We start from the raw sequence: 56,823 nt of genomic DNA on the forward strand, positions 1-56,823 counted from the left end.
AACATGTCGGTATTGATGTCTCCGAACAAGGCGGAACCATTTCCAATGAAAAAATCCGCCAGCTCGCTAAAGCCTGTAAGCATTTCACCATAAAAGTAAATGGTACTCTGCCACTGGAAAAGGCATTTGTTACCGGAGGCGGAGTCTCCGTAAAAGAAGTCGACCCGAAAACAATGGGTTCAAAACTTACGAACGGTTTATATTTTTGCGGAGAAATTCTTGATATCCACGGTTATACAGGAGGCTATAATATTACTTCTGCACTGGTTACTGGCAGATTGGCAGGTACAAATGCAGCCTTGTCTGCGAAAAAGAAGCGGGTCTGACTCATCAGGCCCGATAAATAATCATCGCTGAAAAGCAATAAATTTGCTCCTCTTCATCCTCTTCAGGAAACGCTGCTACATTGTATTTAATGTCCAACAAACTCTTTTCTTCCAACCCTTTTAAAAATCGATTCATTTCTTTCTCTAAATCTTTCTCATGCTCCCTGTCAAATAATTTTACTTGAATCATGGTTTAACTCCCTCTCTCTTTTTTAGTAGTATAGGCAAATTTTCTAAATATTAAAAATTAACTTCTGAATAAAGTTAAGACTTTTTTAAGTTTAAGGGAGTAATTTATATCCCATAAAGACAAAGCCATTTAAGAAGGGAGAAATCATAATTGGATAAAAAGAAGAAAATATCATGGGGTGTAAGTTTTGGAAGTCTAGCATTAGTTGCAGGAATGGTTTCCTATCTTGGCCTGACAAACGGATATAGCTCCAATAGCCAAACAACTTTAAATCAAGGGCAAGGCCAAGCAAGTACTAATTCTAATCAACCGCAGGGTAACTCCAACCTGCAGCAAGGTCAGGGACCTACCCAAGGTATTAGTGGAAAGCAATCCTCCCAATACAATCAACAAAGTCCTACTAATAATAACGGTTCATTTTTTGGTAATGACCAACAAGACTCCTCAGCATATAACAGTGATCAGCTAGACGGGTCTTATTATAGTAATGATCAACAAAGCGGGCAATTCTCGAGCGGCGGACCATCTTTTGGACACCATGGTGGATTTGACACCACTACGGGAGGCACTTGATGTTTACCTATCAATTTAACTCAATGAGTACACTTGTAAAAATATGTATCAATCGAGAAATGTTTGCAAATGATTTAATGCCAATCTATAAACTTTTTGAATTTATTGAAGATACGTGCAGCCGCTTTAAGCAAAATAGTGAACTTTCCAATTTGAATCGTCACTTGGATCAAGAGTTTCTTGTTTCAAATGAATTGTTTGCCCTATTAGCTAGAGCAGAAGAATTTTTCCAAGAAACAGATGGACTCTTTCATCCTGGTATTCTTGAAAACCTCGAAATAAATGGTTACGCAGATTCCATAGAAGTGATCCGGGGTCAGGATTTGGACATGCCATCTCTAGGCGTTGCAGCAGCTGTTCAAGTTCGGCCTTATACAATAAATGAAACGAAACAAACCGTTACACTTCATACAAAAATTGATCTTGGTGGTATTGCCAAGGGCTGGGTCATCGATCGCGCCACTGAGCTGTTGGACAAAATAGGCTTTGGTTTTATGAATGTCGGAGGGGATATTCGTATTTTTGGCACTCTGCCCCGTTCGTTGAATATCGGAATTGAAAATCCCTTTGAAGGATCATCCTTGTTGTCCTCCATTCAGATAAAAACTGGTGCCCTAGCCACTTCTACCTCTGCAAAAAGAAAATGGTCTGTAAATGGAAAACAGAAACATCATTTAATTGACCCAAGAACTGGTTTGCCTTCGGACAGTACAATTGTTTCAGCCACTGTCACTGCGCCAACAGCAGTTGAGGCTGATGTTTTAGCTAAGACGGTTCTGCTTTTAGGAAAACATGAAGGAAAGGTTTTAATTCAAAAAAAAGGGGTAAAAGCAGTGTTAATCTTGGATAACGGAGAGATTTGGAAAGGAGCAGTTGAGGATGGAAATGTTTGAGTGGTATGTGATTAGAGCGACCGGAATCGTGGCTTTTCTCTTACTTTATGTATCTGTGATTACCGGGCTATATTCACAGATTCAAAAACAGCGAAAACAAAATATGTCAGGAACTTTATTTTTACATGAGGCCTTATCAGACTGGGCGCTTTATCTAACCTTTGGACATGTGGTGGTCACGTTAATGGACAAATATATGACCTTTAATCTGATCGAGGTTTTAGTGCCATTTGCCACTGACTATAAACCAATCCCGATGTCCCTTGGTATTATAGCGATGTACTTTTTAATCATGACGATCCTTACCTCTAAAGCCCGAAAAAAAATCGGCTTGCAAAAATGGCGCAAGCTGCATGCCCTTAACCCAATTATATATATATTTGTCATGTTACACTGGATCTTTATGGGGACTGATGTTCAGGGAACCATTTTAGCTGCCATAAATATAGTTCCGTTTATCCTAATCATATCCATGATGCGGGATAAACAAAGGCTCCCACAGGCTTCATAAAAAAACCGATTCTACAGAATCGGTTTTTTCACTATTCAACTTTTCCATTCCAAGCCAGTATTCCACCAATCATATTGCGGACTTTAAATCCCTGCTCCTGCAAGTAATAGCAGACATTTTCACTTCGACGGCTGGAGCGGCAAATGAAGATATATTCCTTATCTTTATTAAAATAATCTAAGTGAGCTGGGATATCTCCCATACGAATGTGTTTTGCCCCTGGTATCATACCCTCAACCACTTCTTCGTCTTCCCGTACATCAATAAGCTCAAGTTTTTCCCCCGCCTCAAGCTTTTGTTCTAATTCATCAGGTGTAATGATTTTAATTTCTTCCATTCTTTGTCCATCCCCTTTTTAGAAGAGCATCCTCCAAAAAGGAGGATGCAACATCCGTTAGTTCGCAACTATATTGACTAATTTCCCTGGAACGGTAATGACTTTACGGACTGTTTTTCCTTCAATTTGCTCTTTAACACGGTCATCACCCATGGCAATTCCTTCAAGAGCGTCCTTTGTTGCATCTGTTGGTACCATTAACTTTGCTTTCACTTTTCCGTTAACCTGAACAACAATTTCCACTTCATCATCCACGAGCTTTGCTTCGTCATAAGCTGGCCAAGCTTGATAAGAAATAGTTTCTGAGTGACCTAGCTTCTCCCAAAGCTCTTCAGTAACATGAGGGCAAACAGGAGACAATAATTTCACAAAGCCTTCCATGTATTGTTTTGGTAGCACAGTTGCTTTATAAGCCTCATTAATGAATACCATCATTTGTGATATCGCCGTATTGAAGCGTAAGCCTTCATAGTCCTCGGTTACTTTTTTAACCGTTAGATGATAGACTTTTTCTAGGCTAGAAGATTCTTCATTCTCTTGAATTTTTGGATTCAATTCTCCGTTTTCTTCGACCAATAGACGCCAGATTCTGTCAAGGAAACGTCTTGAACCGTCTAAGCCGTTCGTTGACCATGCGATAGAAGCATCAAGCGGGCCCATGAACATTTCGTAAAGTCGTAATGTATCGGCTCCATGGCTGTTAACAATATCATCAGGATTCACAACGTTACCTTTGGACTTACTCATCTTTTCGTTGTTTTCACCTAGAATCATTCCCTGGTTAAACAGCTTTTGGAATGGTTCTTTTGTTGATACCACGCCAAGATCATATAAGAATTTATGCCAGAAGCGAGCATATAATAGGTGAAGGACCGCATGTTCGGCACCACCAATGTAAAGATCAACCGGAAGCCATTGTTTTAATTTTTCTTCAGAAGCTAATGCCTGATCATTGGTTGGATCGATATAGCGCAAGTAATACCAGCAGCTGCCAGCCCATTGCGGCATGGTATTCGTTTCACGGCGGCCTTTTTTACCTGTTACAGGATCAACCACATTTACCCAATCAGCGATATTAGCAAGTGGTGATTCCCCAGTGCCTGACGGTTTGATTTCGGTTGTCGTTGGCAATACCAATGGAAGCTGATCTTCCGGAACAGCAGTCGTAGTGCCATCTTCCCAATGAATAATTGGAATTGGCTCACCCCAGTACCGTTGGCGGCTAAACAGCCAATCACGAAGACGATAAGTTACTTTCTTCGTACCGATCCCTTTTTCTTCAAGCCAGGAAATCATTTTTTGAATCGCGTCCGTTTTATTTAAACCGTTTAAGAAGTCGGAGTTAACGTGCTCCCCATCACCGCTATAGGCTTCTTTTTCAACATCTCCACCGGCAACAACTTCTTTAATTGGCAGGTTAAATGTTTTGGCAAATTCATAGTCGCGCTCATCATGTGCCGGTACGGCCATAATTGCGCCGCTTCCATAGCTGACTAATACGTAATCGGCAATCCAAATCGGCATTTTCTCTCCATTTGCCGGGTTGATAGCATATGCCCCGGTAAATACACCTGTTTTTTCCTTGGCAAGGTCTGTACGCTCAAGGTCACTCTTTCTTTTAACCTCTTCTAAATAAGCATCAACAGCAGCCTTTTGTTCTGCGGTTGTTATTTTGTCCACTAATGCATGTTCAGGTGCCAAAACCGCATAGGTTGCCCCAAATAAGGTGTCAGGACGAGTAGTAAATACTGCAAAGCTTTCCTCATATCCCTCAATATTGAAGGTTACTTCAGCTCCTTCAGAACGGCCAATCCAATTGCGTTGCATTTCTTTTAAGCTTTCCGGCCAGTCAAGCTCTTCAAGATCTTCAAGTAACCGATCAGCGTAAGCAGTAATCTTTAACATCCACTGCTTCATCGGACGGCGTTCAACTGGATGTCCGCCCCGTTCACTTTTTCCGTCAATAACTTCCTCGTTTGCTAGTACTGTTCCAAGTGCAGGACACCAGTTAACCGCTACTTCATCGATATAGGCAAGGTCTTTTTCCCATAATTTAAGGAAAATCCACTGAGTCCATTTATAATAGCCAGGATCAGTTGTGTTGACTTCGCGGTCCCAATCGTAGGAAAATCCTAATGCTTTGATTTGTCTGCGGAAGGTATCAATATTTTTTGCCGTAAATTCTGCTGGATCATTTCCTGTATCTAATGCATACTGTTCAGCTGGCAATCCAAATGCATCCCAACCCATTGGATGAAGAACATTATAGCCTTGCATCCGTTTTAACCTAGATAAAATGTCTGTTGCGGTATAGCCTTCCGGGTGTCCCACGTGTAGACCTGCACCTGAAGGGTATGGAAACATGTCTAATGCATAAAACTTTCTTTTTCCAGGCTCTTCACTTGTTTTAAACGTCTTTTCTGTTTCCCACTTGTGCTGCCATTTCTTTTCGATTTGTTGATGGTCGAAACTCATAATCCTTTCCTCCTTAAAAATAAGGCTCTGTTAACTTGGTTGTTAATTTGCGCTCCAGGCACTTCGCTTTCCGTGGGCGGTCCGGTGAGCCTCCTCAGCGCTTTAGCGCCTGCGGGGTCTCACCTGCTCCGTACTCCCACTGGAGTCTACGTGCCTTCCGCTCCAATCAACAAGGGGTTCAAGAACAGCATTGCTCCTTAACACAGCCCAAATAAAAAAACCCTCATCCCAAAAAAGGGACGAGAGGATCTGTATGTATGTATCTTCCCGCGGTACCACCCACATTAGTGTTGTAAACACTCGCTTCATAACCCTTAACGCGGGGTACGGCAAACATTACTAAATTCATGTTTGCGACTCCTAGGCGAGTTCATGATCTTCCCGGTTGACTTGCACCAGCCGCCAACTCTCTAAATGTCAGGAATTAACCACTACTACTCCTACTCACAGTCTTTCCATATAAAAGTATAAGATAATTTTTATTGTATTAAATTTTCTAATTGGATGCAAGTAAACATATGCCTATTTACATACTTGACAACTTTTTGAGTCTATAAACTCGGATACTAAAAAAGTGCAGGAGCGTATCCTGCACTTTAGTCTGTATGGGAGCAAGACGGTAATACCTGTTCCTTTTTCAGAATTCGGTCATAGGTTAACGTGGTAATAATGGCAATAAGGAATAAACCGATCAGTACGGTAAACAGTACTGACATACTATAAAGATCCACCATCATCCCGCCAAGGACCGGCCCAATCATCCTACCTCCTGTACCGGTGCTGTTGACAATCCCCTGATAGAATCCTTCCCTGCCTTTTGGTGCCAAGCTAAAAGCTACCGTAGGAACGGCAGGCCAGACAAACATTTCCCCGATTGTTAAAATAATCATCGCGACAAGGAATCCTGAAAATGCAGTTGCCCTTCCTGCGATAATAAAAGAAACAATAAAAATGACAATCCCAATCAGCATTTGTCCCTTTAACGAGGTCCTGATATTATAAAGGATACCATTTAATACTGGCTGCCCTATAACAATAAGCGCTCCGTTAATGGTCCAAAGCAAACTATAATGTGACAGAGAAATATGAATCTCTTGGGTATAAGAAGCAATGGTGGTCGTCCATTGATTATAGGCAACCCAGCATAACAGGTAACCTAGGCATAATATTAATAACGGCTGAAGTTGGCCGTTATTTTTAAGAGGTTGACCTGAACCTTGATTATGATCATGCATGATGGACTCAACCGTTATTCCTCTGTAGCCAAAAACAGCAATCAACATGAATACAATAAACATCAGGGTATTTGCCAAGAAAATGTATTCAAATGAATAATCAGCCACAATTCCGCCAAGTGCTGCTCCTACTGCAACACCAACATTTTGTGCGACATAAAGCGCATTAAAGGTTTTTCGGCCGCCTTCTTTCCAAACTGAGCCTGCCATCGCATACATCGATGGAAATATAATCCCAGTTCCAAAACCAATAATCGTTAAGAAGATCACATACACAGGCCACCCATGCCAAAAGGTTAGACCCAATAGTGCAATTAATGAGATGCCGATTCCGAGTATAATGGATTTATAGCCGCCGATTTTATCGAATAAATGTCCACCATATAAGTTACCAATCACATTGGCACCAGAGTTTATCATTAGAACAATCCCTGAAACAGATAAAGATTTTCCTAAATGGTTATGAAGATAGATTGTATTTAAAGGCCATAAAAAAGAAGAGCCAATAGTATTCACCGCCATCCCAAGAACTAAAAGCCATATGGCACGAGGCATGAAAAACGCTCCTTTATTCTGTAAAAATATTTCGTTACCCTAGGTAATTTTAGACGGTTTTCATACGGAGTGCAATCATTTTAGTTCGTCATTTTTAGCTCCCCAAAAAAGTATAAGGTAAAGAAAACACCGTCTCTGCTTAGAGAAACGGTGTCCCAAGGTATGGATTTATTTCTTAGTCGTGGTCGGAATGGTCGGTACAACTGGTGCTTGGCCAGGGAAGTAGCTGTTTACGGCATGATCTTTCTTCTTCTCATTTACCTTCTCATCCGCTACGGCTGTCTTCACTTTTTCAATTTCAGCATTCAATTCCTCAAGGTTAACACCTTTCTTGACCAATTCTTCTGTTGCAAGTTGGATGGCTTTGTTTGATTCGTCAAGAGATATCCTCAATGAATCCATTGAACCTTGTGGGTTATGGAATCCGGCTGAATTTTCCGCTGCAATAATATCCCAGAACCATTGACCCTTACGGACATGCTCCTGAGCCTCTTTAATCTTCGCTTGGCTGACACCTGATGTAATCATTTTATTGACATAGTAATGAGCACTAGTTGAAGTATCTTGAGCTTCATGCAAGGCTTTTACGTTGGCATCTTGAATCTCAATTACGCGATCTTTGAGCTTATCTAAGTCACGATCTCCATGGCACTGGCCACAAGATGTTTGCATCGTTTTAAGTGGTGATGTCCACCAGTGGGAGGAAATCTTTCTCTTACCATCTACGCGCTCATAAGGCATATGACAGTCGGCACAAGCTACATTTGCTTTTCCATGTGTACCGGAAGAGGCAGTTTCAAACTCAGGGTGCTGTGCTTTTAAAATTGGCGTTCCGGAAATATTGCTGATATAGTCCTTTTCAAAGCCGTTTTCCTTGGCAATGGTACTGTAGTATTCATACATTTCATCTGGCTTGAAGCCTTTTGTCCATGGGAAGGTTACTTCACTATTTTTCGCAGAGAAATAATACTCGACATGGCACTGGCCGCAAACATAGCTGCGCATATCGTTTTTCGTCGGTTTGGAAACATCTACGCCCTTAGCTTTTAAAGCTTTATAGAAGCTTGGTCGGGTAACCCGTAAATCCATGGTTTTCGGATCATGACAGTCAGAACAGCCAATTGGCGAGTGGCCCATCGCCTCTCCCTTGGGCCAAATATCTTTATTAAAATTGGCGCCCCAATAGCTGTCTCCCATCTCCTTAATCATTTGTGGAACTGCTGTAGATTTACATGTATAACAGGAACCTACAGACTTATCGGTTATCCGCTTCACACTGCGGATATCCTCTAAAGCATAAACGTGGCCGCGGTCTTCATTGTACTCAGTTGCAAAACCATAACCATTGAACAAAATCGGCAACAGCGGCTCTTTATCCGGATCATATTTACTTCGTTTGACGGAACCGCCGTATTTGGTATCCTCCATTTTTTTATTTTTCATATAGCTATTGTATTGCAATGGAAATAAGTTTTTAAATGCCTCATTGCTTATCTCATTTTCTGAGAGCCCTGTCGTCTTCTTGCCTGCCGCATTGGCTGTCTTTTCACTTGCTGTATCTTTACTGCAGCCAGTAATGACTAAAACAAAAGCCAGCAGGAGAAGAATTGCCCCGTTACGGAACTTTCTCATTCTTAATATCCTCCCTTATTTTCTAATAACTCCCCTGATTTAGGCGGCTCATTAAAATGACTATCCTTAAAGCCTTTGCCGTGCGGTACAGTTTTGTGACAAGATGTACAGCTATCCTTCGCATCGTGCGAGATGTTTGTCAGCGTACTCTTATGACAGGAGATACAGTTATCATTCATAATGCTTTTCGTTCGTTCCGTTGCATGGATCTCTTGCGGAATCTTCTCTGTGCCAAGAGTGTTATAGTAAATATGAGTCATACCCGCACGACCTTTGAAAAATAACTTTCCCATTTCGCTCTTATGCGGTAAATGACAATCATTACACTGAAGTTCCGCGTGAGTAGAATCCATGAATGAAGTGTACTGAGACTGCATCGTATGGCAATTTTGACAGAAGCCCGGTGAATCAAGATAAGCCAGGGTTTTTACGGTTGAAAACGATAAAAACACGCCAATGAGAACTGCCAGCACTACTAAAAACTTTTTGTCAATTTTCAGCAGCTTTTTAAACATTTCTTCACCTCCCATAGATTTTGTTTTCTCTCTCTGTGTATGTATTAAAGTACTCTCGTACCCTAATCCCTTAATTAGGAAAACTAGTTCTTTCTTCTTTTTATCAAAACGGCCAGGGCTCCAATGGATAAGACACTAACCCCTCCAAATGCACCAATAGCAAGGTGATTAATCTGACTAACATTATTTCTTTTGTTCAAATTTTTTGATTGCTGCAGCTCCAGGACTGGTTTTGTTTCTAGCCGTTTATAGGTAAGTTTGAAGTTTTTTTCGGTGCCGTCTTTTACATTTTGGAAGTGATAAGCAAAGGATTTTTTTCCATCAGCATGACTTTTCTCCTCGGGTGCAGGTGTCAGCTTCCACTTTTTTGCTTGATCAGGTTGGGTAAAGTAAACATTGACCAAGCCAATATCGGCAAAACTGGTAAAATGGTAAGTCAGCGATTTATCGTCATGATTCACTTGTAAGCTATCTGTATAATACTCAATGACAAATTTGTAGCGTTCTTGAGGTGGGATTTCATTACTTGTTGTCCAGGAGATTGTTCCTTTTTCACGATCAATCGAATATTCAATTTCATTGGTTTTTGTCAAATCACTTGAATAGTCGGCCACATAACCAATCCGGAAATTTTTCTCCTTTATTGGCAGCGGTATTTCAATCAGCCCTTTCTGTGGCTGATCTGAATTGTTGACCATCGATCCTTGATAGCCGATTAACAGAGGGGCATGGTCCTTTTTTTTATCATTTGGATGGTAGGTATATTCTGGCATCACCTGAATCGAAAGTTCTTCCATGCCTAAGACATTGGAAGACTCTTCAGCAAAGCAGGCGGAAGGGCTTACAACAGCAAATAGGATTAAAAGAATATAGATTATTTTTTTCATACGTAATTCTCCCTAAAAAATAATGATGGATAAAATGTGAACACCTTCACATAAATTATGAAAAGGGTTAGGGAACCGCCAAATTGATCCGGTTCGCCTAACGGAAAAAGGGGTTTTTGAATGAGCTTTCGTAAAATCCTTACCCTATTTAAACCATGTAAAAGAATCCCATTCCGTGACCAAAATCACAAAGTGATAATCAGATTTTGCTAATATGTGAACAGAAATTTCCTGTATTTACAATTTGTATTTAGTGAGAAATTTAATTTTTAGGGATTAATTCCCACTTCTTAATAAAAAAATCTCCCAACAATTTGTTGAGAGATTTTTTGAAAAATTTATGAAGATTGATCTTTTTCTTGATGAAATTTCGATTTTACTGGTTGACCGCCGCTATTTTCATATTTCTTTTTAGACTGCTTTACTAAATCGATATCCTGCCCTAATTCAAGATCTTGATTATTAATGCCGTTTCTTGTTTTTTGTTCCGGGTTTTGTTGTTTGGATCGCTTTTTCAAAACGGTTTCCTCCTACCCTTCTAAAATCATACTGTTTTGAAGTTGCTGAATTTGAAGTCTCATACGATGAAGCTGATCTCGCTGTTGTGAATTCGCACTATGGGCTATTTTGCAAATATCCTGGTAGGTTTGCTCCAACCGCTGCAAAGCCTGAGTATAATCATCGTTATTGTAATGCTCTTGCATGCTGCTTTGCTTAAATTGCTCCTCCGCATAGCGAACCGTATCTTCTACCTGCTGCATTAAGTCTTCCATCGAATCTCGAGTAGCCATCTCATGGACCCCCTTCATGATGTTGAAATCTGCAAAATGAAGCGCACTGCTTCATTTCTTATTTTGTTCCGCACACTTTTTCCTATAACATCGATTCTTTAATAATTATTGGGAATTTTGCATGAAAGAATTACATTTGGATATGCATCATGCTTCATGTTAAAATAAACCTTATGCTTATTCTAATAAAGGAGGTTTTCTGAGAATGCTTCAGACTAAACCTTTTCCATATGCTTCTGATGACAAACGCTATCATACTTGGAATTATCATCTTCGCCAGCAATTTGGCCATAAGGTTTTTAAAATAGCTCTTGATGGCGGCTTTGATTGTCCAAACCGTGACGGTACAGTTGCCCATGGCGGCTGCACATTTTGCAGTGCAGCGGGGTCAGGTGATTATGCTGGCAATCGTGCAGAGTCCCTTGAAAAACAGTTCAGTGACATCAAAGAAAAGATGCATACCAAGTGGAAAGACGGCAAATATATGGCTTATTTCCAGGCCTTTACAAACACTCATGCACCTGTTGAGATCCTTAAAGAAAAATATGAAACAGTGTTAAAACAAGATGGGGTAGTGGGTCTGTCAATTGCCACTCGTCCTGATTGTCTCCCTGATGATGTTGTGGAATATTTGGCGGAATTAAATGAAAGAACCTATTTATGGGTGGAGCTTGGCCTACAAACTGTTCATGAACGAACGGCAATGTTAATTAACCGTGCCCATGATTTCCAATGCTATGTGGATGGGGTAAATAAGCTTAGAAAACACGGAATTCGGATTTGTTCGCACCTCATAAACGGTCTTCCGCTTGAAAACTACGACATGATGATGGAAACCGCACGTGAGGTTGCAAAATTAGATGTTCAAGGTATTAAAATCCACCTGCTTCACTTATTAAAGGGAACACCAATGGTTAAGCAATATGAAAAAGGCATGCTTGAGTTTCTCTCACAAGAGGACTATGTAAATTTAGTATGTGACCAACTCGAAATTTTACCACCTGAAATGATTGTGCACCGGATCACCGGGGATGGACCAATTGACCTGATGGTTGGCCCAATGTGGAGCGTAAACAAGTGGGAAGTTTTGAACGCCATTGATGCTGAGTTAAAAAGGCGTGACAGCTGGCAAGGAAAAAGGTATGTAAAGTAAAGGGGGAAATCAAACAATGAAGCTGGATCGAGTTCTTCCCTATGCTAAAATATTACTTGAAAAAGCAGTCAAACCGGGCGATGCGGTTGTAGATGCGACTATCGGAAATGGCTATGATACGGTTTACTTAGCGGATCTCGTTGGCGAAAATGGCCAAGTGTACGGGTTTGATGTTCAGGAACAGGCATTTATTACTACCCAAGATCGCTTAAAGCAATCTGGCTTACTAGACCGAGTAACGTTATTCCTTGATGGTCATGAAAAGGCAGCTAACCTTATTCCACCCATTCATCACGGAAGGATTAGCGGGGCCATTTTTAATCTTGGTTATCTTCCCGGCAGTGATAAATCGGTGGTAACTCAGCCGGAAACAACCATTGAAGCCATTAAGCAGCTGCTGCAGATTATGGCACCTGAAGGAATAATGGTGCTGGTGATCTACCACGGACATGATGAAGGTGCGGTTGAAAGAGATGCTTTGCTGCAATTTTGCCGCAGCTTGGACCAAAAAACGGCACATGTTCTTCAGTATCAATTTATCAATCAACAAAATAACCCGCCATTTATTGTGGCGATCGAAAAACGATAAAAACCAGGCTGTGGCCTGGTTTTTATTTCATCATTCTTAAAACAAAGGAAGGCACTGCCCTCTGAAAAGAACGATACATTAATCCGTTGAAGTAAAAGAAATAGCTAACCCAGCCGCCGGACTTAATAATTTTTTTCGCTAATTTTCTTACTTCTTTTTGTTTTCTTACCTTTGAATCCGATAGGTAAATCCCCAGCAGTCCACGGTTAATTAATCGATGAAATTGTTTGTGCGGAAGGAAATCGGTATGCTTGTCTGCTTCAGTCACAAAGTGCTTTAATCTGTTGAAGAGTGTTTCTTGATTTTTATAATAGGCACAAAAATTTAAATCCCCCCCAACAATATCTTCTTCTTGATCGATAAAATAGTCCAAAAGAATATGCAAACCTTGGATATAGGGAAAATATCCTTTCCGTATATTTTCGGCATCATCCGCTTTAAAATCGTTGCGGAAAGCATAAGAAACGAGGCAAAATATTCCCAATGTAGAGCCTGAACAAGCTGAAAACTCATACCATTCCATTTCGGGCAGTCCAGTTTGATAATCGCGAAACCACCTTTCCAAACGGGGCACCCGTTCTTCCAGCTTTACATGCTTGTGGATTTGCAAATCACAATAATAATGACAAAGCTCCAATAAATAATCCTTAATTATGTCATAATGTTCCAGCTCCTGCAGCAGGGAGCGACATGTACCTGATAACTCATTCAAATAACCGTTATCATCCTGATCCTCACGCAACCGGTAATAATTTTGGGGCTCAGCATCAATATTAAGTGCATCCTTCATGGATTCATGCAAAGCCGCAAAATCATCCGGATCGAGTGAAGTACTTCGGTCACATAAATTATCTAAATAATCACTAATTGTCTGATAGGCGACAATAAATTGGATTGCTTTTTTGTACTGATCATTGGCAGTAATCGCCAAAATGGAACCACCTTCACAATGAAAGGTTTTATGCTCAATACTTGCCAAAGCTTGTTTTCTTAGCTCTGGATTAGGAATTTGTGCAGCACGGCTTTTCCAATAAGCCAATTCTTTATGTGCTGCTGGAAGTATTTTTCGGTAAACCCTGGACATGAGGGTGAATGGCATCATGGCAAATAACACCCTTTCTACACAATATAGCCAATTGCTTTGAGCTGACTCATGACAAAATCCTTCGCGTATTCAAATACTTCTTCACGTTCAGGTTCATTAAAAATTTCATGATAGCATTTTGGCCATTCTTTAAATCTTTTTTCCGATAAAGGAACAAAATTAAACCATTCCCTTACTGGCACTTTATTTACAATCTTATCAGCTCCTGCTTGCATGACCAGCATAGGAACGTCCTTTGTATGTTCAATTTCCTGAAAGGCCTGTTTTATGGCCTCAACCAATTCACGATACCATCTAATGGAAACTTTTGTCACGTAAAGTGTATCGTTGGAGTCGGCTTCTCTGACTTCATCGTTTCTCGTTGCCATTTGCACGGTAAGCCCGGTATTCATTCTTAGCGAAGGAAAAACAATATTTAATAAATAAGATAACAGCTCGATTAATTTAGGCTGTTTATTAACCAAGCCTAAACATGGTGATGAAAGAATCACACCCGCTATATTTACATTCTCTTCCTGCAATAATCGAATGGAAATCAGCCCCCCCATGCTATGCCCTAATAAGAATACAGGGAGGTCATAACGATAAGCTGCCTGGATCCAGTCCTTTACCTCAATTATGTACTCATCAAATGAATCAATATGACCGCGGCGAGATCTAGTCGTCATCCCTTGTCCGGGAAGGTCAGCCATAATGACATGGAAGCCTGAAGAACGCCACATCTCAATCAACCAACCATAGCGGCGATGATGTTCCATGGCTCCGTGAACAATCACGATTACTCCTTTTGCTCCCCCTTCTGCTTCCCATTTCCACATGATTTTATCCCCCTAGACTCAATAATTACAGAGTTGATCATTTTTGTATTTTATCATATTTTAAAAAAGAATCCTTTAGTTTTCGACTTTGCTTACTGATATTTATTTTTGAAAAATGGTGTTAAAATTCGGTAAAATATAATTACTTTTTCTAAAGGAGCGAACACAATGATATATCCTTATAAGGGCATTTATCCAAAGATAGCCGACAGCGTGTTTATTGCAGATTATGCAACCATTACCGGTGACGTGGAAATTGGTGAGGAATCCAGCGTCTGGTTTAATTCCGTCATTAGAGGCGATGTTGCCCCAACCAAAATTGGTAAAAAGGTTAATATTCAAGATAATTCCATCCTACATCAAAGCCCCAATAACCCGCTGATTTTAGAAGATGAAGTGACTATTGGCCATCAAGTGATCCTGCACAGCTGTACCATTCGAAAAGGTGCCCTCATTGGCATGGGCTCTATTATACTTGACCAGGCTGAAATTGGCGAGGGCGCGTTTATTGGGGCAGGAAGTCTTGTCCCCCAAGGAAAAAAAATTCCTCCTAATACCTTAGCATTTGGCAGACCGGCAAAAGTTATGAGAGAAATCACTCCGGAAGATCGAAAAGACATGAACAGAATTACTAGAGAATATGCGGAAAAGGCCCAATTTTATAAGTCCTGCCAACAAAAAAATTCCGATAAATAAGGATATATAAAAAGCACCCAAAAATTTCTGGGTGCTTACTTTTTTAGTGTTGTACTGTTTCACGAACTTTATTTAGATCTTTTTCCAGTTGAAAGGAATAGACATTTTCAACATATATTTGATGCCAAACCATAAACATCAGCACAGTCCAGATTTTCCGGCTGTTATCAGCTTTATCTAGACAATGGTCATCAAGAAGCTTTAATAAATAGGCTTTATTAAGTAAATGATCAGTCTGACTTTCCCGAATGATATTTTTAGCCCACTCATTCATTTCTGCCTTCAACCAATGGCGAATTGGTACAGGGAAACCAAGTTTCTTCCGGTTCAGGACATGGTCCGGTACAATGCCTTCTGCGGCTTTGCGCAACACATACTTAGTGGTTCCATTTGCTGTTTTCAAACTGGTTGGAATTTTCGATGCTACCTCAAACACAGCTTTATCAAGGAAAGGTACACGAAGCTCCAATGAATGAGCCATCGTCATTTTATCAGCCTTCAGCAAAATGTCGCCGCGCATCCAAGTATGGATATCAATATATTGCATCCGGTCAACCGGATCGTACCCATTAGATTCAACATAAAGCGGTTTAGTGATATCCGTATATTTCAAGCCTTCACGATAAACGTTTAACAAGTCGCGCTTTTCCTCTTCTGTAAACATTTTGGCGTTCCCAATGTATCGTTCCTCCATTGGAGTTACACCACGCTCGATAAAGCTTTTTCCTTTTGTTCCTTCAGGCATCATATTGGCAATTCCCTTTAAGAGTACTTTGCCGATGCGAGGAATTTTATTGAACACTTCTAGAGATTGCGGCTCGCGATAAATATTATAACCGCCAAACAACTCATCTGCACCTTCTCCGGAAAGGACAACCGTTACATGCTTCCTTGCTTCACGTGCAACGAAATATAATGGAACACAAGCCGGATCTGCTAATGGGTCATCCATATGCCACATGATTTTTGGAATCTCATTCATGTATTCTTGCGGTGAAATCACATAGCTAATGTTTTCTACACCAAGCTTTTCAGCGGTCTCCTTTGCGACATCAATTTCACTGAAACCATTGTGCTCAAATCCGACTGAAAATGTCTTAATCGCTGGATGAAACTCCTTGGCGATAGAAGCTATAATCGAAGAATCAATCCCGCCTGAAAGGAATGAACCAACTGGCACATCGCTGCGCATATGCATTTTCACAGAATCAAACATGACGTCACGAATTTCTTTTATAAAATCTGCTTCCGCTTTGTCCACAGGCTTAAAGTGTGCTTTCCAATATCTGTTCATCTTCATAGGCTCGCCAATTTTTTTCGTAAAATAATGGCCAGGCTCAAGCTTTCTAATACCTTCAGATAAGGTATCAGGCTCAGGGACAAATTGATAAGTTAAATAGTGCTGTAAGGCATCATAGTTTAAAACATCATTTTCAAGTGCCAGTAAAATACTTTTTTTCTCAGAGCCAAAGAAAGTTCTTTCTCCATCCTCCATATAAAAGAAAGGTTTAATTCCAAACGGATCTCTGGCACCGTAAAGGGTTTGCTCCTGTTTATCCCAAATGACAAAACCGAACATACCGCGCAGCTTTTCCACTGCTTTTTCTTTTAAATGGCTGTATAACGCTATGATCACTTCTGTATCGGAGCTTGTGGAGAAGGTTAAGCCCTCTTTAAGCAATTCCTCACGCAACTCTACATAGTTATAAATCTCGCCATTAAAAATAATCCAATAACGCTCATTCTCATAGGTTAGCGGCTGATGACCGGATTCTATGTCAATGATACTTAAACGGCGGAACCCAAATTGAATATGTTCATCATAAAAAAAGCCATCATCATCCGGGCCCCGGTGCGTAATAATATCATTCATATTTGTAAATAATTGTTTTTGCTCGTCACTGTAATTTTGCGGTTTGTCGTGTACACAACCAATAAAACCACACATTATGTACCACCTACTCCATTTTTCTAAAAATCCATTTAAAACATACCATCTAATACTACCACTTTTTTATTAAAATGGCACTGTGAACAAAAGGAATTTATGGATATTCTCATTTTTTGCCTTCTAAAGACCTATTTAAACATTCTATTCAGGCCCTAGGAATCACTGAACAAAAAAAAACCAAATACAAAATGGGAGTTACACCGTTTAGGTAACTCCCATCCATCATTATCGATTTCCTGCTTGCTCTCGTAATGCTTCCGCTTTATCTGTACGCTCCCATGGAAGATCTACATCTGCACGGCCAAAGTGTCCGTAGGCAGCTGTTTGTTTATATATCGGGCGACGTAAATCTAACATTTTAATGATGCCAGCAGGGCGAAGGTCGAAGTTCGCGTTGACTAGATCTACTAATATATCCTCGTTCACTTTGCCGGTACCAAACGTATCAATCGAAATTGATACTGGACGAGCCACACCAATGGCATAAGCAAGCTGAACTTCACATTTTTCAGCCAGACCTGCTGCAACAATATTCTTCGCAACATAGCGTGCAGCATAAGCTGCGGAACGGTCAACCTTTGTAGGATCTTTTCCGGAGAAAGCACCACCGCCATGGCGAGCATATCCTCCATAAGTATCTACTATAATTTTACGGCCTGTTAAACCAGCATCCCCTTGAGGTCCACCGATAACAAAGCGTCCTGTAGGGTTAATAAAGTACTTCGTGTTTTCATCAATTAATTCTTTTGGAACAACCGGATTGATGACATGTTCCTTGATATTACGTTGAATCTGTTCAAGCGTAATTTCCGGGTGATGCTGAGTGGAAATAACGATCGTATCGATTCGAACCGGCTTATCATTTTCATCGTATTCAACTGTAACCTGAGTTTTTCCATCCGGGCGAAGATAAGGAAGAATATCCTCCTTACGAACTTCTGCCAAACGTCGGGCAAGCTTATGTGCAAGGGAAATTGGAAGCGGCATAAGCTCTTTTGTTTCGTTGCAGGCAAACCCAAACATTAACCCTTGGTCACCGGCACCGATTGCTTCAATTTCTTCTTCAGACATTAGACCTTCACGGGCTTCCAGGGCCTGATTGACACCCATGGCAATATCAGGGGACTGTTCATCAATAGAAGTTAATACTGCACAAGTTTCAGAATCAAAGCCATATTTAGCACGATTGTAACCAATCTCTTTAATCGTTTCACGGACAATTTTTGGAATATCTACATAAGTAGAAGTTGTAATTTCTCCGGCAACTAGCACTAAACCAGTTGTAACCGACGTTTCAGCCGCAACACGGGCGTTAGCATCCTTTGCTAGAATAGCATCTAAAATGGAATCAGAAATTTGGTCACAAATTTTATCAGGATGACCTTCAGTTACTGATTCAGAAGTAAACAAACGACGTTTTGTTGACAATCTGAATTCCTCCTATTTAATAAAATAAGTGAAGTTAATTGTGCGGGTATGAACATACCTGAACACGTAACCTCGGATTTGATACGGAACTCATCCCTTATAGTATGAAATAAACTCAAGTTTTTTATGAAAAACTACATAAAAACTCAGCTGAAAGTCTAAAGATGGTCATATAGTCTTATGTATGCTGCAAATTTTACCCAATAAAAAAACCTTTCCCAATGAGGAAAGGTTAATAGCAAAAGTTTGCGTTCCTTTCACTCTTATCGTTCAAGGACAAGCCTTGCAACAGGTTGAGCACCTTTGCATCGAATTTGAGATGAAATATCTCCATTTACATCGACTGCAGGTTGCTGGGTTTCATAGGGCCTGTCCCTCCACCAGCTCGGGATAAGAGAGTATCCGTTCAAATCAAAATCATAACACACCAAAGAATAAAGTCAATGGATTTTTAAGAAACTTTCTATAAATCATACATATCTCTTACTAGATTTCCATTCAAAATATTTAGTAAAATTATAAAATGGTACCTAATTTTATCAATTAGTATAGACTATTTATTTAAATATGTTATACTAATTATTATTAATATTACAAATATCAAAATTAAAATAAAGGAAGGTCTCATTAAATGAATTCTGTTCATGTCCCAAATGAATTAAAGCAGTTTCTGGAGGAAAGCCAGGCACATGTCCAATTATCCGTGCCGCAGTTAGTCGAGAAAATTTTGAGCCGAAACGAAGGATCCTTAACTGCATCGGGTGCAATTACGGTCTCTACAGGAAAGTATACAGGCCGTTCACCTCAAGATAAATTTACTGTATTTGAGCCATCAACTAAAGATAAAATCGCTTGGGGATCATTGAATCAACCGATTTCAGAAGAGGTATTTACTAAACTTTATCACAAAGTAATAGAATACTTAAAGCAAAAAGAAATTTTTGTGTTTAAGGGCTTTGCTGGTGCTGATAAAAAGTCACGGTTACCGATTCAAGTCATCAATGAATTAGCATGGCATAATTTATTTGCCCATCAATTGTTCATCCGTCCAACTGAAGAGGAACTATTAACCCATGACTCGGAATTTACGGTGATTTCTGCCCCTTCCTTTAAAGCGGACCCAGCAGTTGACGGTACAAATTCAGAAACGTTTATTATTATTTCATTTGAACAGCGCATTGTGTTAATCGGCGGAACAGAATATGCTGGTGAAATGAAAAAATCAATTTTCTCTGTCATGAATTACTTATTGCCAGAAAACCATATCTTTTCCATGCATTGCTCGGCAAATGTGGGGCTTGAAGGGGATGTTGCCTTATTCTTCGGCTTATCCGGAACAGGGAAAACGACGCTTTCCGCTGATCCGAATCGCCGCCTAATTGGTGACGATGAGCATGGCTGGTCATCCAACGGGGTCTTCAATATTGAAGGCGGTTGCTATGCAAAATGTATCAACTTAAGTAGAGAGAAAGAACCGCAAATCTTTGATGCCATCCGTTTTGGTACAGTCCTTGAAAATGTGGTGATTAATCAAGAATCAAGAATTCCTGATTATGATGATGGAACATTAACAGAAAACACACGCGCAGCTTATCCTATTGATGCAATCGATAATATCGTACAGCCTAGCGTTGCAGGCCACCCAAATACGATTGTATTCCTAACAGCAGATGCTTTTGGAGTACTACCTCCGATTTCAAAATTAACAAAAGAACAAGCCATGTATCATTTCTTGAGCGGTTATACATCAAAGCTTGCTGGAACTGAGCGCGGAATTACTTCACCACAGGCAACCTTCTCCACATGCTTTGGTTCACCATTCCTACCTCTACCGGCACAGAGATATGCCGAAATGTTGGGTGAGAAAATTTTAGAACACAATGTTAATGTCTTCCTGGTCAATACAGGCTGGACTGGCGGCGAATATGGTGTCGGTAACCGTATGAAGCTTGCTTACACAAGAGCTATGATTCAAGCAGCCCTTGAAGGTGAATTAAATAATGTGGAAACAGTGCAGGATGACATTTTCGGATTGAATATTCCACTTCATATTGCTGGTGTTCCGGACGAAGTACTCCTACCATCGAAGACATGGCTAGATGCAAATGCCTATAAAGAAAAAGCCAAAGAATTAGCTGGCAAATTCCGTGACAACTTTAAAAAATTCGAAAACATCGATCCTAAAGTGGAAGAGCTTGGCGGACCGATTGCGTAATAACTACAAAAAATGCGATTCGATTATGAATCGCATTTTTATTTGTTTTCATCTATCGGCCTGCCTACATCAACAGACTGTGATTGGTTTAACACCGTAAATCGATATTTGCCACTTTTCTTAATTTGGAAATTCCCTTTGTACATGGAAATCTTTTTCCCTTCAGTTGTTGTAAAGTCGGTTTTTTCCTTAAAGGAAAAAGTCTCCGGCTCGGCCGTTTCTAATTGAAATACCTCTAATTGGATCTCGTTTGGGAGATGATCGCCTTCAACCTCTAAATAGACATCCTCATAAAAACCGGCATATATATCCTCTTCTGAGATTAATAAAGTAGAGTTGCCTATTGTGATATATGGTTTTTTTACATAAATAGAAAATTCACCAACCTGTTTCTTTTTACCGGAACTATTATAGACTGTAAAAATCAAATTCCATATCCCAGGGCTATCTAACTGTTTAAAGCTTGCCAGTGCATGGGCATCCGCCCCGTACATTCCTGCACCTAGTTCAGCATTATCCAAATGCAATTTAGCTCCTGTCTTGACATTGACAGCATCTATATTAAGAATTTGGTTTTGTTGAATGTCTTTCCCCCATAAAAAGATCATGATTTTCGCGAGTGAGCGATTATCGCGTGCCACCCATTCTTTTGGCGCTAATAAACTTACTTTATTTGGGATCCCGAAATTACTGTCTATATAGAGTGGCTTCCCTTCCTGATCAACCAACGCAAAATAATCAGCCTGAATTTCTTTTATAGGAGATGCACCCAAATTTTGCGAAGGATCTTGTTCAGAATAGCTAAAATACAAAAGCGGTCCAATAAAGGCAAGGAGGAGAACAGCGGCCAATGCACCGATTCTTTGTAGATTTATCAGCTTTTTCGGCCTTTTGGCCACTGTTATTTTTTTTAACATTTCAGTTCTTTGTTTCGTGGTTAATTCATGCTTAGGAAATTCAGCCATCTTTTCCAACAACTCTTTACCCGATAAATTGCTCAAAAAAATCTCCCTCCTTTAAGCGTTCATTTAATTTTTTTATCGCTCGTGAAAACGTCACATTCACCTTATTTTCCGTCCAACCAAGAACCTGCCCTGTTTCTCGGGATGACAATTCTGCAATCCCCCTTAGCAAAATAACGTCTCTGTAATTGGGCTTTAGCTGGTCTATGGCTTCGTACAAATTGACATTTTCCATTTTTTGAAAAAATATGGTTTCCGTTTGTGACTCTCGGTGCATTGCCGGCTCATTTTGAAGCTGCTCCTTCAATTTTTGCCAGATCGTTTTTTTTCGATATACATCAATCGCTGCATTTCGGGCAATGGAAATCAGCCATGTCTTAGGGCTCGATTCATGTTTAAAACGGCTCAATGCCCGATATGCCTGCAGGAATGTTTCCTGAACCAAATCCTCAACATCTGGTGAGCTGGTATAATAGACGAGGTAATTGGTGACATCCTTCTCATATTGAATAAACCATTTTTCGATTAAATCATTTTCCTCCACCCCTAGCCCTCCTCTCAATTGCTATTTCTAAAAATAAGACGGGGATACCCGAAAAATCTTACACTTTTTTGCAAAAATAAAAAGCAGGTCTGTTACCCCCTGCTTAGTTCGTTGAATTTAATGAGATTAATTGGTATGTGATGGTGGTCAGGTTATTTTCCCATGTAACCTTTTTAATTAGCGCTGTACCACTGGAACTGCAATCCAAAGTTTTTCTAACATCAACTGGTATCTCAATCGGATAAAGACGATAACCTTCTTTTTCAAGCTCAAACAGATTTTCTTCAATCCGTTTTTCCCTGCCTTTTGTAACAATCAGTGTATTTAATTCAAGAGGCATTCCCATAAAATTCGCTCCTCTACTAGTTATATCTATATCTTATCATTATTTGCCATGTTTTTTCATCCACTTCGTTAAATCCTGGACGACTTTTCGATTGATTTCTGGAGGGAAGTAGTGGGTGAAGCCCTCAAAATACCAACATTCAACCGGTTTCTCAAGAGATTTCAGCCGTCTTTCCAAACGGCGGGAATGCTCCACCGAGACATTATGGTCATTCACTCCATGAATAATTAAAGTCGGGGGTTCGTATGATTCTAAATGGTACAGTGGTGTTCTTGACTGGTATTGTTCCGGTAGCTTTTCTGGCGTCCCTCCAATTACCCGTTTCATCATCCTTCTCAGGTCTTTTCGTTCTTGGTAGGTCAGACTCATATCACTGACGCCGCCCCATGTCACAAGCGAAGCGGCATCTGGAAATTGGATACCGGTTAACAAAGCCATGACACCGCCCCTTGAAAATCCAAAGATGTGGATGTTTTGGACTTGTGGTAGTGATTTTAGCAGTAGAAACGCCGAAAATGCATCCTCCCTATCTTCGCCTGCAAAATCCTCATTCCCCTCACCACCCTGGTTTCCCCGATAATACGGTGCAAAGACAATGAAACCTTCCTGCGCGAACTGAGCCACCCGGGCCGGGCGGACCTTGCCGACATTTTTAATGCCGCCCCTCAAATAGAGAAAACCCTCATGCGTTGTTTCCCCTTTAGGCTCCGCCAGCAATCCCTTTACTTTGAGCCCGTTGGAAAGATAGGTGATGATCTTTAGTTCAACATTTGGATTGGGAGAGGGGAAACGTTGTATATTGATTATTTTGCCGTTTGATTTGTTCATTTTGATGGTTCCTTTGTTTTATTTTTTTATGGTTTCTATAGCCCTGACAAAAATGCTCTTTTAGGATTTTCTTATGTAATTGTGGGGTCTATGCAGCAATTATAAAGGCCAGGCTAAGTTTTTTGCCTATGCGAACTTTATGATACATTCATAACGACCGGGGCACCCCTTTTTTGCCCCTATGAACCAAATTTCTATTATTACTTACACCAATTCATTCCTTATAATTTCCCGAGGCTGATGTAATAATCAACCAACAAAAAAATAAATAAGCCCTTGAAAATCAAGGGCAATTATAGAGGGATGGTTAAACATTTTTAAACCCGAACCAAAAATTGTTCCAGATGCTGCCCACCCTTGATTTCATCTTTTCAACACCGTAATAGGACAATTCAATAAAAATTCCATCAAGCACACAATAATAGGACATGATTAAATCTTCTATATTACCCTTACGAATTTCTCCGTTTTCCATGCCATTATTTATAATCGTCCTTAATATTTCAGAAACAGCATCTTCCGCAACCATAAACTGTTCACGCAGTTGTTTCTTTAAATTTTCAGGCGGAAAGAAAACGGATCTGCTTAAAAATGTTGATTGTTCCTCTGATTGAATATGATATTGAACTGTTAAGTTAAGGATTTCAAAAAGTTGGTCTTTCGCACTTAACCCCTTGATCTCCTCCATTAGTTTTTCGATTTGATGAATATGTAGCCATAGAAGCTTTTCATAAATGGTCAGAAAGATCTCTTCTTTACTTTTAAAATGATTGTAAATGGAAGGCTTTTGGATTCCAACTGCTTTTGCAATTTCCGTTAAGGTAGTTCCTTCATATCCATTTTTAGCAAAAAGCACCAATGCTGCTTCTATAATCTTATCTCTTGTCATAAGTTCCTCCGAAACTAACACTTGTTATCTAAATTATAAACTGGAAATAGCAGATAGTCTAAAAAAATGGAAAAAGCCCTGTTTCTAACTAAAACAGAGCATTTTCTAAAATTATTTGATTTTAACAAGATCTTCAGACTTTGAAAAAACTATTTTGCCATCCATTATGGTCATTTGGACAGAAGCTTTCAGAATCTCTTCGGGAGAAACCTCAAATAGATTTCGGTCAAGCACAACGAGATCAGCGAGCTTTCCTTCTTCAATAGTGCCGAGTTCATGTTCCCGGAAGGTTCCAAAAGCAGGACCTGCTGTATAAGCTTTAAGCGCATCAGCAAGCGGGATTCTTTCCTTTGGATTCCATACCTCCTTACCACCGCTGTCAATTCGGGTTATGGCCCGATAAATTTGCGGTAGTGGATTCAAGGAATCAATGGGGAAATCTGTCCCAAAGCATAATTTGGCGCCGGTATTTTTTATCGAATTGATGGCAAACACAAATTTCTCTCGTTCTAAGCCGATACGTTCTGTATAGGTACCTCTTTCAGATATAGCAAAATGATTAGGCTGCATCGAAGCAATAACGTCTAACTCTGCGAACCGTGAAATATCTTCCGGATGAATGACTTCAATATGTTCGACGGCATGCCGCGAATCTTTTTTACCATTAATATTTTGAGCATTCTCATAAGAATCAAGTGCCAAACGGACTGCAGCATCGCCAATTGCGTGAAAACGAATGCTAAAACCATGTTGATCCGCTTCTACCACCCATTTTTTAATATCTTCTGCTGAATGGGCTGGCATACCACAGGTTTCAGGCTGATCTCCATAAGGCTCCAACATCCAGGCTGTTCGGCTCGTGACCACTCCATCAATAAATTGCTTTAGTCCTGAAACTCTTAATTTGTCGGACTGATATTTTCCTCGTAAGTGTAAAGCTTCCTCAATATCACCATTTAAAGCTGGGAAAAGGTGCATTCGAACGTTGAGCTTGCCATCGTTCTCTATCTCTTTAAATAGTTCAAAATCATCCAATTTACTTAGCATTTCGGTGCCGTATAAATTGTTTGCGGCAGTCACACCAAACCTCACTGCCTCATTTTGAAAGGCATTATATAAATTTCGTTTTTTCTCTTTTGAAAAATCATAAGCATAATTGGTTATTAGTGAAGTGGCCTCTTCGATTAAAATTCCAGTAGGCTCCCCGTCATCCCCCTTTTCAATAATCCCATAAGCGGGATTAGGAGTATGCCTGTCTATTTTTGCGATTTGTAATGCTTTTGAGTTTACCCAAGCGTAATGTCCCTCCGCATGGAATAGAATTACCGGTCGATTAGGAATTGCTTCGTCTAAGGAAGAACGGTCTGGAAGTCTTTTCTCCTCCCAATAGCCGGAATCCCACATAAAGCCAATAATCCACTCAGCATCTTCATTTGATTCTGCAAACTGCTGAACCATTTGAACAGCTTGTCTCTCGGAACGGGCCTCAAAAAGGTTTAGGCTTTCAAGTGCAAGCCCACCCATCATGGCATGAATATGAAAATCGTGAAAACCCGGAACAATTAACTGATTGCCAACGTGATGGACAAGCGTTTTATCGCCGATTAATGTTTCCATTTCATCGAATGGACCAACTGCGATGATTCGATTTTCCGAGATTGCAACAGCTGCCGGTTTCGGTTTGTCCTCCAGTCCTGTAAAAACTGCCTCACTTGATAGAATAATATCTGCTATCATACGAATCTCCCATCTTTTCATTTTTATATTTGTACATCTAAATTTGTTTCATCAAAGTCTAACTCCGGTGGCCGGTGCCTAAAGAATTTCGTTAGATGCAACAGGTAAATAAAGCCCAGTAACCCCCAAACACTTCCTAGAATCATTGAATGTAAATCTAACATTGACCAAAATAAGGCGGTGATACATGCACCTATTAGCGGAATAATGCCGAAAACAATGATATCTTTCAGTGTCCGCTGTCTTTTCTTAATCACGTAATGAACAACTACGGAAAGATTAACAAAGGTAAATGCAAATAGTGCCCCAAAATTAATGAAAGCCGCTGCTGTATTTAAGTCTAAAAATAATGAACTCATGGAAATGACTGCAATTATCAAAATATTATAGACAGGCGTCCTAAATCTTGGTGAGAGATAACCGAATACCTTAGCAGGCAAAATATTTTCCCTTCCCATCGCATACAAAACCCTTGAACCACTTCCACCAGAGGCCACGGCTGATGCGATAGCTGCTGTCACCGTAACACTTAAGAAAAAGGCATTTAACAAATTTCCGCCGACATACGTTACTATTTCTACTGCGGCAGATTCCGGATCTTTAAAGGATGAAAAATTAGGGTAAATGGCTTGGGCAAAATAGGTTGATGCCACGAATAGTACTCCACCTATAAGTGTGATGAGATAAATGGCTTTCGGTAAGGTCTTTTTTGGATTTTTCGTTTCTTCAGCCAATGTGGTTACCGCATCAAAGCCTAAAAAGCTAAAGCATAATAGTGGTACAATCGATAAAATACTTGAAAAATGAACGTTTGAAACAAGAAATGGCGTTATCGACCATACTTCTCCTGACCCTTTTCCACCTAGAAGACCTTTCACACAAAGGATACAGAAAGCAAGTATGAAAAGGATTTGAAAAGCAAGGAGTATAGCGCTTACATTTGTTGCTAATTTAATTCCCAGTATATTGATCAGTGTGATGATGACAATGAAAAAAATAATACATAGAGGAACTGGAATGAATGGTAAATAAGCATGAACAAAAATTCCAAATAGCAGCGAACTTATCATGGGGCTAAGCAAATAGTCCAATAAAATAACCCAGCCTACAAGAAAACCCATTGAGGAATTAATCCCTTTTTGCACATAGGTATAGGCTGAACCAGTTATAGGGAACTCTTTAACCATTTTCTCATAGCTGTAGGCCGTGAAAAGCATGATACATAAGGAAATGATGTATGCAGTCGGGATCATCCCATTGGAGCTTTCAATCGCGATTCCGTATGTAGTAAAAACAGTAATAGGAGCCATAAAGGACAGTCCGAATAAGATAACATGACCTAATGATAATGAACGCTTCAGTCCAGGAGAATTATTCATCCCATTTATCAACCCTCTCTAAAATATTATCGAACAATACTAACTACCGGTAGTTAGTTAAATAAATTATAATTGCACTTAACAGAATAGTCAAATTATTTTTACCTATACTCACCTTATTAATCTATTTTTTAAAATCGACAAATGGGTATTCACACATTCATTCCAGTTTCATACGATATCTTAGGCAATAGCCCAGATAAGGAGGTTCAGGCATTTATGAAAAAATGGTCAAAGATAAGTTTTTCTTTTCTAGTCATCTCTTTACTAATGTTTTCCCTAGTGGCATGTAATAATGATTCCAATACAAAATCTGGCACCAAGAAGGTTGAAAAAGTTCGGATTGCCGAAGTAACCAGATCCATTTTCTATGCACCACAATATGTTGCCATTTCCAAAGGTTTCTTTAAGGAAGAAGGATTAGATGTGACCTTGACGACTACTCCGGGTGGTGACAAAACGATGACTACCCTTATATCGGGTGGTGCTGATATCGCCCTCGTTGGTTCGGAAACGTCCATCTATGTCTATGCCCAGGGCTCTAGTGACCCGGTGATCAATTTTGCGCAGCTCACTCAAACAGACGGTACTTTCCTCGTATCCAGAAAGAAAATTGACAATTTTTCATGGGATTTATTGAAAGGGACCACTTTCCTCGGGCAACGGAAAGGCGGCATGCCGCAAATGGTCGGTGAATTTGTGCTGAAGAACCATGGAATTGATCCTCAAAAGGATCTCAATCTGATTCAAAATGTTGATTTTGCTAACATTGCGAATGCTTTTGCTTCAGGAACCGGCGAATTCGTTCAACTGTTCGAACCAACCGCCAGTATTTTTGAAAAAGAAGGGAAAGGCTACATCGTAGCTTCCTTTGGAAAAGAGTCCGGGCATGTTCCTTATACCACATTCATGGCCAAAGATAGCTATATGAAAAAAAACAAAGAGACAATCGAGAAATTCACACGCGCCATTTATAAGGCACAGCAATGGGTGAATACACACAGCACAGAGGAAATTGCAAAAGCTGTTGCCCCTTTCTTCCCTGATACAGATCCCGAAATTATGAACACCGTGATTGAGCGCTATAAGAGCCAGGGTTCTTTCGCTACTGATCCAATCCTCGATGAAGAGGAATGGAACAATTTGCAAAATATCATGAAAGAAGCTGGGGAGCTTCCGAAAGAAGTAAAGTATAAAACGCTAGTTAATACTAGTTATGCAAAAAAAGTCATGAATAACTAACAGGAAAGGGTGGCCGTTCTAATGAGCTTCTTGCAAGTTCAAGATATTCATCATACGTATTTCACCAGAGATTCCGCCACCACGGCCCTCTCCAATATTTCATTTACGGTTGAGGAGGGAGAATTTGTCTCCCTTCTTGGCCCAAGTGGCTGTGGAAAGACAACCCTACTCACGATTATTTCCAGCCTGCTTAAACCAACACAGGGAAAGGTTTTATTAGAAAATGAACCGATCTCCACCTCAAAAAATGAAATCGGCTATATGCTTCAGCAGGATTATTTGTTTCCGTGGAAAACAATTGAAGAAAATATTCTGTTGGGTTTGAAATTATCAAAACAGTTAACTGATGCATCCAAATCGTACGCTCTCAGCCTGCTTTCTCAAATTGGCTTAGGTGGTGTTGAAAAGCAGCTTCCCAAGCAATTATCAGGTGGTATGCGTCAAAGAGTAGCCCTTGTTAGAACACTGGCTACAGAGCCGAAGCTTCTGATGCTAGATGAACCTTTTTCCGCTCTTGATTACCAAACCAAATTAAAACTTGAGGATTTAGTTTCAAATACATTAAAGCAATTTAGCAAAACAGCCATCCTTGTAACCCATGATATTGGCGAAGCCATTGCCATGAGTGACCGAATTTTTCTATTTTCATCAAGACCAGGAAGAATCCATAAAGTTTTTGAGATGCCCGAAGAATTACGAAACTTGTCCCCATTCGAAGCTCGAAGGCATGAAACATACTCAGGTATTTTTCAAACCATTTGGAAGGAGTTGGAACTCCTTGAATCTAAAACAGAATAATATCGATATCCTCCATAAGAAATATCTTCATTCCTTGAAAGTCGAAAAAAGATGGGTACTGTTTTATCAGGCTGTAATCTTTGTGGTCTTTTTTTCAAGCTGGGAGTTTCTCAGTCAAAAGCAATGGATCGATCCGCTGATCTTCAGTTCCCCTTCAAAAATATTCAACCTATTGGTTGAAAAAATTCACGACGGCACCTTGCTCTTGCATGTAGGTGTCACTGTTTGGGAAACGTTAGTTGGATTTATTATTGGGACCGTTCTGGGTGTTATGATAGCCACGGTTCTGTGGTGGTCACCATTTATTTCAAAAATACTTGATCCTTACTTAGTAATCTTTAATGCAATGCCAAAAGTGGCTTTAGGACCTGTCATTATCGTCGCTCTAAGTCCGGGATACACGTCGATTATTGCCAATGGCGTTATTATTTCGGTCATCATCACGGCCATTGTTGTCTACACATCTTTTAAAGAAGTAGATTCTAACTATTTAAAAGTCCTGCAAACATTTGGGGCCACTCGATTCCAATGCTTCAGAGAAGCGATCCTACCGGCAAGCTTTCCTACTATCATTTCTACACTTAAGGTAAATGTGGGGTTGTCTTGGGTTGGTGTCATTGTTGGAGAATTCCTTGTTTCCTCGAAGGGCCTTGGATACATGATTATATACGGCTTCCAAGTCTTTAATTTTACACTTGTCTTTTTGTCACTTTTGGTGATTGCGGTGATTGCCACGATTATGTACCAGCTGGTTGATCTACTAGAGAAAAAACTGATTAAAGAATAGTGGATTGCTTAAAGCGATGCAGCAAGAGAGGCAGGTCTCTTCTAATCTAGAAAATTCAAAAAGGGGTTAATCTCAAACAAAATGAGATTAACCCCTTTGAACGGATATTATTTAGTTTTGTCTGCTAATTCCTTTAGGGCATCAGTCAATTGATCATTCAACGTGCCTAATGCTTTTTTATCCAGTGTATCTGCCTCTGAGCCTGCAATGGTTGGATCAAGATATTTTTCAATTTTTTCGTAAAGATCTTTATCATCCTTCTTTACATCATCTTCAAAAGAGGACCATTGATCTTCAAGTTTAGGACCGACTTCTTTTACTTTTGCCTGGTCCCCCTTGTCAATTGCTTTGGATAACTGTTCTGTTGTATCCAACATTTTATTTACACCCTCTGAAACCTTACTATCCGATGAACTGCATCCTGCTAAAAGCAAGGAACCGCCAAGTCCAATTGTCATGATGATCGAAGTTAATTTTTTCATTTATTTTTCCTACTTTCTTTTTTAGTTATTATTAGCTGTTACAAGCCTTTTGACTTTTAGTTTCCTGAACAAAATAATGAAAATGGCTGCCACAACCAGTACAAATTGTGGAATGGCGCTTTCCCAAGAAGAGTAAAGAGCGAAAAATTCGATACTTGGGATCGGTGCATTCGTCGTTTGAATCAAGCCAGCCAATTGCAGGCTGTGGATGCCCATTCCGGTAAATTTAATACAAAGGTAAAAAACGATGACACTAGAAACCATAAAGAATGGCCGGAGCGGCAATTTTAATCCAACAAATATCATCAAATAGGCTAGGACACCCAAAATGGCTGCACCAATAACAAACCCTAGCAATAAGGACTGAAGTTTGATTTGACTAGCCATTCCGATATAAAACAGAACAGTTTCTGTTCCCTCACGAAATACCGCTAGAAAGGCTAAAACACCTAATGAAACAAGTTTGCCGGTGGTTAATGCTTTTTGACTTTTTTCACGGATATATCGATTCCAGTCGGCGATATTGGATTGGCTATGAAGCCAGTAGCTCATATACAATAACATCACCGCTGCGAAAACTCCTGTCCAGCCGCCAATAAGCAAATTATTATTTCCAAAGGCACCGGAGGAAATGACAAACTTAACGATGATGGCAAGAATGACACTCACTCCGAGGCCTGCTAACACACCTGTCCATATCCAGCCTTTTCCTTTTGAATCTGCTGATTTTTTTACAAATGACATTAATGCAATGACGACCAGAAGGGCTTCCAATCCCTCTCGTATTAGGATCATGGCAGCATCCCAATAGGTATATTGAGATTTACCAGCTAAAGGGGTTAAATAATGAATCATGTTATCTATTGTTTTTGTGGCCTGTGCATAATTTGGCGGATTTGCCGCCAACATGGCTTGAATACTTACCAAATCCCTCTCAGAATCACTATAAACAGATGCTGATTGGGCAACGACAGCACCTTCAACACTTAGCCAACTATTACTAGCCTTCTTAATCTGTTCCAATGCTTCTGTTTGATTCTTTTCACCAATTTCTTTTTTTGTTGCTTGAAGGATGAGGATAAAATCATCTAAAGAGAGGTCCTCTTGCTTAAAACCAGCCTCTTTGGGATAACCTCCACTTGCAAATTTCTCATTTACAGCCTTTAAGTCTTGTAAGGATCCTACGACTTGATCCTGCTTTTTAAGGGTAAAAGCATAAACTACTTTTCCCATATTGGATTCAATATCACGATAAGCAGTTGCTGAATGTGCTTTAATTCCTTCTTCAATCTGTCTCCATGTTTTATTGAATTGGTTATATGCCTTTTCCGCTTCAGGAAGATTTCCATGAGAGGCAAAATCAATAGCTTGATCAATTGAAACCTCTGCCTTCTTTATATCTTCACGAGAATTTCCAGAAGCTGTTACGGAAGGAATATTTAACCCAAATCCAAAAATGAAAACGAGGATTGAGACAGTAAGTATAAAATTTTTCCTCACGTAGATCCCCCATTTTGGCGTTCACTTAATTGAAAATGATTTTCATTTACCTTAGTACATTCTTTATTGTATTTATATTGATAATCATTGTCAATTAGAAAATACAACAATTTGTTTCTATTTTGTGAATCTTACTTTGATTTTTGTTAATAAAAAGGCTCTATTAAACTGGTCTGTTGATTTCCGCTCCAATCAACAGGGTATAAAATCAACAGGGTCCTTTAACACAGCCAATAAAAAAACCGGACTTTTCAATAAAAGACCGGTTTTGGACCTATAAATATTTTAACAATTTATTAAAAGTTGGATATACTTGATACATTCTTCCACGACTTGATCCTTCATTATAAAACTATATTCGGCTCCAAATCGAAGTTGGAGCAAATCCCCTTTGATGATAACGGGCCCATTGGTTTCATAGTAACCGTCAGTTTTCTTTAATTCTGTTACCTTTCCCCAAAAAACAGCCTTAACAAAAGAACCGTTTTCGTCCATTACTCGATAATCTGCGATATAGGTTAGTGTGTCAAAAACTGCACCTGTCTCCTCAAACGCCTCTCGTCGAGCCGCTTCTTCCAAAGACTCACCCTGTTCTCTTTTTCCCCCAGGAAATTCCAGGCCTCTTTCTTTATGGTTGGTCAATACCCAATCTTCGTCCCATTGACTAATTACAAGAACATGCTTAGGTTCCTCAGGGAATGAATGGGCATCGAAAGATAATTCTACCAAATTTCCTCTGTCGTCAAAAAATTGTTTCATGCCACTCCCCGCCCATACTTTTTTCCTTTATTATAAACGCAAAAAAGGAAAACCCACAAAGATTGGATTTTCCAACTTTTTTTACTGAGGTAAGATATTCATACTTTCAATATGATTCCTTGCTTCCTGATCACCTAACTGGTGAAGCATTCCATAAATTTTTTGAATAGTGCTATCATATTGATCGTTTTCCCGATCATAATGGTACTGAACATATGGAACATGGGCTCTAAAAAAGTTTTTCCACTCTGTTGAATAGTTTTGATCAAACAATTCACGAAGCTGTGTGATCTCTTCATCTGTTGCCTCAATTTTATAGCCCCAACTGGAAGCCGTGGCGCTTCTCGAGATTTCACCTGTTCCAACATCTATGTAATATGTTTTTTTCTGCTCATCCATTTGTGTCATCCCCTTTTACCTTTATTAATCCACAAAAAGAAAAAATTTATTCGATGGCAAATTTCGATTCATTTTTTATTATGAGATATTGTATAATAAAATAACAAACTCAAAAATGACAGATTTTTCAGAATTCAATAATGAAGAATGGAATCTTAAAAAAAGGAAAAAATTAACGTAAAGGGGAGGTGTTTTTCGTGAAATTAGTGGATGAATTATATGAAATGTATCGGAACAAGTTAACCGGTGATGAGGAAGATATTGATATGCTGGCGTTTGCCTTCCTAGAAGAAATGTCACATGAGGATTTGTTAGCACTCATTCATGACATGGATAAACAAGAATTATACGATTTAATGGGACTTTATTTGATTGAGACATTGAAGGGGAAATTTGCCCAGGAGCAATATGGCCAGCAGCGCACCCATACTTATTATCCAAGAAACATACATTGAAGCTTACATAATAGGGAAAGGGAGCTGAGTGTTCAGTTTCCTTTTTTTATGCCAACAGAATCGTAAAAATGTTAAAATAAAAAAAAGGGGGAGATATTCTTGATTACCGTATTAGTAGTAGCCGTTATAATTGTTATTGTCGTTCTTTTGCTAGCAGTTATTACTACCTCAAGGGCCTATTCCTATAAGCATACAGTTGACCCGATCGAAAATAATCCTCATCTTGAAAAGGAAGAGCAAGAAAAAAACTCGCCGTAATCACATTTGGCGAGTTTTTTTATTAAGCAAATACCTGCTTTAATTCTTCTTTAGTATGCTTCATCCAATAGTTCATTAAACGCTTGGCACCATCAAGATCATGGAGCTTCGCTTGGCCGCATTGTCTCTCATTTGCTGCCGGAATTTCGGTAATCTCAACAGCTTCTTTCATTGTCGTCTCAAGAAGGTCAATGATTTCTTCAACTGTTGGCTCACCGCTGACCACAAGATAGTAACCTGTTTGGCAACCCATTGGTGAAATATCAATGATATCGAAATGATTATACTTTTCAACATGCTTACGGATATTAAAGGCAAGCAAATGCTCAAGAGTATGGATGGCATCTGGTTTCATTGCTTCTTTATTTGGCTGACAAAAACGAATATCATATTTATTTATGACACCGTCACTCCCTACTTTATGAACACCACAATGGCGCACATATGGAGCCTTTACGGCATTATGATCTAAATCAAAGCTTTCAACTGAAGGCATTAAAATCACTCCTTAATCAATCTACTCACTATCATACTATAAATTCCGAGTTTTTTCATCTACATTAAAATATTTACCATTTTAGACGTATATTCGTTTGTATGGTATCTTAATGGTAATCATTCAATTAGGAGAATGGATTATGTTAAAAAAATTCTTTATTTCCCTCATTCGTTTTTACCAAATAGTTATTTCCCCACTAAAGCCGCCATCCTGCCGATTTTATCCTACCTGTTCCCATTATGGATTAGAGGCAGTGCAGCGGTTTGGAGCTATTAAGGGCGGTTATCTTGCCATAAAAAGAATTTTAAAATGCCATCCGTTTCATCCGGGCGGGGTCGACCCTGTCCCAGAAAAATGGAACAATCACAAAAAACATTAATTAAGCGTGCCGTCTACCACAAGGTCTAGTTTTCCTGTCTTTGGATCAATAACCAGACCATGAACGAGGACCCCTTCCGGCATTAATGGATGATTCTTGATCATTTCTACACTACTTTTAACACTATCTGTCACAGAATCAAAACCATGCAGCCATTGTTGTATGTCAATACCTGAATAAGTTAAGGTGTTAAGCTTTTCGTCTGTAATTCCTCGCTCTTTCATGCTAGCAATAACTGGTTCAGGCTTCAGTCCGCTCATACCGCAATCATGGTGGGCAATAACCATAACCTCTTTGGCCTGCAATTGATAAATGGCAATTAAAATGCTACGCATAATACTTCCAAATGGATGCGAAACAATAGCCCCTGCATTCTTAATAAGCTTTGCATCACCATTTCCCAAATTTAAGGCTTTCGGCAGCAGCTCAAGTAGCCTTGTATCCATACAAGTAAGAATGACCATCTTTTTATTAGGAAATTTGGTTGTTTCATATTTCTCATATTCATGGTCTCCAACAAACTTTTTATTAAAATCGAGTATGTCGTTTAAAATTTCACTCATATCGATACCCCTTTCTCTGTACACTTATAAGAATACAAAACATCAGGGAATGAATACAAATTATTTTTGCTTGCATTCATTGTTTTTTTCTTGTAAGATACAAAAGTAAATCGTAATTGTTCCGTATTATATTTTTTTCCTCAATAAATCGTAATTGATACGATTTGGATTACAAAGGAGTTATCGTTATGAAAAAACTGATTCTTTTTCTTTCACTTTTGTTACCACTAAGCCTTGTTTTATCGGCCTGTTCCAATGGTAACGAAACATCGCAAAAAAAGAAAAATAAATTAAGTGTTTATACTACCGTATTTCCATTGCAATATTTTACCGAGCGAATCGGTGGTAAATATGTAGAGGTTAAAACGCTCTATCCTCCCGGTGCAGACGAACACACCTTTGAACCCACTCAAAAGGATATGATGAGTCTAGCAGATTCAGACTTATTTTTCTATATTGGGTTAGGATTAGAGGGATTTGTTGAAAAAGCGAAGGATACATTAAAAAATGAAAATGTCAAAATGGTCGCTACAGCTGATCAGCTTAAGCTTCCAAAAAATACGCATGAGGAAGCCCATGAGGATTCTGATGAAGACCATCACGGCGACGTCAATCCACATGTATGGCTCGACCCTGTTTATTGTAAGGAAATGGCCGGGGTGATTCGCGATCAATTAGTGAAAAAAATGCCTGAACAAAAGAAACTGTTCGAAGAAAATTATCAAAAACTTGCCGGGGAATTAGATGAGTTGAATAACCAATTTGCCACAACCATATCTTCAGCTAAACATAAAAAGATCATTGTCACACATGCAGCATTTGGGTATTGGGAAAATCGTTATGGTCTTGAGCAAATTAGTGTTTCAGGTTTGTCTACAACCAATGAACCTACACAAAAGGAACTAGAAAAAATTATTTCCGTAGCCGATCATGAAGGTTTGCACTATATGCTGTTTGAACAAAATGTTCAGTCTAAACTCGGAAAAATTGTTCAAAAGGAAATCGGTGCAAGAGCACTGCCGATTCATAATTTAGCTATTCTTACTGAAAAAAATATTAAAAATAAAGAAACGTATTTTTCTTTAATGAAAAATAATCTAAAGAGTCTTCAAACGGCTTTAAATAAATAATTTGCCAGTTAGTCCATAAAAACACCTGTCATCCCTTTTGATTACTGGGATTTAGTCGTCCATTTTAACAGACGATATAACTGTATTCACTATTTTCTAAGGGGTGAGAGGAAATGGCACAGGATGTTTTATGTGAAGTAAATAACTGTACTTTTTGGGCAAATGGAAACAAATGCAGTGCGGAAAGTATTTACGTGGTCAGCCATACGGGAAAACAAGCTGATACAAATAAAGAAACCGACTGTAAGACGTTTGAACCGGGTGATTTATAAGGAGAAGTGAAGAACCAGACAGAACTTTGTCCGGTTCTTTTTTCATTAAAATTGAAATAAGACTTTTTCCTAAAATTAAACTCATTTTTCGAGGATGATAAACCTGCACTACTTCCCTCTAAAACCTAAATTCCTTTTTCCCTAATAAGCATTGCTGCAGTCTTTTTTCATTCAGAGTGTAGCCAATTCCAGGCTTATCTGGAACTGCTATGTAGCCATTTTCAACCGTTACTTCCGGCGCAATGATATCTTCTTCCCAAAACCGGCTGGAAGCAGAGATATCGCCAGGAATTGTGAAGCCTTCCAGTGAGGCCAAAGCAATATTATGGGCACGGGAAACGCCAAATTCAATCATGCCTCCGCACCAAACCGGGATCTCTCTTTCCAGGCAATAGTCATGAATCCGTTTTGCTTCTAAAAGACCGCCCACTCGTCCCGCCTTAATATTAATTACACCGCAGCTCCCCATTTCAATCGCTTTTCGTGCATCTTCAAAACTCACAATACTCTCATCCAAACAAATCGGCGTCTTGATTTCTTTTTGCAAAATTGCATGGTCGATGAGATCATCATGAGCCAGAGGCTGTTCGATCATCAGCAAATGGAATTCATCAAGAGCCTTCAGCCTGTCCAAATCACCTAAACTATAGGAAGAATTGGCATCAGCTATGATAGGCAAATCTGGATAATGCTTGCGGATTTCCGCTAAAAAAGTATAATCCTGCCCCGGGCTGATCTTCAACTTAATGCGCTGGTATCCCTCAGCCAGATAGTTGTCAATTTGCCTTCGTGCATTCGTTAAGGAGTCAGTTGCCACTACAACACCCGAAGCTATTTTTTCTCGTGTTCCTCCCAGCAACTTAGACAGCGACATCTGCTGCTGTTTAGCAAACAAATCCCACAGAGCCATTTCCACTCCCGCTTTCGCCATCTGGTTACGCCGAACCGATTGAAACAGAGACGATACTTGTTCCGGATGTTGAACTGGATTTTCCAGCAACAATGGAATCAATACATCCTCTAACATATGCATACTTGTTTTTACCGTTTCTTCTGTATACCAAGGAGTTGAAAATGCTACACCTTCCCCAAGACCGACATGACCATCCTGATCCGTGATTTTCACGATAATCCCTTCTCGATTTTTTACAATACCAAGATGGGTTACAAACGGTGATTTTAATGGTATTTCAATTACCGAGAGCTCAATTTTCGCTATGTTCATGGTGAAACCTTCCTTCATTCAGCCATTCGCGAAGCTCACGACGAAGTAATTTTTTCGAAGCATTTCTTGGCAATTTTTCCACAAAATAAACAGCTTTTGGTACTTTATATTTAGCCAGCCGTTCTTGGCAAAATTCCCTTAGCTCTTCTTCTGACAATTGGTCATCTCGTCGTACCGCCACTGCCACGGGCACTTGACCCCATTTATCATCTTCAATCCCAATGACCCCTGCTTCTGACACGCCCGGATGAGACAATATGATCCCTTCAACCTCTGCAGGATAAATGTTTTCCCCGCCTGAAATAATCAAGTCCGAACGGCGGTCGAGAACATATAAAAATCCTTCGTCATCCATATAGCCGATATCTCCGGTATACAGCCAACCATCACGGATTTTCTCCATTGTTACGTCTGAACGGAATAAATAGCCTGACGTTACATTTGGACCCCTCACAACAATTTCACCAGCCTGTCCAGGAGCAGCAACTCTGCCCCTTTCCACTTCAATCTTTATTTCTGATGGAAATAACGGCTTTCCTGCCGAACCGAGCTTAACCATACTGTATTCAGGTGATAATGTAACAATTTGCGAGGAGGTTTCAGTCATTCCGTAAGTTTGAAAAACAGGAGCCCCCTTTTCAACACATGCTTGCAGTAATGGCAGTGGAGCTGGCCCCCCACCTAGTAAAAAACAGCGGAAATATTCAGGTAGCTGCTGTTCTTTTCCTAATAGTTCAACCATTTCAGTTAACATTGTGCCAACTACAGACATAATGGTGATCCGCTTTTCCTTAATATCTGCTAAAGCTTTTTTTGCATCAAATTTCTTATGTAATACCATTGGCATTCCATAAATGATACTCTTCATTAAGATGGAATAGCCGCTTATATGGAATATCGGTACAGAGCACAACCAGCTATCATGTTCCGATAACCCCAAATTTAATGCGGATCCAACCGCACTCCACCAGTGGTTGCCATATGTCTGTATTACACCCTTGGGATAACCCGTTGTTCCTGATGTATACATGATCGTACAGATTTCGGCAAGGGTGACTTCCTCTAGAATATCAGCCTCTTCCGGATTACTACTGAACACCTGGTTTACCGTCATTCCCGATAAAGTAGGTTGCTGTCCTTGGAAGAATGCAAGCAACTCGGAAAAAGAATCATCCACTATAACGGAAGACGCCTTTGAATCCTCTAGCTGCCAGGCTAATTCTGATGGTGTTAAACGGTTATTTAAAATAACTGCTCTTACTCCCAATAATTGCAAAGCCAATAAAATAATGACTGTATCAAGCTGATTTTTCAACAATATCCCAACAAATTGATCCTTTTGAATTCCAAGCCCTTGTAATTGCCCAGCTGTTTTTGCAGAGGATCTATACAGTTCTTTGAAGGTAAGTGTCTGATTTTCAAAATAAACAGCTATTCTGTCTGGTGTTAAGAAAGCCCGCTTTTTTAAAAAATTTGGCATAACATTCGATTGCATCTTTTCCACCTCTTTATAATCCGCAGCTAGATAAAAAACAGCCTGATGGAAACCATCAAGCTGCTAGTTCGAGTTGATCATCAAGGAAAACGAGGAAATTGACCGAAATCTGGCTTACGCTTTTCTTTAAAAGCGTCACGGCCTTCTTTTGCTTCATCTGTTGTATAGTAAAGCAACGTAGCATCACCTGCAAACTGTTGAAGACCAGCTAACCCGTCAGTATCTGCATTCATAGCAGCCTTTAAGAAGCGAAGGGCTGTCGGACTTTTTTCCAACATTTCTTCACACCATTTAATCGTTTCTTCTTCCACTTGTTCTAGTGGAACAACGGTGTTGACTAAGCCCATATCAAGTGCCTCTTGTGCGTTGTATTGACGGCATAAATACCAGATTTCACGCGCTTTTTTATGGCCGATAATACGAGCCAGGTAGCCTGAACCATATCCGGCATCAAAACTGCCCACTTTAGGACCAGTTTGTCCGAAAATAGCATTATCAGCAGCAATTGTTAGGTCACATACGACATGCAGTACATGGCCGCCGCCAATTGCATACCCTTTTACCATCGCTACAACCGGTTTTGGAATCACACGAATTAAGCGTTGAAGATCAAGTACATTTAAACGAGGAATTTGATCTTCACCCACATAGCCGCCATGTCCACGTACAGATTGGTCACCTCCGGAACAGAATGCCCGATCACCAGCACCAGTTAACACAATTACCCCAACATTTGAATCATCTCTAGCATATGCAAAAGCATCAATTAATTCCGAAACTGTCTTGGGTGTAAAAGCATTATGTACATGTGGTCTGTTAATGGTAATTTTCGCTATTCCATTATAAGTTTCATATAAAATTTCTTCATACTTGCGTCCTGGAACCCATTCAACCGCCAAAATAAAAACCCCCTTATTTTTTATTGATTGGTTTAGGTGACAAAAAGTCACTTACTATTGTACCAAACTTTTCTTTATTCTCCACATGAATTGCATGGCCTACCTCTTCAACTCTACTCCAATGGGCATTATTCAGCAAAGATAACATGCTTTCTGCAATCCGGCAAAACTTTTCATCTTTCTCACCGGTTACTAGTAACACCTCACAAGAAAGAACAGATAATTGCTCCCACCAAGAGGGCTGAGACCCGGTTCCCATTCCACGTAAACTGTTGGCTAGTCCAATCGGTGAATTTCTTAAACGTTGATTTCTAATTTTTTCTTTCACGTTGAAGGGAAGGTGCTTCATGGATTCAAACAAAGGAATGACCTCCCAATAATCCACGAAAGCAGGTATACCTTGTTGAGTAATAAATTCAGCAAGTTCTCCATCTTTCATACGACGCTGTTCCCTTTCTTCCTCCGTCCGAAGACCGGGCGACGCACTCTCAAGTATTAATTTTCGAACCATCCCTGGATAAAGAATCGCAAAGGTAAGCGCCAGCCTTCCTCCCATGGAATAGCCCAGAACATCAATTTGTTGAATCTTCATCTGTTCCAGCATATCTTTTAGATCACGAGCTGCCGATTCTATTCGATAGCGGATCAGATCTTTTGGGGATTCAGTTCGTCCATGTCCCACAAGATCTGGTATCAAAAGTGTAGAATGCCCACCCCAATTGTTGCAAAACGGCATCCAAGTGGACGAATCTCCGGTAAACCCATGCAATACCAACAAAGGAAAGCCCTCACCGCAAACCTCCAAATGGTATTGGAGTTCGTAACAGCTTATTTTCATTCATGTTCACCTTTGACAAAATTCGTTATTTCCTGGGAAACACTTTGCCAAAATTCGCGGTGTTCTTTCAGATTTTCGGAGCGATTTGTTTTCACTTCATACACATGTAAGCCGGATAAATCTATTGATTTATTCATTTCTTTTTGGAACTGATCCCAATCCGTAATATTCACATATTTTCCGTTAAACATTTGTACCGCATGTCCAAACTCAAGGTCGAGCGGAGTACCGAAAAGAAGTTCGAAATGTTTAGGATGCTCCGATTGCGGAAGGAAGGAAAAGATACCGCCACCGTTATTATTAATTAAAATAATATGGATATCAATTTGATGCTGCTTCGCCAAAAGCATCCCAGTTAAGTCATGGAAAAAAGTTAAATCCCCAAGAACTAGATACACAGATTTTGAATATAACGCGGCTCCCATCGCCGTAGAAATCGTACCGTCAATTCCATTGGCACCACGATTAGCCATGATTGTAATTGATTTTTGGTTATTGAGGAAAAAGCTGTCCAGGTCACGAATCGGCATGCTATTCCCTACAAATAATGTAGCCCCGTCCGGCAACAAATCAGACAACTGATAAAACAGCTTCGCTTCACTCATTTCAGTAACATCTCTAAATGAATCAATCTGTTCTTTCGTCAGTTCATTGACCTTTTTCCAGTCTTGTAAATACTGGCAATCATTTCTTGATTGCGTATAGTTTATCAGCTTTTCACAGAATACCGTTTCATCCGCAAAGATCATCTCTGTTGACAGCAAAGCTGGATCACGCCATCCGCCTCCGCCATCAACGACAAATTGTTCAGCATGCTGATTTTCTTTTATAAAAATAGTGAGCGCTTTCGAAATCGGCATCGCACCAAAACGAAGGATGACATCTGGTTTTAATAACTCTTTTACATCTTCATTCCTAAGGAATGTATCGTAACCATCGATTATCTCAGTTAATTCATGTTTCCCGCTTCTAAGCTGAGACAATGGATCTGCAAGAATAGGGTATTTTATGATTTTTGCAAGCTTTGTTACCGCTTCGGTAAAACGATCATCGGCAATATGGCCACAGACAATCATTCCTTTTGGCTTGTTTTTTAATTTTTCAGCGATATCTTGAAACCATTCATCCTCTAACGTGAGATGGCCATTATGTACTTTTACAAAGCCTTTCGGACGCTCTGCTAACTGAAAAAGATTCTCACCAACCTTCGGAATCAACGGCTCACGGAAAGGAAAATTAAGATGAACCGGTCCTGCAGGTGCCTGAGCAGCAATTGCCGCAGCTCGGGCACAAACAGTCCTTGCATAGCGCAATATTCCCTCGCTGTTTTCAGGCAGCGCCATTTCCGCGAACCACTTGACATGTTGTCCATATAAATGGATTTGATCGATCGCTTGTGGTGCACCAATTTCTCTTAATTCATGAGGACGGTCAGCAGTTAATACCAATAAAGGTACCCGTGAATACCTTGCTTCCACAATGGCCGGGAAATAATTGGCTGCCGCGGTGCCAGATGTACATAGAATGGCAACAGGGCGGTTGGTTGCTTTGGCAATTCCTAATGCAAAAAAAGATGCAGAGCGCTCATCCACGTGAATATGTAGCTTTAATTCGGGATGTTCGGCCATGACCAATGCCATGGGTGTAGACCTTGAACCTGGACTAACAACTACATCCGTTACCCCAGAATGATAAAGTTCTGCTACAAATGCCGCTAAATAGGTGGTTAAAGATTCTTGATGACTCATGATTCATTTCCTCCAAGAGCACGGAGCATCGGTCTAAATTTTAACCCCGTCTCTAAATATTCACTTGCAGAATCGGAATCAGCTACAACACCGCATCCGGCAAACAGTGAAGCTTCATTACCTTGAATCAGCCCAGAGCGGATCGATACAGCAAATTCTCCATTTCCCTGATAATCCATCCAACCTAGTGGTCCTGCATAAAAACCGCGGTCAAGCTCTTCAATCTCTCTTATCTTTTCAACAGCCTCGCGTTTCGGAAGTCCTCCAAGTGCAGGGGTTGGATGCAATTTTTCAACTAATATCAATAAAGAAGCATCCTTGCTGCATTTTCCAAGGACCGGTGTATATAAATGCTGGATGTCCCTATTTTTCATAAGCTGTGGTTTTTCAGGCATAATCAATTGATCGCAGGATTCGATCAATGCTTTTTTAATCATGTCGACCACATATTGATGCTCAATTAAATTCTTTTGATCATGTAGGAGGGTTTCACCTAAGTGTTGGTCTTCTTCCTCCGTTTTGCCGCGGGAAATAGAACCGGCCAGACAAGTGGAGAAAATCTCACTGCCCTGTTTTTTAACAAGTCTTTCCGGGGAAGCCCCAAGGAAGCAATCACCATCGGATTCCAATGCAAAAATAAAGCTTTCCGGCTGTTGCTCATATAAATGGTTTAAAACCTGCTCTGTTTTGACTTTATCATTAAACATCAAGCGCAGTTCTCTAGCGAGGACCACCTTTTTTAATGGCCCTTCCTCTTCCCTTAATTCCTTCGCTATTTCATCTACTGTAGATTTCCATTGTTCCGATGATATTTCTTTCGTATCTATAACGTTCACAGGTAGCGAATTATCATTTTTCACTAGAAGATCAAATAAATGATTCCGTTCATTATGTGTTTGTAAAAATAAAGAATAATCGTCTTGTTGCGTGCAAATAACATTAGTTGTTAAATAGGCTTGACCATTGATAACGCTTAATAAATATTTAGGAAGATAGAATAACGCATCGGCAAACTTGGACCAAAGCGCTGTTTTTGCCTTACAGGGGTCAAATGAAAACCCACCAAACAAAAGAGGACCAATTCCAGGTTCTTCAAATGGGTTGATAACAATCCCATCATCCAAGACATTCTGCCATTCTTGTTCTACATGAAAAAAGCGGTCTGTATCCTGGTCCAATTGAATTTGTTTTGCTTTTCCTAGTCCAACCAAAACAACCTCGTCCTTCGGATCCTTCCAGAAAAAACGTTCCCCTTGATATTCTTTTAAACCTGCATGAAAAAATGATAAAGGGTTGATCGTCTCAACCTTATGTACCTCACTAAATAAAATGGGACGGCCCATTTCTTTCGCACGATTAACAGCCAAGAGACCTTTTTCTTTTATATCTGTTTCTTGAATGGTAACCAAACAAATCCCTCCAAAACAGCCGAATGACTGCTATCCGTTCATTTTAAAGCCTATTTAAAGATACTACTCCCATTGTAAATTAGTCAATAATCCTTGTCACTTCATTTACATGTTCTTACCTTATTATATGTCAAAAATTGAAGAATTGGCTTTTTCAGTTCCTAACATTTTCTCAGGAAACGATACATCTTAACCTGCAGGGATTATCTTCTAGTTCTGATAATAAAATATATTTGACACTCCTGACCTGTTTGCCTACACTAAAGTGTGGGTAACATTCAAAAAAACTTCACAATTCAACATAAAAATATAAAATTTTTAAAATATTAGGGAGGAGAACGAAATGCAGCCAAATACACAGCACGGATCAAAGCAAGTCGTAAAATCAAACAGTGGTTTTCAAGTTTGGTGGCAAATGACCCGTCCTCACACATTAACGGCAGCATTTGTACCGGTACTGCTCGGTACAGCACTTGCCCTTAAACAGGGATCGATTAGCGTTGGGTTATTTTTAGCCATGTTACTCGCAAGTCTATTGATTCAAGCCGCGACCAATATGTTTAATGAATACTACGATTTCAAGCGTGGTCTCGATACAGAACATTCCGTGGGAATAGGAGGCTCGATTGTTCGGGATGGCATTAAGCCTAAAACGGTCATGAATCTTGCTTTAAGTCTCTATGGATTTGCCTTACTTCTTGGCGTATATATTTGTGCAAATAGCAGTTGGTGGTTGGCTATTGTTGGCTTGGTCTGTATGGCCGTAGGATATTTTTATACGGGTGGACCGATTCCAATCGCATACACCCCATTTGGAGAACTTCTAGCAGGTTTCTTTATGGGAATGATGATTATTTTAATTTCATTCTATATTCAAACTGGAGTGGTTGATCAAACTAGTATTTTGGTCTCTATTCCGAGTTTTATACTGGTTGGCGCTATTTTACTTTCCAATAACATTCGCGATCTTGAAGGTGATAAAGAATTTGGTCGGAAAACTCTGGCGATTCTATTAGGGAAACAAAAAGCCATTTATTTATTGGCGGGTATGTTCATTTTTTCCTTTTTATGGGTAATCGGCTTAATCATTAGTCACATTGTTCCGGTTTGGACGGCTATTGTACTAGTAAGTGTTCCAAAACCACTGAAAGCCATCAGCGGTTTTAAAAGAGGAACTGTCCCAATCCAAATGGCCCCTGCCATGAAGGCGACGGCCCAAACCAATACGATCTTTGGATTTTTACTTGCAATCGGAATTTTTGTCGGACATTTTCTATAGATTAAAAAAGCTTCTGCCACGTATGCAGAAGCTTTATTTATTACCAAAGCGGCTGAATTCCCCAAATATCCCTGGCATATTCTTTTATAGTACGGTCACTGGAAAAATAACCGGCATGAGCAATATTATTGAGGCTCATTTTTTGCCAGCGTTGAACATCTGTAAAAGCCTCTCCTACTTTTCGGTGTGAATCAACATAGGAGGCAAAATCCTTTAATACAAAGTATTGATCATTTTCCTCTAGCAGGGAGTCAAATATTGGTTCAAATTCATTATGGACACCATCAAAGAAGCCGTTTACCAGTTGATCGACTACCTGACGGATCCGCTGATCGTGATGATAGTATTCAATGGAATCGTAACCACCTTTGCGGTAATAGTGCAGCACTTCTTCCGCCGTTAAGCCGAAGATAAAAATATTGTCATCCCCGACCAACTCATGGATTTCCACATTAGCCCCATCTAGAGTCCCTAACGTTAATGCACCATTTATCATGAATTTCATATTACCTGTACCTGAAGCTTCTTTACTTGAAGTAGAAATTTGCTCACTGATATCGGCGGCAGGAAAGATTTTTTCCGCCAATGAAACACGATAATTTTCCAGAAAGATCACCTTTAGACGATCTCCTACTCTAGGGTCATGATTAACTTTATCTGCAACAGCATTAATTAACTTGATAATCTTCTTGGCATAATAATACCCTGGTGAAGCTTTTGCTCCAAAAATAAATACCCTTGGCACCATTTGAAAATTGGGATCATCTTTGATTTGGTTATAAAGGTACATGATATGTAACACATTAAGCAGCTGCCTTTTATATGCATGAAGCCGTTTCACTTGGATATCAAAAATGGCTGATGTATCGACTGGAACGCCCATTTGCTGATAAATAAAATCGGCAAGCTTCTGTTTATTTTCCTGCTTAATATTTTTAAGCTGCTGCAATACTGAGTTATCATTTTCATACTTCAACAAGTCGATCAGCTCATGTGGCCTACTTGTCCAAGAAGGTCCAATTTTATCAGTGATCAGCTCTGACAATTTTGGATTTGCTTTTAACAGCCATCGGCGGTGGGCAATTCCATTGGTTTTATTATTGAATTTTTCAGGGTATAACAAGAAGAATGGCTTCATTTCTCTCTCTTTCAGAATTTCAGTATGAAGCCTGGCCACTCCATTGACACTAAAACTCCCCACAATCGCCAAATGAGCCATTTTAACAAAGTGATCAGCTATGATGGCAAGACTTGCGATTCGATCCCAATCTCCTGGAGTTTCCTCCCATAAATCATGGCAAAATCGTTCATTAATTTCTTCGACAATCATATAAATTCTTGGCAGCAACGGCTGAAAAATATAAACCGGCCATTTTTCCAGCGCTTCTGACAAGGTAGTATGGTTCGTATAAGCAATTGTGTTTTTCGTGATATGCCAAGCCTGATCCCAATCTAAGCCTTCATCATCTATTAAAATTCTCATGAGTTCAGGTATCACCAAAACGGGATGTGTATCATTAATATGAATGCAAATATGCTCATGCAGGTGAAGAAGACTGCCATGCTGCTTTCGATACGAACGCAGAATCGATTGTACACTGGCAGACACCAAAAAATATTGCTGTTTTAATCGCAAAATTTTCCCTTCGTCATGCGTATCATCTGGATAAAGAAATTCAGAGATTGCCTCAGTTCGGCGCTTGTAATTTAATATATCCTTAAAAATAGGAAATTGCGCCGGTTCCGCGCTCCATAACCTCAAGGTGTTCACCGTATCGGAATGAAACCCGACCACCGGCATATCATACGGGACTGCCGTCACTGTTTCAGCATGAAGGTGATGAAAGACCAGTCTGCCGTTTTCTTCCCTCGCCTCCACTTTGCCCCAGAACGGGATACTGACGGCTAAATCAGCCTTACGAACCTCCCATACATTCCCGCTGCGCAACCATTGCTCCGGTAACTCCACCTGATAGCCATCAACAATTTTTTGCTCAAACAACCCATGTTTATAGCGGATGCCATGACCATGGCCTGGGAGATTTAACGAAGCTAGTGAGTCCAAAAAGCAGGCGGCCAGTCTGCCTAAGCCGCCATTGCCCAACCCTGCATCAGGTTCAAGTTCTTCCAGTTCACTCAAATCAATCCCAAGGTCCTCGAGACCATCTTGAATAATCTCTTCGATTCCAAGATTCAGTAAATTTTGCCGCAAAAGCTTACCCAATAAATATTCAATAGAAAGATAATAAACCTGCTTCCCTTTCGTGGCCATATACCGTTCATTTGTCGTAATCCAGTCATTACTGACATATTCTCTGATCATAGATCCTAATGTTTGGTAATGGTCCCTAGAAGTACTTTCGGCAAAGCTTTTTCCACATAACATCTCAAGCCTATTTAAAAATACTTCCTTAAACTTTTCTTTATTAGAAAACATGGGTTTCACTCCTTGCAACCAGTTCTGCATAAAGCTGGTTATATCGAAAAGCCGATTGGGCCCAGCTATAATCCATCTCCATTGCTTGTTTTACAATACTTTTCCATACTTTCTTATCATGATAAAAGCTTAAGGCTCTTTTGATGGTATAAAGCATGTCATGTGCATTAAAATGGTGGAAGGAAAATCCATTCCCCTCTTTTGTGAATTCATTCCAAGACTTTACGGTGTCATTTAAGCCGCCAGTCTCTCTTACAATAGGTATGGCACCATACTTCATGGCAATTAACTGACCTAGTCCACACGGTTCAAACAGCGATGGCATCAAAAATAAATCAGCGGCAGCATATAACTTATGGGCAAGGGCCTCATCAAACCCTGTTTTGACTTTAATTTTTTCAGGGTAAATTCTTGAGGCCTGACGTAAATATTCCTCGTACTCAAAATCACCGGTGCCTAAAATAATGACTTGAATGTCCTCCTGTAAGATTTCACGGAGAACACACTTGATTAAATCAAGCCCTTTTTGTCTCGTCAACCGAGAGATCATCACCATTAACGGAGTTGTGGCACTCTGTTTTAAACCAAATAGTTTTTGGATCTCTTTTTTATTAACCGATTTTTTAATTGGATTTCGGGCTGTATATGTTTGATAGATCATCGGATCATCAGCAGGATTATAAAAATCCTCATCTATTCCATTCAAGATCCCAGCAAGATCTTGATTACGATGTCTTAATAATCCATCCAGCTTTTCACCATATTCCGGAGTTTGGATTTCATTTTTGTACGTGGGGCTTACCGTGGTAATTTCATCAGCAGCCACAAGTGCCCCTTTCATAAAATTGATATTCCCAAAGAACTCTAAATGTGCTGGGTGGAAGGCTCCCTCATCAAGCCCCAATAAATCCTTTAATGCCTCTTTTGGAAAAATCCCCTGGAACTGGAGATTATGAATCGTAAATACCGTCTTGATCTGGCTGTATTCCTTGCGTCTATAGTATTCCCTGCGCAGAAGATAAGGAATCATGGCCGTATGCCAATCATGACAATGAAGGACATCTGGGATAAAGTCCAACTCAGTCAAAGCCTCAAGAACCGCTCTGTTAAAAAAGGCAAATCTTTCACCATCGTCAAAATAACCGTACAAGCCTTCCCGTCTAAAATAGTACTCATTATCGACAAAATAATAAGTAATGCCTAAGTGGGTCAGTTCCTCAATCCCACAATATTGGTTTCGCCACCCCACGGACACGAAAAACTCTTTCACTTTCTTCATGTTATTTTTAAATTCTTCTGAAATCGTTCCATACTTAGGGAGAATGACTCTGACATCTGTCCCCAGGCTTTTTAACTCCTTTGGAAGAGAACCGGCAACATCTGCCAGTCCTCCTGATTTTGCAAATGGGCCACATTCCGAAACAGCAAATAATACTTTCACGAATTCATCAACGCTCCTTGCTTCGTCCCTTTTCGAATAACAAATGGTGAATGGGCAGTTCCGGTTAGGTGGGTTCCTGCTTCGACTTTCACATCTTTATCCAAAATAACTGAATCTAAATAGCAATTTTCTTCAATTTGGCACTTCTGCATGATGATGCAGTTCTTAATAATTGAGCCTTTGCCAATTTTTACACCCCGGGAAACAATACTGTTTTCCACCTCGCCCCCGATCACACACCCATTAGCGATCATAGAATTCTTGACGATGGAGCCCTGAATATACTTTGTTGGAGGCTCATCTTTCACTTTTGTTAGGATCGGCTGGTTTTTTACAAATAATTCCTTCCAAACATTCATGTTTAACAAATTCATACTGGTAGAAAAATATTTTTCAATCGAATCTATCATCACGGCATAACCGTCATATTCATAGGAACAGATTGCGTAATCATTGTTAATATCACTAGTTACATCTTGCATACAGGTATAGCCTGTTTCATGTCTTGTTTCAATCAATTTTATTAATAACGAGGTTTTGATTAAGTACATTTCTAATGATTTTCCATCCTGGTGATGGATTTTCGTAATGTCACAGCCTGATTGTATATGCCAATCAAGAATCGGCTTATAGGTAGTGTTAAAAACAGTATAACAATTTGAGATGAGGGCATATTCCTGAGTGCTCCGATAAAAATAATCCAAGTTCGCTGCAAACAGCTCAAACGAACCAATTCGTCCCCCAAAACTTTCTACAACCGGAGAAGGGAAAAAGAAGAGTCCATCTCTTTTTCGATTCAAGTCCCAATTCTTTCCTGAACCAAGGTGGTCCATTAGGGAACGATATTGCATTTTTGGAAAAATAGCCACACTGCGAATTCCCGAGTTCACCATATTAGATAAAACGAAATCAATAACTCGGTATCTGCCTCCAAAAGGCAGGGCAGCCAGTGACCGATGTGTCAGAAGATCCTCCAAATCCTCATGATAGCTGGTAGCATCAATAATACCCAAAAGCTCTCTTTTCAAACAACGTCCCCTCCAGTTTCTCTAATGCTTCTTATAGAAATACCCTAATCGATATTCGAGTACATCTTTCAATACGCAGGATAAAGTCTTTCAATCATTTCCTTAGTTACCAAAATAATTTCATCATCGAAGGAGCGGATGACTGTACCATCTGGAATTTCTACATCACATGGAACGATGGCCTTTTCAATAAAACAATTTTTTCCCACCACAGCGTCCGGCATAATTACAGACTCGATTATCTTCGTTCCTTTTTCCACTTCAACCCCTTGAAAAAGGACGGAATGATAGATATCCCCTTCTATCGTACAACCCTCATTAATCAGTGATTCCTTGACAATCGCATCTGATGAAATATATTGTGGCGGACGATTTGGATTAACCGAGTAAATTTTCCAGCTGTGGTCAAATAAATCCAGTTCACAATCTTCCCTTAATAAGTCCATATTGGCTTCCCACAGACTTTTTACCGTTCCAACATCTTTCCAATATCCTTTAAACGGATAAGCAAACAATTTGCGCTGATCTTCCAGCAAGAAAGGGATGATATCCTTGCCAAAATCATGGCTTGAATCCGGATTTTTTGCATCCACTTCCAAATATTCCTTCAGTATATTCCAGCTAAAAATATAAATCCCCATTGAGGCCAGGTTATTTTTAGGCTGAATAGGCTTTTCCTCGAATTCTACAATTCTCATTTCTTCATCGGTATTCATGATGCCAAACCTGCTTGCTTCTGCCCATGGAACCTCGATTAAGGAGATGGTTGCATCCGCTCCTTTTTCGATATGATATTCCAGCATACTTTCATAATTCATCTTGTAAATATGATCACCCGAAAGAATTAATACATATTCAGGCTGATATTGCTTCAAATAGTTCAGATTTTGAAATACAGCGCTTGCCGTTCCTGTATACCACTTTACCTCTGACGATTCTGCGTAAGGAGGCAGGACCGTTACTCCGCCATCTTTTCGATCCAGATCCCAGGCACTTCCAATGCCGATATAAGAATTCAATAATAATGGCTGATATTGAGTTAAAACCCCCACAGTATCAATGCCCGAATTGGCACAATTACTCAATGTAAAATCTATGATTCTATACTTCCCGCCAAACGGTACCGCGGGTTTAGCTAGGTCTTTTGTCAAATCATTCAGTCTGCTTCCTTTCCCCCCCGCTAGAAGCATGGCTACGCACTTTTTCTTTTCCATTCCCTTTTCTCTCCTTTCGTTTTTTAACTGGTCTTAGTATTTGGAAACCAAATGGTGCAATTGTTAACTGAAGCGAAAATGGCCTTCCATGGAAGGGCTCATCCACTGTTTTCAACACTTTTTTATGAATTGAACCAGATCCACCAAACTCTTCCGCATCGCTATTAAAAATTTCTCGATACTCTCCTTGACTTGGAACGCCAATCTTATATTCTGGATAGCTAACCCCTGTGAAATTACAAATAACGATTAGAAAATCCTCTAGTTTTTTCCCTTTCCGTATAAACGAAAAAATAGACTGTTCATGATTATCAACATCAATCCATTCAAAGCCATCCTGCAAATGATCTAATTCATAAAGAGCTTTAGAACGTTTATAAAACTTGGTTAAGAATTTCACATACTCATTTATCTTTTTGTGCATGTCATATTCTAACAGGTTCCAATCCAGTTGTTCCTTATCCTTCCATTCGGCGAACTGACCAAACTCAAATCCCATAAATAATAATTTTTTTCCGGGGTGGGCAAACATATAGCCTAGCAACAACCTGAGCTGAGCAAACTTTTCCCAGTAATCACCCGGCATTTTATTAAGTAGTGATTTTTTCCCATGTACGACTTCATCATGTGAAAATGGGAGCATAAAGTTTTCTGAAAAGGCATATAAAAGTGAAAAAGTAACCTTTGAGTGGACATGTGATCGAGAAAAAGGAGGAGTTTCCATATATTCAAGCATGTCGTTCATCCAGCCCATATTCCATTTGTAATCAAAACCAAGCCCGCCAAATTCTACCGGGGCTGTAACATTGGGGTAATCAGTTGAATCTTCACCAATCATTAAAAAATGTGGATTGTAATCGTGTATAACCTTATTCAGCTTTTTCAAAAATTCAATTCCAAACGGATTTTTGCTCTTATGATCTATGGAATTAGGCCAATAAATAATATTCGCTACCGCATCCATTCGAAAACCGTCAATATGGAAGTATTCCATCCAGTAAAGGGCATTCGAGATAAGGAAGCTCTGTACTTCACCCTTTCCTAAATCAAAGTTAGCTGTTCCCCATATGAAATTCTCTCGTTCGATTCGATTACTATAGGAAAATAAATCAGTTCCATCAAACCGATAAAGACCATGAGCATCCTTGCAAAAATGTCCTGGCACCCAGTCGAGAATCACCCCAATGCCATTTAAATGACATTGTTCTACGAAATAGCGAAATTCATCAGGAGTTCCATATCTAGACGTGGTTGAAAAATACCCTGTCCCCTGATAGCCCCATGAGGCATCTAATGGATGTTCCACAAGCGGCATCAGCTCAATATGGGTAAATCCATGCTCTAGCACATATGGTATTAGCTCTGTAGCCAGTTCATAATATGAAAGGAAATCACCATTTTCCTTCTTACGCCAGGACCCCGCATGCACCTCATAAATAATCGCAGGATCGGTAAAGACATTCCGATATAACCTTCGATCTAGCCATTCCTGGTCCTTCCATTCATAGTGATCTAAGGAGTAAACAACTGAGGCTGTATGCGGCCTTAACTCAGAATAGAATGCAAATGGATCAGCCTTTAGGAGTATTTCCCCGGAGAGTGTAATGATTTCATATTTATAAACACAGCCTTCCATATCTCGATCAACAACAAGTATCCAAACACCTTCATCATTTACCTTTTTTAATTCATATCCTTTACCATTCCAGCTATTAAAATCTCCTACCAGCCGTACTTGATCAGCATTAGGAGCCCAAACACAAAAGCGAGTATAAGCTTCGTTCTCATTGGAATTCTTAAAGATATGAGCGCCAAAAAGCTGATGACTTTGAAATAAGCTTCCCTCGTGAAACAAATGCAACTGAAAATCAGTAGGAAATAAAGTATTCACTGTCATGGCTCTCCTCATCCTCATTGAAAATATGTATTTCAAAAACCAATTATAAGTGCAAATAACAAATATTCCTTGTAAAACTTTTTTATCTTTTCTGACAACAAGCGGGGGATGATTTGAAATTAAGACATTTTACGACATAAAACATCGGAATACGACTAAAATTCAAACAGACTTTGACAAAAATAGAGGTAGTTTTTTTGAAATTTTTTAAAAAAAGTGGTTCAATAAGCTATTTTATATTTTTGAAATCAGATAATTTTTTGAAAGGGATTTCGCCAATCTGTAAGCGATTTCATTGTTTTGTTGAGGAATATTTCACTGAATATAGCTATGGCAATATAACATTAAGTTATTTTAATAATAATATTTATTGTTTGTTAAATCGGTGTATGTCAAGGGTATAAAGATAGTATTGCTTGTAAACTAGTAAAACGATCGGCCTCTTTACAAACAACTGGATTCAGAGCAGGAGAATGAGGTAGGATGGGGGGTCTCTGTAAGTTTCTTTATCGTAGATTTGATTCACTATTTAGTTGAGATACTGTTTTTGAATAAGTGCTAATATCTAAGACGACAAAAAAACTGATGACAATTTGTCATCAGCCTTTTTGTATGACCCCTACGGGATTCGAACCCGTGTTACCGCCGTGAAAGGGCGGTGTCTTAACCGCTTGACCAAGGGGCCAAATGGCAGAGAAGAAGGGATTCGAACCCTCGCACCGGTTACCCGATCTACTCCCTTAGCAGGGGAGCCCCTTGAGCCACTTGGGTACTTCTCTATATGACTCCGCAGGTAGGACTCGAACCTACGACCGATCGGTTAACAGCCGATAGCTCTACCACTGAGCTACTGCGGAATAAAATATGGTGGGCCTAAATGGACTCGAACCATCGACCTCACGCTTATCAGGCGTGCGCTCTAACCAGCTGAGCTATAGGCCCATAATGGAGCGGGTGATGAGAATCGAACTCACAACAACAGCTTGGAAGGCTGTGGTTTTACCACTAAACTACACCCGCATTATAATGGGGCGGCTGATGGGAATCGAACCCACGAATGTCGGAACCACAATCCGATGCGTTAACCACTTCGCCACAACCGCCGTGATAAAATTAAAATTGAAAAGGTGGCTCAGGACGGAATCGAACCGCCGACACAAGGATTTTCAGTCCTTTGCTCTACCGACTGAGCTACTGAGCCATCTTTAAATGGCGGTCTGGACGGGACTCGAACCCGCGACCTCCTGCGTGACAGGCAGGCATTCTAACCAACTGAACTACCAGACCGTATTGCGGGGGCAGGATTTGAACCTGCGACCTTCGGGTTATGAGCCCGACGAGCTACCGGACTGCTCCACCCCGCGATAATAGAAAGTTATAAGAGATAATATGGCGGAGGAAGAGGGATTCGAACCCCCGCGCGGTTTAACCCGCCTGTCGGTTTTCAAGACCGATCCCTTCAGCCGGACTTGGGTATTCCTCCGTATAAAACAAGCCTATGGTGGACCTTGTAGGACTCGAACCTACGACCGGACGGTTATGAGCCGTCTGCTCTAACCAGCTGAGCTAAAGGTCCTTATTTTGGTAGCGGCGGAGGGGATCGAACCCCCGACCTTACGGGTATGAACCGTACGCTCTAGCCAGCTGAGCTACACCGCCAAATAAGTTATTAAAGTTTGGTGGAGCCTAGCGGGATCGAACCGCTGACCTCCTGCGTGCAAAGCAGGCGCTCTCCCAGCTGAGCTAAGGCCCCATTAAATATCGGGATATCGATGGTCGGGAAAACAGGATTCGAACCTGCGACCCCTTGGTCCCAAACCAAGTGCTCTACCAAGCTGAGCTATTTCCCGGTAAAATATGGCGCGCCCGAAAGGAGTCGAACCCATAACCTTTTGATCCGTAGTCAAACGCTCTATCCAATTGAGCTACGGGCGCATATTTTAAGTGGTGCCGAGGACCGGAATCGAACCGGTACGGTAGTCACCTACCGCAGGATTTTAAGTCCTGTGCGTCTGCCAGTTCCGCCACCCCGGCACTTTTGGAGCGGAAGACGGGATTCGAACCCGCGACCCCCACCTTGGCAAGGTGGTGTTCTACCACTGAACTACTTCCGCGTATTAGATTAAATGGTGCGGGTGAAGGGAGTCGAACCCCCACGCCTTGCGGCGCCAGATCCTAAGTCTGGTGCGTCTGCCAATTCCGCCACACCCGCATATTTAACTGGTGAGCCATGAAGGACTCGAACCTTCGACCCTCTGATTAAAAGTCAGATGCTCTACCAACTGAGCTAATGGCTCTTAAGTGGTGCCGGCTAGAGGACTTGAACCCCCAACCTACTGATTACAAGTCAGTTGCTCTACCAATTGAGCTAAACCGGCGTTTATGGTGGAGGATGACGGGATCGAACCGCCGACCCTCTGCTTGTAAGGCAGATGCTCTCCCAGCTGAGCTAATCCTCCATATTTTTACAGCCTGGCAACGTCCTACTCTCACAGGGGCAAGGCCCCAACTACCATCGGCGCTGAGAAGCTTAACTTCCGTGTTCGGTATGGGAACGGGTGTGTCCTTCTCGCTATTGCTACCAGACCATTTATTCGACACTATTTTATTATAATGCCTTTTTTATATTTTGCAAGAGAAAATTTTTAAAAATTTCATTCTCTCAAAACTAGATAATGTAGAAGAAACTTGGTAAAAACAAATCGCATATAACTTGGTTAAGTCCTCGATCGATTAGTATCAGTCAGCTCCACGTGTCACCACGCTTCCACCTCTGACCTATCAACCTGATCATCTTTCAGGGATCTTACTAGCTTGACGCTATGGGAAA

54 protein-coding genes, 21 tRNA genes, 2 rRNA genes, 1 riboswitch and 1 other annotated feature (1 of these 79 running past the window's edge) are annotated in these 56,823 nt (G+C 40.1%); of the genes, 17 read left to right on the forward strand and 60 right to left on the reverse strand.

What is annotated here, in order from left to right:
* A protein-coding gene (locus ACI3K6_RS18220) for a BaiN/RdsA family NAD(P)/FAD-dependent oxidoreductase (protein WP_435555948.1) crosses the window boundary here: on the forward strand, window positions 1–326 show its 3' end. The gene continues 949 nt to the left of window position 1, outside the view; only the last 326 of its 1,275 coding nucleotides appear in the window; its start codon lies beyond the left edge, outside the window; it ends in the stop codon at window positions 324–326.
* A gap of 4 nt (window positions 327–330) precedes the next feature.
* Here ACI3K6_RS18220 and ACI3K6_RS18225 read toward each other — a convergent pair whose 3' ends face one another.
* The gene (locus ACI3K6_RS18225; protein ID WP_335474415.1) at window positions 331–516 is read right to left on the reverse strand and encodes a sporulation protein Cse60; all 186 of its coding nucleotides are present in this window, start codon (window positions 514–516) and stop codon (window positions 331–333) included.
* 150 nt (window positions 517–666) lie between these two features.
* Between ACI3K6_RS18225 and ACI3K6_RS18230 the strand changes: the two genes are divergently transcribed.
* The 3 genes from ACI3K6_RS18230 to ACI3K6_RS18240 are packed head-to-tail and all read left to right on the forward strand — an operon-like array spanning window position 667 to window position 2,493.
* Window positions 667–1,089 carry a hypothetical protein gene (locus ACI3K6_RS18230; RefSeq protein ID WP_335474413.1) on the forward strand — a complete coding sequence of 141 codons (423 nt, stop codon included), beginning with the start codon at window positions 667–669 and terminating at the stop codon, window positions 1,087–1,089.
* Window positions 1,089–1,982: an FAD:protein FMN transferase gene (locus ACI3K6_RS18235; protein WP_435555949.1), complete on the forward strand. Its 894-nt coding sequence runs from the start codon at window positions 1,089–1,091 to the stop codon at window positions 1,980–1,982. Before ACI3K6_RS18230 ends, ACI3K6_RS18235 begins: the two co-directional genes overlap by 1 nt.
* On the forward strand, window positions 1,969–2,493 hold the full coding sequence (locus tag ACI3K6_RS18240; RefSeq protein WP_435555950.1) for a ferric reductase-like transmembrane domain-containing protein: 525 nt from the start codon (window positions 1,969–1,971) through the stop codon (window positions 2,491–2,493). Before ACI3K6_RS18235 ends, ACI3K6_RS18240 begins: the two co-directional genes overlap by 14 nt.
* Window positions 2,494–2,524: 31 nt before the next feature.
* On the opposite strand, the gene ACI3K6_RS18245 is transcribed toward ACI3K6_RS18240, so the two are convergent.
* The 8 genes from ACI3K6_RS18245 to ACI3K6_RS18280 form a co-directional block, all read right to left on the reverse strand.
* Complete coding sequence (locus tag ACI3K6_RS18245; protein ID WP_435555951.1) at window positions 2,525–2,830, reverse strand: rhodanese-like domain-containing protein; 306 nt, start codon at window positions 2,828–2,830, stop codon at window positions 2,525–2,527.
* A 57-nt stretch (window positions 2,831–2,887) separates the two neighbouring features.
* Window positions 2,888–5,305, reverse strand: a complete 2,418-nt coding sequence (gene leuS, locus ACI3K6_RS18250; protein WP_435555952.1) for a leucine--tRNA ligase — start codon at window positions 5,303–5,305, stop codon at window positions 2,888–2,890.
* 232 nt (window positions 5,306–5,537) lie between these two features.
* Window positions 5,538–5,762: a binding site (T-box leader), on the reverse strand.
* 139 nt (window positions 5,763–5,901) lie between these two features.
* Window positions 5,902–7,095: an MDR family MFS transporter gene (locus ACI3K6_RS18255; RefSeq protein ID WP_435555953.1), complete on the reverse strand. Its 1,194-nt coding sequence runs from the start codon at window positions 7,093–7,095 to the stop codon at window positions 5,902–5,904.
* Between the two features lie 168 nt (window positions 7,096–7,263).
* Complete coding sequence (locus tag ACI3K6_RS18260; protein WP_435555954.1) at window positions 7,264–8,727, reverse strand: ammonia-forming cytochrome c nitrite reductase subunit c552; 1,464 nt, start codon at window positions 8,725–8,727, stop codon at window positions 7,264–7,266.
* Between the two features lie 2 nt (window positions 8,728–8,729).
* The gene (locus tag ACI3K6_RS18265) at window positions 8,730–9,242 is read right to left on the reverse strand and encodes a NapC/NirT family cytochrome c (protein WP_335474400.1); all 513 of its coding nucleotides are present in this window, start codon (window positions 9,240–9,242) and stop codon (window positions 8,730–8,732) included.
* Window positions 9,243–9,325: 83 nt separating this feature from the next.
* The gene (locus tag ACI3K6_RS18270) at window positions 9,326–10,129 is read right to left on the reverse strand and encodes a hypothetical protein (RefSeq protein ID WP_435555955.1); all 804 of its coding nucleotides are present in this window, start codon (window positions 10,127–10,129) and stop codon (window positions 9,326–9,328) included.
* Between the two features lie 338 nt (window positions 10,130–10,467).
* A complete protein-coding gene (locus ACI3K6_RS18275; protein WP_335474396.1) occupies window positions 10,468–10,647 on the reverse strand; it encodes a glycogen biosynthesis protein GlgD in 180 nt (59 codons plus the stop codon).
* A 12-nt stretch (window positions 10,648–10,659) separates the two neighbouring features.
* Window positions 10,660–10,920 (reverse strand): YtzC family protein, encoded by a 261-nt coding sequence (locus ACI3K6_RS18280; protein WP_335474393.1) that lies wholly within the window; start codon window positions 10,918–10,920, stop codon window positions 10,660–10,662.
* 205 nt (window positions 10,921–11,125) lie between these two features.
* Between ACI3K6_RS18280 and mnmL the strand changes: the two genes are divergently transcribed.
* Both mnmL and mnmM read left to right on the forward strand, forming a co-directional pair.
* Window positions 11,126–12,073, forward strand: a complete 948-nt coding sequence (gene mnmL, locus ACI3K6_RS18285; RefSeq protein WP_335474391.1) for a tRNA modification radical SAM protein MnmL/YtqA — start codon at window positions 11,126–11,128, stop codon at window positions 12,071–12,073.
* A 16-nt stretch (window positions 12,074–12,089) separates the two neighbouring features.
* On the forward strand, window positions 12,090–12,662 hold the full coding sequence (gene mnmM, locus ACI3K6_RS18290) for a tRNA 5-(aminomethyl)-2-thiouridylate-methyltransferase MnmM (protein ID WP_435555956.1): 573 nt from the start codon (window positions 12,090–12,092) through the stop codon (window positions 12,660–12,662).
* Window positions 12,663–12,684: 22 nt separating this feature from the next.
* Here the strand turns inward: mnmM and ACI3K6_RS18295 are convergent, their stop codons facing one another.
* Together ACI3K6_RS18295 and ACI3K6_RS18300 are read right to left on the reverse strand one after the other, a co-directional pair.
* A complete protein-coding gene (locus ACI3K6_RS18295) occupies window positions 12,685–13,764 on the reverse strand; it encodes a tetraprenyl-beta-curcumene synthase family protein (RefSeq protein ID WP_435555957.1) in 1,080 nt (359 codons plus the stop codon).
* Between the two features lie 17 nt (window positions 13,765–13,781).
* Window positions 13,782–14,585 (reverse strand): alpha/beta hydrolase, encoded by an 804-nt coding sequence (locus ACI3K6_RS18300; protein WP_335474385.1) that lies wholly within the window; start codon window positions 14,583–14,585, stop codon window positions 13,782–13,784.
* 168 nt (window positions 14,586–14,753) lie between these two features.
* Between ACI3K6_RS18300 and ACI3K6_RS18305 the strand changes: the two genes are divergently transcribed.
* Window positions 14,754–15,281, forward strand: a complete 528-nt coding sequence (locus tag ACI3K6_RS18305) for a gamma carbonic anhydrase (RefSeq protein WP_335474383.1) — start codon at window positions 14,754–14,756, stop codon at window positions 15,279–15,281.
* 43 nt (window positions 15,282–15,324) lie between these two features.
* On the opposite strand, the gene asnB is transcribed toward ACI3K6_RS18305, so the two are convergent.
* The gene (asnB, locus tag ACI3K6_RS18310) at window positions 15,325–17,229 is read right to left on the reverse strand and encodes an asparagine synthase (glutamine-hydrolyzing) (RefSeq protein ID WP_435555958.1); all 1,905 of its coding nucleotides are present in this window, start codon (window positions 17,227–17,229) and stop codon (window positions 15,325–15,327) included.
* Window positions 17,230–17,457: 228 nt separating this feature from the next.
* A complete protein-coding gene (metK, locus tag ACI3K6_RS18315) occupies window positions 17,458–18,660 on the reverse strand; it encodes a methionine adenosyltransferase (RefSeq protein WP_435555959.1) in 1,203 nt (400 codons plus the stop codon).
* 260 nt (window positions 18,661–18,920) lie between these two features.
* Window positions 18,921–19,057, reverse strand: a riboswitch (SAM riboswitch).
* Between the two features lie 234 nt (window positions 19,058–19,291).
* On the opposite strand from metK, the gene pckA reads away from it, so the two are divergent.
* Window positions 19,292–20,875: a phosphoenolpyruvate carboxykinase (ATP) gene (pckA, locus tag ACI3K6_RS18320; protein WP_335474376.1), complete on the forward strand. Its 1,584-nt coding sequence runs from the start codon at window positions 19,292–19,294 to the stop codon at window positions 20,873–20,875.
* 38 nt (window positions 20,876–20,913) lie between these two features.
* Here the strand turns inward: pckA and ACI3K6_RS18325 are convergent, their stop codons facing one another.
* From ACI3K6_RS18325 to ACI3K6_RS18355, 7 genes are all read right to left on the reverse strand, one after another.
* Window positions 20,914–21,876, reverse strand: a complete 963-nt coding sequence (locus ACI3K6_RS18325) for a hypothetical protein (protein WP_435555960.1) — start codon at window positions 21,874–21,876, stop codon at window positions 20,914–20,916.
* On the reverse strand, window positions 21,857–22,381 hold the full coding sequence (locus tag ACI3K6_RS18330) for an RNA polymerase sigma factor (protein WP_435555961.1): 525 nt from the start codon (window positions 22,379–22,381) through the stop codon (window positions 21,857–21,859). The genes ACI3K6_RS18325 and ACI3K6_RS18330 overlap by 20 nt, the downstream gene beginning before the upstream one ends.
* Before the next feature lie 103 nt (window positions 22,382–22,484).
* Window positions 22,485–22,727, reverse strand: a complete 243-nt coding sequence (locus ACI3K6_RS18335; RefSeq protein ID WP_335474370.1) for a DUF2584 domain-containing protein — start codon at window positions 22,725–22,727, stop codon at window positions 22,485–22,487.
* A gap of 39 nt (window positions 22,728–22,766) precedes the next feature.
* Entirely contained in the window at window positions 22,767–23,555 is a 789-nt protein-coding gene (locus ACI3K6_RS18340; RefSeq protein ID WP_435555962.1) for an alpha/beta hydrolase family protein, read from the reverse strand.
* Window positions 23,556–23,862: 307 nt separating this feature from the next.
* Window positions 23,863–24,444 carry a TetR/AcrR family transcriptional regulator gene (locus ACI3K6_RS18345; RefSeq protein WP_435555963.1) on the reverse strand — a complete coding sequence of 194 codons (582 nt, stop codon included), beginning with the start codon at window positions 24,442–24,444 and terminating at the stop codon, window positions 23,863–23,865.
* 111 nt (window positions 24,445–24,555) lie between these two features.
* Window positions 24,556–26,181 (reverse strand): amidohydrolase, encoded by a 1,626-nt coding sequence (locus ACI3K6_RS18350; protein ID WP_435555964.1) that lies wholly within the window; start codon window positions 26,179–26,181, stop codon window positions 24,556–24,558.
* A 23-nt stretch (window positions 26,182–26,204) separates the two neighbouring features.
* Window positions 26,205–27,560 carry an APC family permease gene (locus ACI3K6_RS18355; protein ID WP_435555965.1) on the reverse strand — a complete coding sequence of 452 codons (1,356 nt, stop codon included), beginning with the start codon at window positions 27,558–27,560 and terminating at the stop codon, window positions 26,205–26,207.
* A gap of 219 nt (window positions 27,561–27,779) precedes the next feature.
* Between ACI3K6_RS18355 and ACI3K6_RS18360 the strand changes: the two genes are divergently transcribed.
* From ACI3K6_RS18360 to ACI3K6_RS18370, 3 genes are read left to right on the forward strand one after another with little or no spacing between them, the layout of a single operon-like run.
* Window positions 27,780–28,802, forward strand: a complete 1,023-nt coding sequence (locus ACI3K6_RS18360; protein WP_435555966.1) for an ABC transporter substrate-binding protein — start codon at window positions 27,780–27,782, stop codon at window positions 28,800–28,802.
* A 21-nt stretch (window positions 28,803–28,823) separates the two neighbouring features.
* On the forward strand, window positions 28,824–29,600 hold the full coding sequence (locus ACI3K6_RS18365; RefSeq protein WP_435555967.1) for an ABC transporter ATP-binding protein: 777 nt from the start codon (window positions 28,824–28,826) through the stop codon (window positions 29,598–29,600).
* On the forward strand, window positions 29,581–30,387 hold the full coding sequence (locus tag ACI3K6_RS18370) for an ABC transporter permease (RefSeq protein ID WP_335474362.1): 807 nt from the start codon (window positions 29,581–29,583) through the stop codon (window positions 30,385–30,387). Before ACI3K6_RS18365 ends, ACI3K6_RS18370 begins: the two co-directional genes overlap by 20 nt.
* Window positions 30,388–30,494: 107 nt before the next feature.
* Here the strand turns inward: ACI3K6_RS18370 and ACI3K6_RS18375 are convergent, their stop codons facing one another.
* The 4 genes from ACI3K6_RS18375 to ACI3K6_RS18390 form a co-directional block, all read right to left on the reverse strand.
* Complete coding sequence (locus ACI3K6_RS18375; RefSeq protein WP_435555968.1) at window positions 30,495–30,869, reverse strand: hypothetical protein; 375 nt, start codon at window positions 30,867–30,869, stop codon at window positions 30,495–30,497.
* A gap of 21 nt (window positions 30,870–30,890) precedes the next feature.
* Window positions 30,891–32,369 carry an FTR1 family iron permease gene (locus ACI3K6_RS18380; protein ID WP_435555969.1) on the reverse strand — a complete coding sequence of 493 codons (1,479 nt, stop codon included), beginning with the start codon at window positions 32,367–32,369 and terminating at the stop codon, window positions 30,891–30,893.
* A gap of 285 nt (window positions 32,370–32,654) precedes the next feature.
* Window positions 32,655–33,128 carry an RNA deprotection pyrophosphohydrolase gene (ytkD, locus tag ACI3K6_RS18385; RefSeq protein WP_435555970.1) on the reverse strand — a complete coding sequence of 158 codons (474 nt, stop codon included), beginning with the start codon at window positions 33,126–33,128 and terminating at the stop codon, window positions 32,655–32,657.
* An 81-nt stretch (window positions 33,129–33,209) separates the two neighbouring features.
* On the reverse strand, window positions 33,210–33,527 hold the full coding sequence (locus ACI3K6_RS18390; RefSeq protein ID WP_435555971.1) for a hydrolase: 318 nt from the start codon (window positions 33,525–33,527) through the stop codon (window positions 33,210–33,212).
* A gap of 197 nt (window positions 33,528–33,724) precedes the next feature.
* On the opposite strand from ACI3K6_RS18390, the gene ACI3K6_RS18395 reads away from it, so the two are divergent.
* Together ACI3K6_RS18395 and ytzI are read left to right on the forward strand one after the other, a co-directional pair.
* A complete protein-coding gene (locus ACI3K6_RS18395) occupies window positions 33,725–33,982 on the forward strand; it encodes a DUF6154 family protein (RefSeq protein ID WP_335474353.1) in 258 nt (85 codons plus the stop codon).
* 99 nt (window positions 33,983–34,081) lie between these two features.
* A complete protein-coding gene (ytzI, locus tag ACI3K6_RS18400) occupies window positions 34,082–34,240 on the forward strand; it encodes a YtzI protein (protein WP_335474351.1) in 159 nt (52 codons plus the stop codon).
* A gap of 22 nt (window positions 34,241–34,262) precedes the next feature.
* Here ytzI and ACI3K6_RS18405 read toward each other — a convergent pair whose 3' ends face one another.
* Window positions 34,263–34,736 carry an S-ribosylhomocysteine lyase gene (locus tag ACI3K6_RS18405; RefSeq protein WP_435555972.1) on the reverse strand — a complete coding sequence of 158 codons (474 nt, stop codon included), beginning with the start codon at window positions 34,734–34,736 and terminating at the stop codon, window positions 34,263–34,265.
* Between the two features lie 142 nt (window positions 34,737–34,878).
* Here ACI3K6_RS18405 and yidD point away from each other — a divergent pair, with 142 nt between their 5' ends.
* Window positions 34,879–35,118, forward strand: a complete 240-nt coding sequence (yidD, locus tag ACI3K6_RS18410; protein ID WP_335474346.1) for a membrane protein insertion efficiency factor YidD — start codon at window positions 34,879–34,881, stop codon at window positions 35,116–35,118.
* On the opposite strand, the gene ACI3K6_RS18415 is transcribed toward yidD, so the two are convergent.
* Window positions 35,115–35,681, reverse strand: coding sequence for a beta-class carbonic anhydrase (locus ACI3K6_RS18415; RefSeq protein WP_435555973.1), 567 nt, complete (start codon window positions 35,679–35,681; stop codon window positions 35,115–35,117). The genes yidD and ACI3K6_RS18415 overlap by 4 nt on opposite strands.
* Window positions 35,682–35,869: 188 nt before the next feature.
* Between ACI3K6_RS18415 and ACI3K6_RS18420 the strand changes: the two genes are divergently transcribed.
* Complete coding sequence (locus ACI3K6_RS18420; RefSeq protein WP_435555974.1) at window positions 35,870–36,811, forward strand: metal ABC transporter solute-binding protein, Zn/Mn family; 942 nt, start codon at window positions 35,870–35,872, stop codon at window positions 36,809–36,811.
* A 113-nt stretch (window positions 36,812–36,924) separates the two neighbouring features.
* Window positions 36,925–37,083, forward strand: a complete 159-nt coding sequence (locus ACI3K6_RS18425; protein ID WP_335474341.1) for a DUF1540 domain-containing protein — start codon at window positions 36,925–36,927, stop codon at window positions 37,081–37,083.
* A 118-nt stretch (window positions 37,084–37,201) separates the two neighbouring features.
* Here ACI3K6_RS18425 and menC read toward each other — a convergent pair whose 3' ends face one another.
* From menC to ACI3K6_RS18455, 6 genes are all read right to left on the reverse strand, one after another.
* Window positions 37,202–38,308, reverse strand: coding sequence for an o-succinylbenzoate synthase (gene menC / locus ACI3K6_RS18430; protein WP_435555975.1), 1,107 nt, complete (start codon window positions 38,306–38,308; stop codon window positions 37,202–37,204).
* Entirely contained in the window at window positions 38,289–39,803 is a 1,515-nt protein-coding gene (locus ACI3K6_RS18435) for an o-succinylbenzoate--CoA ligase (RefSeq protein WP_435555976.1), read from the reverse strand. Before ACI3K6_RS18435 ends, menC begins: the two co-directional genes overlap by 20 nt.
* Window positions 39,804–39,883: 80 nt before the next feature.
* Window positions 39,884–40,702: a 1,4-dihydroxy-2-naphthoyl-CoA synthase gene (gene menB / locus ACI3K6_RS18440; protein ID WP_335474335.1), complete on the reverse strand. Its 819-nt coding sequence runs from the start codon at window positions 40,700–40,702 to the stop codon at window positions 39,884–39,886.
* 13 nt (window positions 40,703–40,715) lie between these two features.
* Entirely contained in the window at window positions 40,716–41,540 is an 825-nt protein-coding gene (gene menH, locus ACI3K6_RS18445) for a 2-succinyl-6-hydroxy-2,4-cyclohexadiene-1-carboxylate synthase (protein ID WP_435555977.1), read from the reverse strand.
* Entirely contained in the window at window positions 41,537–43,288 is a 1,752-nt protein-coding gene (gene menD, locus ACI3K6_RS18450) for a 2-succinyl-5-enolpyruvyl-6-hydroxy-3-cyclohexene-1-carboxylic-acid synthase (protein WP_435555978.1), read from the reverse strand. The genes menH and menD overlap by 4 nt, the downstream gene beginning before the upstream one ends.
* Window positions 43,285–44,697 carry an isochorismate synthase gene (locus tag ACI3K6_RS18455; RefSeq protein WP_435555979.1) on the reverse strand — a complete coding sequence of 471 codons (1,413 nt, stop codon included), beginning with the start codon at window positions 44,695–44,697 and terminating at the stop codon, window positions 43,285–43,287. The genes menD and ACI3K6_RS18455 overlap by 4 nt, the downstream gene beginning before the upstream one ends.
* A gap of 343 nt (window positions 44,698–45,040) precedes the next feature.
* Between ACI3K6_RS18455 and ACI3K6_RS18460 the strand changes: the two genes are divergently transcribed.
* The gene (locus tag ACI3K6_RS18460) at window positions 45,041–45,976 is read left to right on the forward strand and encodes a 1,4-dihydroxy-2-naphthoate polyprenyltransferase (RefSeq protein WP_435555980.1); all 936 of its coding nucleotides are present in this window, start codon (window positions 45,041–45,043) and stop codon (window positions 45,974–45,976) included.
* Between the two features lie 40 nt (window positions 45,977–46,016).
* Here the strand turns inward: ACI3K6_RS18460 and ACI3K6_RS18465 are convergent, their stop codons facing one another.
* From ACI3K6_RS18465 to ACI3K6_RS18600, 28 genes are all read right to left on the reverse strand, one after another.
* A complete protein-coding gene (locus tag ACI3K6_RS18465; protein WP_435555981.1) occupies window positions 46,017–48,413 on the reverse strand; it encodes a glycogen/starch/alpha-glucan phosphorylase in 2,397 nt (798 codons plus the stop codon).
* The gene (gene glgA, locus ACI3K6_RS18470) at window positions 48,403–49,854 is read right to left on the reverse strand and encodes a glycogen synthase GlgA (RefSeq protein WP_435555982.1); all 1,452 of its coding nucleotides are present in this window, start codon (window positions 49,852–49,854) and stop codon (window positions 48,403–48,405) included. The genes ACI3K6_RS18465 and glgA overlap by 11 nt, the downstream gene beginning before the upstream one ends.
* Window positions 49,851–50,882 carry a GlgC family sugar phosphate nucleotidyltransferase gene (locus ACI3K6_RS18475; protein WP_335474322.1) on the reverse strand — a complete coding sequence of 344 codons (1,032 nt, stop codon included), beginning with the start codon at window positions 50,880–50,882 and terminating at the stop codon, window positions 49,851–49,853. The genes glgA and ACI3K6_RS18475 overlap by 4 nt, the downstream gene beginning before the upstream one ends.
* Window positions 50,883–50,950: 68 nt before the next feature.
* Window positions 50,951–52,096, reverse strand: coding sequence for a glucose-1-phosphate adenylyltransferase (locus ACI3K6_RS18480; RefSeq protein ID WP_335474320.1), 1,146 nt, complete (start codon window positions 52,094–52,096; stop codon window positions 50,951–50,953).
* Window positions 52,035–53,993: a 1,4-alpha-glucan branching protein GlgB gene (glgB, locus tag ACI3K6_RS18485; protein ID WP_435555983.1), complete on the reverse strand. Its 1,959-nt coding sequence runs from the start codon at window positions 53,991–53,993 to the stop codon at window positions 52,035–52,037. Before glgB ends, ACI3K6_RS18480 begins: the two co-directional genes overlap by 62 nt.
* 613 nt (window positions 53,994–54,606) lie before the next feature.
* A tRNA-Glu gene (locus tag ACI3K6_RS18490) sits at window positions 54,607–54,678 on the reverse strand.
* A gap of 3 nt (window positions 54,679–54,681) precedes the next feature.
* Window positions 54,682–54,772: transfer RNA gene (locus ACI3K6_RS18495), tRNA-Ser, on the reverse strand.
* 6 nt (window positions 54,773–54,778) lie between these two features.
* Window positions 54,779–54,850 (reverse strand) — tRNA-Asn (locus ACI3K6_RS18500).
* Window positions 54,851–54,858: 8 nt separating this feature from the next.
* A tRNA-Ile gene (locus ACI3K6_RS18505) sits at window positions 54,859–54,935 on the reverse strand.
* A 4-nt stretch (window positions 54,936–54,939) separates the two neighbouring features.
* Window positions 54,940–55,013 (reverse strand) — tRNA-Gly (locus ACI3K6_RS18510).
* Window positions 55,014–55,020: 7 nt separating this feature from the next.
* A tRNA-His gene (locus tag ACI3K6_RS18515) sits at window positions 55,021–55,096 on the reverse strand.
* 25 nt (window positions 55,097–55,121) lie between these two features.
* Window positions 55,122–55,194 (reverse strand) — tRNA-Phe (locus tag ACI3K6_RS18520).
* 9 nt (window positions 55,195–55,203) lie between these two features.
* A tRNA-Asp gene (locus ACI3K6_RS18525) sits at window positions 55,204–55,280 on the reverse strand.
* Between the two features lie 3 nt (window positions 55,281–55,283).
* A tRNA-Met gene (locus ACI3K6_RS18530) sits at window positions 55,284–55,357 on the reverse strand.
* Window positions 55,358–55,383: 26 nt separating this feature from the next.
* Window positions 55,384–55,476: transfer RNA gene (locus ACI3K6_RS18535), tRNA-Ser, on the reverse strand.
* A 16-nt stretch (window positions 55,477–55,492) separates the two neighbouring features.
* Window positions 55,493–55,569, reverse strand: a tRNA-Ile gene (locus ACI3K6_RS18540).
* Between the two features lie 6 nt (window positions 55,570–55,575).
* A tRNA-Met gene (locus tag ACI3K6_RS18545) sits at window positions 55,576–55,652 on the reverse strand.
* Window positions 55,653–55,670: 18 nt separating this feature from the next.
* Window positions 55,671–55,746: transfer RNA gene (locus ACI3K6_RS18550), tRNA-Ala, on the reverse strand.
* A 20-nt stretch (window positions 55,747–55,766) separates the two neighbouring features.
* Window positions 55,767–55,843, reverse strand: a tRNA-Pro gene (locus ACI3K6_RS18555).
* A gap of 8 nt (window positions 55,844–55,851) precedes the next feature.
* Window positions 55,852–55,928, reverse strand: a tRNA-Arg gene (locus tag ACI3K6_RS18560).
* A gap of 10 nt (window positions 55,929–55,938) precedes the next feature.
* A tRNA-Leu gene (locus ACI3K6_RS18565) sits at window positions 55,939–56,027 on the reverse strand.
* A 5-nt stretch (window positions 56,028–56,032) separates the two neighbouring features.
* Window positions 56,033–56,107: transfer RNA gene (locus ACI3K6_RS18570), tRNA-Gly, on the reverse strand.
* 13 nt (window positions 56,108–56,120) lie between these two features.
* Window positions 56,121–56,205, reverse strand: a tRNA-Leu gene (locus ACI3K6_RS18575).
* 9 nt (window positions 56,206–56,214) lie between these two features.
* Window positions 56,215–56,290: transfer RNA gene (locus ACI3K6_RS18580), tRNA-Lys, on the reverse strand.
* A 5-nt stretch (window positions 56,291–56,295) separates the two neighbouring features.
* Window positions 56,296–56,371, reverse strand: a tRNA-Thr gene (locus tag ACI3K6_RS18585).
* A gap of 5 nt (window positions 56,372–56,376) precedes the next feature.
* Window positions 56,377–56,452: transfer RNA gene (locus tag ACI3K6_RS18590), tRNA-Val, on the reverse strand.
* An 11-nt stretch (window positions 56,453–56,463) separates the two neighbouring features.
* Window positions 56,464–56,579: ribosomal RNA gene (gene rrf, locus ACI3K6_RS18595) — 5S ribosomal RNA — on the reverse strand.
* Between the two features lie 127 nt (window positions 56,580–56,706).
* A 23S ribosomal RNA gene (locus tag ACI3K6_RS18600) occupies window positions 56,707–56,823 on the reverse strand; the annotation flags it as partial.

The sequence above is a fragment of the Neobacillus solisequens genome (assembly GCF_051233465.1).
Lineage (GTDB): Bacteria > Bacillota > Bacilli > Bacillales > Cytobacillaceae > Neobacillus.

Coding starts and splice junctions, on each gene's coding strand:
- ACI3K6_RS18420 (WP_435555974.1), top strand. CDS start 35,870: ATGAAAAAACTGATTCTTTTTCTTTCACTTTTGTTACCACTAAGCCTT.
- ACI3K6_RS18245 (WP_435555951.1), bottom strand. CDS start 2,830: ATGGAAGAAATTAAAATCATTACACCTGATGAATTAGAACAAAAGCTT.
- ACI3K6_RS18390 (WP_435555971.1), bottom strand. CDS start 33,527: ATGGATGAGCAGAAAAAAACATATTACATAGATGTTGGAACAGGTGAA.
- ACI3K6_RS18425 (WP_335474341.1), top strand. CDS start 36,925: ATGGCACAGGATGTTTTATGTGAAGTAAATAACTGTACTTTTTGGGCA.
- ACI3K6_RS18270 (WP_435555955.1), bottom strand. CDS start 10,129: ATGAAAAAAATAATCTATATTCTTTTAATCCTATTTGCTGTTGTAAGC.
- mnmL (WP_335474391.1), top strand. CDS start 11,126: ATGCTTCAGACTAAACCTTTTCCATATGCTTCTGATGACAAACGCTAT.
- mnmM (WP_435555956.1), top strand. CDS start 12,090: ATGAAGCTGGATCGAGTTCTTCCCTATGCTAAAATATTACTTGAAAAA.
- ACI3K6_RS18300 (WP_335474385.1), bottom strand. CDS start 14,585: ATGTGGAAATGGGAAGCAGAAGGGGGAGCAAAAGGAGTAATCGTGATT.
- ACI3K6_RS18340 (WP_435555962.1), bottom strand. CDS start 23,555: ATGAACAAATCAAACGGCAAAATAATCAATATACAACGTTTCCCCTCT.
- menC (WP_435555975.1), bottom strand. CDS start 38,308: ATGAACATAGCGAAAATTGAGCTCTCGGTAATTGAAATACCATTAAAA.
- ACI3K6_RS18305 (WP_335474383.1), top strand. CDS start 14,754: ATGATATATCCTTATAAGGGCATTTATCCAAAGATAGCCGACAGCGTG.
- ACI3K6_RS18415 (WP_435555973.1), bottom strand. CDS start 35,681: ATGAGTGAAATTTTAAACGACATACTCGATTTTAATAAAAAGTTTGTT.
- ACI3K6_RS18260 (WP_435555954.1), bottom strand. CDS start 8,727: ATGAGAAAGTTCCGTAACGGGGCAATTCTTCTCCTGCTGGCTTTTGTT.
- asnB (WP_435555958.1), bottom strand. CDS start 17,229: ATGTGTGGTTTTATTGGTTGTGTACACGACAAACCGCAAAATTACAGT.
- ACI3K6_RS18345 (WP_435555963.1), bottom strand. CDS start 24,444: ATGACAAGAGATAAGATTATAGAAGCAGCATTGGTGCTTTTTGCTAAA.
- glgB (WP_435555983.1), bottom strand. CDS start 53,993: ATGACAGTGAATACTTTATTTCCTACTGATTTTCAGTTGCATTTGTTT.
- ACI3K6_RS18225 (WP_335474415.1), bottom strand. CDS start 516: ATGATTCAAGTAAAATTATTTGACAGGGAGCATGAGAAAGATTTAGAG.
- pckA (WP_335474376.1), top strand. CDS start 19,292: ATGAATTCTGTTCATGTCCCAAATGAATTAAAGCAGTTTCTGGAGGAA.
- ACI3K6_RS18350 (WP_435555964.1), bottom strand. CDS start 26,181: ATGATAGCAGATATTATTCTATCAAGTGAGGCAGTTTTTACAGGACTG.
- ACI3K6_RS18435 (WP_435555976.1), bottom strand. CDS start 39,803: ATGCAATCGAATGTTATGCCAAATTTTTTAAAAAAGCGGGCTTTCTTA.
- leuS (WP_435555952.1), bottom strand. CDS start 5,305: ATGAGTTTCGACCATCAACAAATCGAAAAGAAATGGCAGCACAAGTGG.
- ACI3K6_RS18355 (WP_435555965.1), bottom strand. CDS start 27,560: ATGAATAATTCTCCTGGACTGAAGCGTTCATTATCATTAGGTCATGTT.
- yidD (WP_335474346.1), top strand. CDS start 34,879: ATGTTAAAAAAATTCTTTATTTCCCTCATTCGTTTTTACCAAATAGTT.
- menH (WP_435555977.1), bottom strand. CDS start 41,540: ATGAAAATAAGCTGTTACGAACTCCAATACCATTTGGAGGTTTGCGGT.
- ACI3K6_RS18240 (WP_435555950.1), top strand. CDS start 1,969: ATGGAAATGTTTGAGTGGTATGTGATTAGAGCGACCGGAATCGTGGCT.
- ACI3K6_RS18405 (WP_435555972.1), bottom strand. CDS start 34,736: ATGCCTTCAGTTGAAAGCTTTGATTTAGATCATAATGCCGTAAAGGCT.
- ACI3K6_RS18465 (WP_435555981.1), bottom strand. CDS start 48,413: ATGTTTTCTAATAAAGAAAAGTTTAAGGAAGTATTTTTAAATAGGCTT.
- ACI3K6_RS18375 (WP_435555968.1), bottom strand. CDS start 30,869: ATGAAAAAATTAACTTCGATCATCATGACAATTGGACTTGGCGGTTCC.
- ACI3K6_RS18255 (WP_435555953.1), bottom strand. CDS start 7,095: ATGCCTCGTGCCATATGGCTTTTAGTTCTTGGGATGGCGGTGAATACT.
- ytkD (WP_435555970.1), bottom strand. CDS start 33,128: ATGAAACAATTTTTTGACGACAGAGGAAATTTGGTAGAATTATCTTTC.
- ACI3K6_RS18295 (WP_435555957.1), bottom strand. CDS start 13,764: ATGATGCCATTCACCCTCATGTCCAGGGTTTACCGAAAAATACTTCCA.
- ACI3K6_RS18235 (WP_435555949.1), top strand. CDS start 1,089: ATGTTTACCTATCAATTTAACTCAATGAGTACACTTGTAAAAATATGT.
- menD (WP_435555978.1), bottom strand. CDS start 43,288: ATGAGTCATCAAGAATCTTTAACCACCTATTTAGCGGCATTTGTAGCA.
- ACI3K6_RS18365 (WP_435555967.1), top strand. CDS start 28,824: ATGAGCTTCTTGCAAGTTCAAGATATTCATCATACGTATTTCACCAGA.
- ACI3K6_RS18360 (WP_435555966.1), top strand. CDS start 27,780: ATGAAAAAATGGTCAAAGATAAGTTTTTCTTTTCTAGTCATCTCTTTA.
- ACI3K6_RS18280 (WP_335474393.1), bottom strand. CDS start 10,920: ATGGCTACTCGAGATTCGATGGAAGACTTAATGCAGCAGGTAGAAGAT.
- ACI3K6_RS18460 (WP_435555980.1), top strand. CDS start 45,041: ATGCAGCCAAATACACAGCACGGATCAAAGCAAGTCGTAAAATCAAAC.
- ACI3K6_RS18335 (WP_335474370.1), bottom strand. CDS start 22,727: ATGGGAATGCCTCTTGAATTAAATACACTGATTGTTACAAAAGGCAGG.
- ACI3K6_RS18480 (WP_335474320.1), bottom strand. CDS start 52,096: ATGGAAAAGAAAAAGTGCGTAGCCATGCTTCTAGCGGGGGGGAAAGGA.
- ACI3K6_RS18265 (WP_335474400.1), bottom strand. CDS start 9,242: ATGTTTAAAAAGCTGCTGAAAATTGACAAAAAGTTTTTAGTAGTGCTG.